The organism is Actinokineospora spheciospongiae, assembly GCF_000564855.1.
GTDB lineage: Bacteria > Actinomycetota > Actinomycetes > Mycobacteriales > Pseudonocardiaceae > Actinokineospora > Actinokineospora spheciospongiae.
On record NZ_AYXG01000043.1, the window covers coordinates 112,991 to 169,195 of the forward strand.

The following is a 56,205-nucleotide window of genomic DNA, read 5'->3' on the forward strand; positions in this document are numbered from 1 at the left end:
AGCTCCACCAGCACCGACGTGGGAGGGCCGAGCGCGGCTCGCACCACAACTGATCAGCGGACGCCGGTTCGCCTTCCTGACCGGAACCGCACTCCAGGACTTACCAGAGGAACAGCAATGGCAAAGCGCAGCAAGGCATACCGTCAGGCGGCGGAGCTGATCGACCGCGAGCGGCTCTACAGCCCGCTCGAGGCGGCCAACCTCGCCAAGGACACCTCCAAGGTGAAGCTGGACGCGACCGTCGAGGTCGCCATCCGGCTCGGCGTGGACCCCCGCAAGGCCGACCAGATGGTCCGCGGCACGGTCAACCTGCCGCACGGCACCGGCAAGACCGCCCGCGTCATCGTCTTCGCCACCGGCGACAAGGCCGCCGAGGCCGAGGCCGCCGGTGCCGACGCCGTGGGCGCCGAGGACCTGATCGAGCGGATTCAGGGCGGCTGGCTCGACTTCGACGCCGCGATCGCCACCCCGGACCAGATGGCCAAGGTCGGCCGGATCGCCCGCATCCTGGGCCCGCGCGGCCTGATGCCGAACCCGAAGACCGGCACCGTCACCCCGGACGTGACCAAGGCCGTCAACGAGATCAAGGGCGGCAAGATCAACTTCCGGGTGGACAAGCAGGCCAACCTGCACCTGGTCATCGGCAAGGTCTCCTTCGACAAGGAGAAGCTGGTCGAGAACTACGCCGCCGCGCTGGACGAGGTCCTGCGGGCCAAGCCGTCGGCCGCGAAGGGCCGCTTCCTGAAGAAGATCACCTTCTCCACCACGATGGGCCCCGGCATCCCGGTCGACCCGTCGCGCACCCGCAACCTGCTGGAGGACGAGGCGGCTGTCTGAGCCTCCCCTCCCGACGAACGAGGGCGGTCCCGCTTCGGCGGGGCCGCCCTCGTCCGTCGTCGGGCCCCGTCTCAGCAGGTCTCGCGCTCGTGCCGGGAGATGGTCCACTGGTCGCCGCGCGAACCCCCGATGACCTTGATCGTGAAGCGGCCGAGGCGGGGACCCGCGCTGACCTCCAGGTCGCAGGAGCTGACCACCACCGTCCCGTCCGGACCCGGGGCGAGGCTGACGCCGGTGGGGAAGTACACCTCGGCGTAGTCGTTCTTGCCGGTCACCTCCGCGTGCAGCCGCCGCACCGCGGTGGCGCAGTCGGGGGCGTTGAAGTGGTTCGCGAACGACCGCTCCACCGCCTCGGTCTCGAACCGGGTGCAGGCGTCGGGGAGGGTCTCCTGGGCGACGTTGTCGTAGAAGGCGCGGATGGCCTCCTTCGGGTCGGTGGCGAACAGGACCGTGCGCTCGGTCTTGAAGCCACCGGTCACCGAGGCCGGGAGGCTCTCGTCCGGGTTGCCGAAGTACTTCTCGTAGGCCCAGTTCGCCGCCAGGACCACCACCAGGAGGAAAGCCAGCCTGCGCAGCCACTTGGACAGCAGCAGCCTCTTCCACACCGGCCTGCCCCGGCGGCGCGGCCTGTCCGGTTCGGGGGCCTCGCCGAACCGCGAGGAGTCCCGGAACTCCTGGAAGCGCTGGAACTCCTGGAACTGCCGCCAGCGCTCGGCTTCCTCCGCGCTCAGGGGCTGGGCGGGCGGGGTCGCGCCCGGCGTCGCCGGGGGCGGCGCCTGCGGGCGCACGGCGGGCGGCCTCGACTCGGGGTCGCCGGGTCCTGACTGCTGGTTGTCGGCCACGTCGACCATTCTGCCGTGACCCGATTTGGAGAGTCGACAGCCGGGCGCGTACTCTTCGGGGAGTTCTACCGAAGACCGCTGGTTTCCCGCGCTGCCCGCCAGGGCCGCGCAGGACGAAGGCCCCGGATGTGGGCGGCCCGCGCAGGGGGAACGAGGAAGACGCAGCGCCCCGCGCGCTGCCACGCCCCGTGCCGCTCCCGCGCCGGGGCGTTCGTGCGTTCCAGGGCCCTCGTGATGCCGGCGCAACCCCATGCACACGAGAGGAGGCGTCCCATGGCGAAGCCTGACAAGGTCAACGCCGTCGCCGAGATCGCGGACAAGTTCCGCACCAGCTCGGCTGCCGTCGTGACCGAGTACAGCGGCCTCACCGTGGCGCAGCTGACCACGCTGCGGCGCGCCCTCGGCTCCGGCTCGTCCTACCGCGTCGCCAAGAACACCCTGGTGAAGCGGGCGGCCGAGGACGCGGGCGTGGAGGGCCTCGAGTCCCTCTTCGTCGGTCCGACCGCCATCGCGTTCGTCACCGGTGAGCCGGTCGACGCGGCCAAGGCCATTCGCGACTTCGCGAAGGACAACAAGGGCCTGGTCGTCAAGGGCGGCTACATGGACGGCCGCGCGCTGTCCGTGGACGAGGTCACCCGGATCGCCGACCTGGACAGCCGCGAGGTCCTCCTCGCCAAGCTGGCCGGTGCGATGAAGGGCAACCTGTCCAAGGCAGCGGGCCTGTTCCAGGCCCCCGCCTCGCAGGTCGCGCGCCTCGCGGCCGCCCTGCAGGAGAAGAAGGCGGCGGGCGAGCCCGCCGCCGAGGCTGCCGAAGCCCCAGCCGAGAGCTGATCACCCACCCGGTAAGTACATCGCGCCCGTTCGACCGGGTGTGTTAGTGAAAGGAACGCCACCATGGCGAAGCTCAGCACCGACGAGCTGCTCGACGTCTTCAAGGAGATGACCCTCCTGGAGCTGTCGTCCTTCGTGAAGCAGTTCGAGGAGACCTTCGAGGTCACCGCCGCCGCCCCCGTCGCCGTGGCCGCCGCCGCGCCGGGTGCCGCCCCGGCCGAGGCCGCCGAGGAGCAGGACGAGTTCGACGTCATCATCGAGGCCGCCGGTGACAAGAAGATCCAGGTCATCAAGGTCGTCCGCGAGGTCGTCTCGGGCCTGGGCCTGAAGGAGGCCAAGGAGCTGGTCGAGGCCGCTCCGAAGGCCCTCCTGGAGAAGGTCAACAAGGAGGCCGCCGAGGCCGCCAAGGAGAAGCTCGAGGCCGCTGGCGCCAAGGTCTCCGTCAAGTAGTCCAGCGCAGCAGCCCGAAGGGCCCGGCACCGTCAGGTGCCGGGCCTTTTTGCGTTCCGGCACAACCTCCGCGAGCGGGACAAGGGCCATCCGAGTACTTTTCCGACTCGGCGGTAACTCCCGCAGTAACCAGGATGGTCCGCCGTCGTTGCATCCACTGACGCGGTTCGGCGGGCGGCCGGGCGGCGGAGCACAGGTTCGGGGAGGTCCGATGAGCGCCGAGGTGGTCATCGAGGGTCTGACGAAGTCCTTCGGCAAGCAGGCCATCTGGCGGGACGTGTCGCTGACGCTGCCCCCCGGTGAGGTGTCGGTGATGCTCGGCCCGTCGGGCACCGGCAAGTCGGTGTTCCTCAAGTCGATGATCGGCCTGCTCAAGCCGGACCGGGGGAGCTGCGTGATCAACGGCGTGGACATCGTCACGTGCAGCGAGGCGAAGCTCTACGAGACGCGCAAGCTCTTCGGCGTCCTGTTCCAGGACGGCGCGCTGTTCGGGTCGATGAACCTCTACGACAACGTCGCCTTCCCGCTGCGCGAGCACACCAAGAAGTCCGAGTCCGAGATCAAGCGGATCGTGCTGGAGAAGCTGGACCTCACCGGTCTGCAGGGCGCGGAGGGCAAGCTCCCCGGGGAGATCTCCGGCGGCATGCGCAAGCGCGCGGGCCTGGCCAGGGCGCTGGTGCTCGACCCCGAGATCATCCTGTGCGACGAGCCGGACTCCGGGCTCGACCCGGTCCGCACCGCCTACCTGAGCCAGCTCCTCATCGACCTCAACGCCCAGATCGACGCGACGATCCTGATCGTCACCCACAACATCAACCTGGCCCGCACGGTGCCGGACAACCTGGGGATGCTCTTCCGCAAGGAACTGGTCATGTTCGGCCCGCGCGAGGTGCTGCTGACCAGCGACGAACCGGTGGTCGAGCAGTTCCTCAACGGCCGCAGGCTCGGGCCGATCGGCATGTCCGAGGAGAAGGACGCCGCGCAGATGGCCCGCGAGCAGGCGCACGTGGAGGCCGGGCACGCCGACGGCACCGCGGGCGAGGACATGCGCGGCGTGGTCCCGCAGCTCGTGCCCACCCCCGGGCTGCCGCCGCGGCAGGGCGAGCGCCGCCGCAAGGACCGGGTCATGAAGATCCTGCACACCCTGCCGCCGGTGGCCCAGCAGGGCATCATCGCCTCGCTGACCGACGACGAGCGGCGCCACTACGGCGTCGGCGGCGCCCGCACCGGTTTCGCCCAGCCGGTCGCGCAGCCGTCGCCGCGGCCGCGGCCCCAGCCGGGTCCGCACGACACCCAGGAGATCGCCCGGGTGCCCGAGCCGGGGTGGCCGGGGGGCGGGCGCCCGTGACCACCGGGGCCGCCCGCGGCGACTTCCCCGGCGCCGGGGCGCTGCGCGAGACGGGCAAGCTGTGCGCGCTGGGCATCGACGTCGTGGTGAACACGTTCCGGCGGCCGTTCCAGGCCCGCGAGTTCATCCAGCAGTGCTGGTTCATCGCCAGCGTCACGATCCTGCCGACCGCGCTGGTCGCCATCCCGTTCGGCGCGATCATCGCGTTGCAGCTCGGCACGCTGATCGTGCAGCTCGGCGCGCAGTCGTTCACCGGCGCGGCGAGCGTGCTGGCGATCATCCAGCAGGCGGCGCCGCTGGTGACCGCGCTGCTGGTGGCGGGCGCGGGCGGGTCGGCGATCTGCGCCGACATCGGCTCGCGCACCATCCGCGAGGAGATCGACGCGATGGAGGTGCTTGGCGTCTCCGCCGTGCAGCGCCTGGTCGTGCCCAGGGTGCTCGCCGCGATGCTGGTGGCCGTCCTGCTCAACGGGCTGGTCAGCGTGGTCGGGGTGATGGGCGGCTACTTCTTCAACGTGGTGCTCCAGGGCGGCACGCCGGGCGCGTACCTGGCCAGCTTCTCCGCCCTGGCCCAGCTCTCGGACCTGTGGATCAGCGAGCTGAAGGCGCTGATCTTCGGGTTCATCGCCGGGGTCGTGGCCGCCCACCGGGGGCTCAACCCCAAGGGCGGCCCGAAGGGGGTGGGTGACGCGGTGAACCAGTCCGTGGTCATCACGTTCCTCCTGCTGTTCTTCGTCAACTTCGTGCTGACGGCGGTGTACCTCCAGGTCGTCCCGGCGAAGGGGAGCTGAGCATGGCTTCGGCAGCCGATTCCGCGAAGCGGATCGCCAAGCGGGGCTACGACCGCCCGATGGGGGTCCTCGACGAGCTGGGCGACCAGCTCTCGTTCTACCTGCGCGCGCTGGCCTGGATACCGCGGGCGCTGCGCCGCTACACCAAGGAGACGATGCGGCTGCTGGCCGAGGTCAGCTTCGGCTCCGGCGCGCTGGCGGTCATCGGCGGCACCGTCGGGGTGATGGTGGGGCTGACCGTGTTCACCGGGGTGGTCGTCGGGTTGCAGGGCTACGCCGCGCTGGACCAGATCGGCACCGCCGCGTTCTCCGGCTTCGCCTCCGCCTACATCAACACCCGGGAGATCGCGCCGCTGGTCGCCGGGCTGGCGCTGTCGGCGACGGTGGGGTCCGGGTTCACCGCGCAGCTCGGCGCGATGCGGATCTCCGAGGAGATCGACGCGTTGGAGGTCATGGCGGTCCCGAGCCTGCCGTTCCTGGTGACCACCCGGATCATCGCCGGGTTCATCGCGGTCATCCCGCTCTACATCATCGGCCTGCTGACGTCGTACCTGGCGTCGAGGTCGATCACCGTCTACTTCTACGGGCAGTCGGCCGGGACCTACGACCACTACTTCAACCTCTTCCTGCCGCCGGAGGACGTGTTCTACTCGTTCGGCAAGGTGTTGATCTTCGCGATCATCATCATCCTGTCGCACTGCTACTACGGCTACAACGCCAGTGGCGGCCCGGCGGGCGTCGGGATCGCCGTGGGGCGGGCGGTGCGGACCACGATCGTCACCGTCGCCATCGTCAACTTCTTCATCGGCTTCGCCATCTGGGGCACCACGACGACGGTGAGGATCGCCGGATGAGTCAGCAGAGCACGAGCCGGGGTGGGTTGGGCAAGCTCATCAAGCGGAGGTTGTCCGGGCTGGCGTTCATCCTGATCGTCGCCGGGCTCGTCGCGCTGAGCATCGCCATGTACAACAAGGCGTTCACCCCGGTCGCCTCGGTCACGCTGACCACCGACAAGGTCGGCAACCAGCTCGCGGTGCACTCCGACGTGAAGGTGCGCGGGCTGGTCGTCGGCGAGGTCCGCGGCATCACCCCGACCCGCGACGGCGCCGAGCTGGACCTGGCGCTGGACCCGGACAAGATCGACGTCATCCCGGCCGACGTCTCCGCCCGGTTCCTGCCCAAGACGCTGTTCGGCGAGCGCTACGTCTCCCTGCAGATCCCCGACGGCGCCTCCGCCGCCCGGCTGCGCGGCGGCGACCGCATCCGGCAGGACACCTCCACCGCGGCCGTCGAACTGGAGCAGGCGTTCGAGAGCCTGCTCCCGGTGTTGCAGGCGGTGCAGCCGCAGAAGCTCTCCAGTACCCTCACCGCCATCTCCACCGCCCTCGCGGGCCGCGGCGACGCCCTCGGGCAGACCCTGTCCGACCTGGGTTCGCTGGTCGGCGAGCTGAACCCGCACCTGCCGCGGCTGCGCGAGGACCTGGTCCAGTTGGCCACCGTCTCCGACACCTACAGCGACGCCGCGCCGGACCTGGTGCAGGCGCTCACCGACCTGACCGTCACCTCGCGGACCGTCGCCGAGCAGCGCGCGAACCTCGACAGCCTGTTCGCCACGACCACCACCGCCGCGCGGGACCTGGAGTCGTTCCTGCGGATCAACCGGGACAACCTGATCCGCCTCGCCGACAGCTCGCGGCCCACCCTGGACGCGCTGGCCCGGTACTCCCCGGAGTACCCGTGCCTGCTGGGGATGATGGCCGACAACGTCGACACGCTGGACAAGGTGTTCGGCAAGGGCACCGACCGGCCCGGCCTGCACGCCACCATCGAGGTCACGGTCAACCGCGGCAAGTACGAGCCCGGCAAGGACACGCCCGCCTACGAAGACGACCGCGGCCCGCGCTGCTACGACTTCACCCAGTTCCCCACGCCGTTCCCGCAGAACCCGCCGGACGGCCAGATCCAGGACGGCACCTCGCCCAAGCCCGTCGCCCGCTCGCAGCAGGACGGGGTCAACCCGCCCGCCAACCTCGGCGGCACCACCCCGCAGTCCGCCCCGGCCGACGGCGACCTCGGCCTGGCGAACTCGCCGGGGGAGGCGGACTTCCTGGCCCAGTTGCTCGCCCCCGACCTGGGGGTGGCGCCCGAACAGGTGCCGAGCTGGAGCGCGCTGCTGCTCGGCCCCGCCTACCGCGGCACGGAGGTGAGCTTCAAGTGAGGGGCCTCGTCGCACCGCTGGTCAAGCTGGCGGTCTTCATGGTCGTCACGGTGGCCGCCACCGGCGTGCTCGCGGTGAGCATCGCCAACATCGACCTGTCCGACACCACCACCTACACCGCCCGCTTCACCGACGCGACGCAACTGCTGCCCGGTGACGACGTCCGGATCTCCGGGGTGCGGGTCGGGCAGGTGGAGGAGGTCGCCATCGCCGACCGCAAGCAGGCGGAGGTCAGGTTCTCGGTGACCGCCGGGCGCAGGCTGCCCGCCTCGGTCACCGCGCAGATCAAGTTCCGCAACCTGGTCGGGCAGCGCTACGTCGCGCTCGGGCAGGGCGCGGGCGGCGACCCGAACGCCGTGCTCGACCCGGACGGGGTGATCCCGCTGGAGCGCACCCGGCCCGCGCTGGACCTGACCCAGTTGTTCAACGGCTTCAAGCCGCTGTTCCAGGCGCTGTCCCCGGACGACGTCAACAAGCTGTCCTACGAGGTCATCCAGGTCCTGCAGGGCGAGGGCGGCACGGTGGAGAACCTGCTGGCGCACACGGCGACGCTGACCACCACCCTCGCCGACAAGGACCGGGTGATCGGCGAGGTGATCACCAACCTGAACGGGGTGCTCGGCGCGATCAACTCCCGCGGCGACCAGCTCGGGCAGCTCGTCGGGCAGGTGCAGCAGTTGGTGAGCGGCCTGGCCGGGGACCGCGAGCCGATAGGCGAGGCCATCGACGCCCTCGGCGGCCTGGCCACGACCACCTCCGGCCTGCTCACCGAGGCCCGCGAACCGCTCAGGCAGGACATCGCCGCGCTGGGCGGGCTGGTGGACAACCTCAACGCCGACGAGTCCACCGTGGAGCGGTTCATCCAGTTCCTGCCGCAGAAGACCGAGACGCTGGCCCGGACGGTCAGCTACGGGTCCTGGCTGAACTTCTTCCTCTGCTCGGCCTCCGGTCAGATCGGTGTCCCCGGCCTGATCACCACGCCCATCGACATCCCGGTGCTGCCCGCGAACCAGCCGAGGTGCACGACGCCATGAGCCCGATGAAGCCCTTCCGCCAGCGCAACCCGATCCCGATCGGCCTGGTCAGCCTGCTGACCATCGGCCTGGTCCTGACCGCGGCCATCTACTCCGACGACCTGCCGGTCATCGGCGGCGGCACCACCTACAGCGCCGAGTTCAGCGAGGCCTCCGGCCTGCAGGCCGACGACGAGGTCCGGGTCGCCGGGATCAAGGTCGGCCAGGTGTCCGACATCGACCTCGACCACGACCGGGTGGTGGTCAGCTTCAAGGTCAAGGACGCCTGGATCGGCGACCGCACCCGCGCCGACATCAGGATCAAGACGCTGCTGGGGCAGAAGTTCCTCTCCCTCGAACCCGACGGCACCGAGGTGCTCGACCCGGGCACCCGCATCCCGCGCGAGCGCACCACCGCCCCGTACGACGTGCTGGAGGCCTTCCGCGGGCTGGCCGAGACCACCAACGAGATCAACACCACCCAGCTCGCGCAGAGCTTCGAGGTCATCACCGAGACCTTCGCCGACACCCCGGACGACGTGAAGGGCGCGCTGACCGGGTTGCAGGCGCTGTCGAAGACGATCTCCTCGCGCGACCGGGAGCTGTCGGTGCTGCTCGGCAACACCCGGCAGTTCAGCCAGACCCTCGCCGACCGCGACGCCCAGGTGGTCAAGCTGATCACCGACGGGAACCTGCTGCTCGACGAGGTCAACGCCCGCAAGAAGGCCATCGACGCGCTGCTCACCGGCACCCAGGCGCTGTCGCGGGAGCTGTCCGGGCTCGTCTCCGACAACCAGGCCCAGCTCGGCCCGGTGCTGACCGGCCTCGACCAGCTCACCGCCATGCTCCAGCGCAACCAGACCTCGCTGGCCGAGGGGATCGAGAAGTTCGCCCCGTTCGCCAGGCAGTTCAACAACGTCCTGGGCAACGGCCGGTGGTTCGACGCCTACCTCTGCGGCCTGCTGCCGCCCTCGCTCGGCCCGATCAACAGCTCCGGCTGCCTGGGGGACCCGAAATGAGCACCTTCTCCAGCAAGTTCGGCCGCGACCTGTCCCGCACCGTCGCCCTCGCCTGCGTGCTCGGCCTCCTCGTCGCGGCGGCGCTGTGGTGGCTGCTGCGGGAGCCGAACGAGAAGCGCTACACCGCCGTGTTCCCCGGCGTCGTCGGCCTCTACGAGGACAACGACGTGCGGGTGCTGGGCGTCAAGGTCGGCACCGTCGACAAGATCACCCCGCGCGGGGACGTGGTCGAGGTCGAGGTGCTGGTGGACCGGACCGTCGACGTGCCCGCCGAGGCGCAGGCGCTCATCGTCGCGCCGTCGCTGGTGTCCGACCGCTACGTCCAGCTCGCCCCCGCCTACACCGCGGGCCCGGTCATGGCGACCGGCGCGGTCATCCCGCGCGAGCGCACCTCCACCCCGCTGGAGGTCGACGACCTCTACGCCAGCCTCACCAGGGTCAGCGAAACCCTCGGCCCGAACGGGGCCAACAAGAACGGCGCGTTGTCGGACCTGCTCACCACCGCCGCGACCAACCTCGGCGGCAACGGGCAGGCCCTCAACGACACGATCAAGCAGCTCGGTCAGCTCTCCAGCACCCTGTCCGGCAACTCCACCGACCTGTTCGCCACCGTGGACAACCTCCAGAAGTTCACCACCGCGCTGGCGGGCAGCGACGAGCAGGTGAACCTGTTCAGCAGGCAGCTCGCCCAGGTCAGCGAGTTCCTGGCGGCCGAGAAGGGCAACCTCGGCGCCTCGGTCGACCAGCTCGGCCGGTCCCTCGGCGTGGTGCAGCAGTTCATCAACGACAACCGCGGCCGCATCCGGTCCAACGTGGACAAGCTGGCCTCGGTGACCCAGGTGCTCACCGACCAGCGGGCCGCGCTGGCCGAAACCCTCGACATCGCCCCGCTGGCGCTGGGCAACGTCTACAACACCTACAACGCCGCGTCCGGCACCCTCGACGCCAGGGCCAACATCAACGAGCTGACCCAGCCGGTGATCGTCACCCTGTGCAAGCTGGTCCGGCAGGGCACCCCCACCGGGCTGCCCACCACGCTGGCCGACGCCTGCGACCAGCTCGCCCCGATCGTGCAGGGCCTGGTGCCGCTGCCCACGCCCGCGCAGATCATCTCCGACCTGCAGAGCGGGCGGCTGCCGTCGCTGCCGCTGCCGCTCGCGGGCCAGGTCTTCGGCACCACGGGAGGCCAGTGATGGGCGCCAGGGCAGTCGCCACCAGGGTGGCCGCCGCGGTGGGCGCGGTCGTGCTCACCGCCTCCGGGTGCGGGTTCACCGGCGTCTACGACCTGCCGCTGCCCGGCGGCGCCGACCTCGGCGACCACCCGTACACGGTGAAGGTCGAGTTCCGCGACGTGCTCGACCTGGTCCCGCAGTCCGCGGTCAAGGTCGACGAGGTCGCCGTCGGCCGGGTCGACTCGGTCGGCTTCGCCGCCGACGGCTGGACCGCCGAGGTGACCCTGCTGGTCCGCGGCGACGTCGACCTGCCCGCCAACGCCTCGGCCAAGCTGCGCCAGTCCAGCCTGCTCGGCGAGAAGTACGTGGAACTGGCCGCGCCCCCCACCGGCACCGCGGCGGAGGGCAGGCTCGCCGACGGGGCGGTCATCCCGGTCGGCCGCACCAACCGCAACACCGAGGTCGAAGAGGTCCTGGGCGCGCTGTCGCTGCTGCTCAACGGCGGCGGCGTCGAGCAACTGCGCGACATCACCCGGGAGCTGAACAAGGCCACCGAGGGCCGCGAGACCGACATCCGCGCGCTGCTGGACAACGTCAACAGCGCGGTCACCACCCTCGACGCGGGCAAGGCCGACATCACCAGGGCCATCGACGGCATCAACCGCCTGGCGATGACCCTCAACGGCCAGCGCGACCGGATCGTCGGCGTGATCGACGGCATCGGCCCCGGCCTGAAGGTCCTCACCGACCAGCGCGAGCAGCTTGTGACCATGCTGCAGAGCCTCGACTCGCTCTCCGGGGTGGCGGTCGACACGGTCAACCGCAGCCAGGCCGACCTGGTCGCCGACCTCAAGGCGCTCACCCCGACGCTGCTCAAGCTGGGCGAGGCGGGCAACGACCTGCCCAAGTCGCTGGAGCTGCTGATCACCTTCCCGTTCACCGACGCGGCGGTCGCGGGCGTCAAGGGCGACTACTTCAACATCTACGCCGACATCGACCTGAACCTGTCGAACGTCCTGGACAACCTCGGCCGGTCCCGGCAGAACCCGCTCGACAGCCTCATCCCCGGCATCGGCGGCACTCCCGCCCCGCCCGCCGGGACCGGCGCCACCCCCGGCACCCCGGCGCCGCCCCTGCTGCCGCTGCCCCCACTGCCCGGCCTCGGCACCCCCACCGCCCCGCCCGCGGCGGGCGCGCCGCCCACCCCCGCGCGGACCGGCCTGCCCGGCCTGCTCGACTCCCTGCTCGGAGGCGGTGCCTGATGCTCACCACGACGGTCCGCAGGCAGCTCATCGCGTTCGCGGTCATCGCGGTCGTGGCGGTGGTCTACGCCCTGTTCCGGTTCACCGACCTCGGCCGCGCCTTCGGCTCCGAGGGCTACCGGGTGCGGATGGAACTGGTCGAGTCCGGCGGCATCTTCACCAACGCCGAGGTCACCTACCGCGGCGTGAACGTGGGCCGGGTGGGGGAGATCCGGCTGACCCCCGGGGGCATGGAGGTCGACCTCGACATCGAGCCGTCCGCCCCGGACATCCCCGCCGACCTCGACGCCCTGGTGGCCAACCGGTCCGCGGTCGGCGAGCAGTTCGTCGACCTGCGCCCGCGCCACGACGGCGGCGAGGTGCTGCGGGAGGGGTCGCTGATCCCCGCCGACCGGACCAAGACCCCGGTCAGCACCGACACCGTCATCCGCGACCTGGACGGCCTGGCGCGCTCGGTCCCCACCGACTCGCTGCGCACCGTCGTCGACGAGCTGGACAAGGCGTTCACCGGCACCGGCCCCGACCTGCAGGTCCTGCTCGACACGGCGAGCGAGTTCACCAGGGCGGCCAAGGAGAACCTGCCGGAGACGATCAAGCTGATCCAGGACGGCAACACCGTCCTGGACACCCAGGCGGCGAACTCCGGCAACATCAAGTCCTTCGCCGCGGACCTGGCCGAGGTGACCGCGCAGCTCAAGGCGTCCGACCCGGCCCTGCGCACGCTGATCGCCAACACCCCGGCCGCCGCCGACTCGGTGGTCAACCTGCTGCGCGAGTCCGGGCAGGGCCTGGGCGTGCTCACCGCGAACCTGCTGACCACCTCGGACATCCTCCGCGCCCGGGTCGACGGGATCGAGCTGGCGCTGGTGGTCTACCCGGTGCTGGCGGTCGGCCCGAAGACGGTCGCCCCCGGCGACGGCACCGCCCACCTGGGCCTGGCGCTCAACCTGTTCGACCCGCCGCCGTGCACCAAGGGCTACGAGGGCACGACCAGGCGCGCGGGCACCGACGCGGCGCCGATCGCGGAGAACACCGCCGCCTACTGCGCCGAACCGCTGGGCAGCCCGATCAACGTGCGCGGCTCGCAGAACGCCCCGTTCGGCGGCAGCCCGACCACGCCGAGCCCGGGGGACATCGCGGCCAACCAGGACCGGTCGCGGGAGCAACTGGCGGCGATGGCGGCGGCGAACCTGCCGGGCACCGTGGGTCAGCCGGGCAGTCCCAGCCCGCCCTCGCTCGCGGGCCTGCTCGGCCTGGGCGGCTGAAGGTTTGCCACCGGGGAGTCAAACGCGGACCTGACCGGCCACCCTCTACCCTGGAGCGCCATGACCAGTAAGGACGAGCGCGACGACCCCGGCGCCGAGATCGCGGACGCGGAGATCGCCGACGGCGACGGCACCCGCGAGGAGCCGCCCGCGCTTTCCCCAGACCTGGTTCCCGAGGACGACGACGACGAGCGGGCCGAGTCCGAGCGAACCGGCGCCACCGCGTCCACGGCGGACGGACCCGCGCGGCGCGGCCCCAACCCGGTCCTGCTCGGCGCGGGCGCGCTGGCCGCCGTCGCGCTGGTCTTCGCGGCCTGGTTCGGCATTTCCTGGGCCCGCGCCGCGGGCGACGAGGACCTGGCGCTCGACCGCACCCGCGACGAGGTGTCCCGGGTCGCCGACGCCGCGGTGGTCACCTTCAACACCCTGGACCACCGCAGGGTCGACGAGGGCCTGGACCGCTGGGAGGCCGCCTCCACCGGCGAGCTGCACGACAACATCCGCAACGGGCGCGCCACGAGCAAGTCCACCATCGAGTCGACCAAGAAGAGCACCACCGCCAAGGTCCTCAAGTCCGCGGTGACCCAGCTCAACGACCGCGACGGCACCGCCCAGGTGATGACCGCGCTGGTCCGGGAGACGATCCCGGAGGGCGGCGAGACCACCACCGACTACCTGCGCCTGCAGAGCACCCTGCTGCGCACCGACACCGGCTGGAAGCTCACCGGGATCGACACGGTGCCGTTCACCCCCGCAAGCTGAGCCGAGAGCCCGTCGAGAGGACCCGCAGTGCCCACGCCTCCGCGCCGCCGCCCGGCGACCCCGCCCGCCCGCCGCCCCAGGGTGGCCGGTCTGCGCAGGCCCGCCACCCCCGCCGACGAGGCCGCCGAGAGCCCGCTGGTCGACCCCGCGGACCTCACGGCGTCGACCCCGGCCGCCGAGACCGGCCCGCACCCCGCCGACCGGGCGACCGACGTCGACGAGGCCGCCGAACCCGCCTCCGCGGTGACCGGCGGCGTGCTCGGTGCCCCGGCCGCCGAGACCCCGGCCGACGACACCACCGAGTCCCGCACCACCGAGTCCCGCACCACCGAGTCCCGCACCACCGAGCCGGGCACCGCCGAGCCGGGCACCACCGCCGGGTCGCGCACGGGCACCGGAGCCGCCGAGGTCGCCACGAGCACCACCGCCGAGCAGGCGGCGAAGACCGCCGCGACCGGGCCGAAGGCGAAGGCCGCCCCGGCGACCGCCGACCGCCCCACGCCCGGCCGCAGGCCCGCGGGCAAGCGCAAGGCCGAGAGTTCCCTGGTGGGCGACCGGCGCGAGGACACCCGCGAGCGGCCCGCCGCCGCGGCCCGCAAGCCGCGCAAGCCGTCCCGGACCACCGCCGCCCGGTCCGGGATGAACGCCGCCATCGTGCTGGCCGTCGTCGCCCTGGTCCTGGCCGGTCTGGCGCTGTGGTTCAAGGGCAAGTCCGACTCGCTGACCGCGGGCGCGGACGCCGACAACAGCGCGGTCACCGACGTGCGGGCCACCGAGGAGCTCAAGAACAAGCTCAAGTCCGCCATCGAGCGCACGCTGTCCTACAACTTCGCCGACCTCGACGCCACCGCCAAGGCCGTCCAGGAGACCCTGACCGACCGCGCGGTCTGCGACTACAACGCCCTCTACGGCAAGATCCGCGAGCTGGCCCCGCAGGAGAAGCTCGTCCTGTCGACCAAGGTGCGCGACATCGGCGTGGTGTCGCTGCGCGGGTCCGAGGCCGAGGCGCTGGTCTTCGTCGATCAGACCACCACCCGCGCCGCCGCCACGGCGGGCGCGGAGGGCCAGACCGTCGCCAGCGGGGCCCAGTTCGCCGTCCGCGCCCGGTCCGAGGGCGATGTCTGGAAGATCACTGCCTTCGACATGCTCAACCAGCCGCTGCCCGGCGGGCAGAGCACGGCCAACTGCTGAGCCGTCCGGGTGCGGTGCGTGTTTCCCCAGGTCACACCGTAATCGGTGAGTGATCGCACACTGCTGCAAAAGTGGTCTGGTTGGCGTGGCACCTTGACTCAGCGACCGCTCGGGGTCAGGCTGTTACCCAGCACGGAACGAGTGGGAGCACCGATTGCACAGCGGGCCTCGACAGTCGCCCATCTAGTGGCTAGACTGCCCCTTTGCGCTGCCCACTTTCCGCACGCCCTTTGCCAAGAGCTAGGATGTTGGGCACCACGGCACCCTTGACAGCCGCGTTGACTGTTGCTAACGCGGCTGCCAACCGCTCATAGTCCTGGAAGGACGCATCTTGGCGATCTCCCGCGCGACCAAGGCCACTGCTGCGACCAACTCCACTGCGTCGAACCCGGGTATTCCGGGCGCCCCTCTTCGGGTCTCCTTCTCGAAGATCCGCGAGCCCCTGGTCACGCCCAACCTGCTGGATCTGCAGATTCAGTCGTTCGAGTGGTTCACCGGCAACGAGGCGTGGTTCCAGCGCCGCGTCGACGCCGGTGAGGAGACCCCCACCGGTGGCCTCGAAGAGGTCCTCAACGAGCTCTCCCCGATCGAGGACTTCTCCGGTTCGATGTCCCTGTCCTTCTCCGACCCGCGCTTCGACGAGGTCAAGGCCTCCGTCGAGGAGTGCAAGGACAAGGACATGACATACGCGGCGCCGCTGTTCGTCACGGCCGAGTTCACCAACAACACCACCGGCGAGATCAAGAGCCAGACGGTGTTCATGGGTGACTTCCCGGTCATGACCGACAAGGGCACCTTCATCATCAACGGCACCGAGCGTGTCGTGGTCTCCCAGCTCGTCCGGTCCCCGGGTGTCTACTTCGACACCAACATCGACAAGACGACCGACAAGGACGTCTTCTCGGTCAAGGTCATCCCCAGCCGCGGCGCGTGGCTGGAGTTCGACGTCGACAAGCGCGACACCGTCGGGGTGCGCATCGACCGCAAGCGCCGCCAGCCGGTCACCGTGCTGCTCAAGGCGCTGGGCTGGTCGACCGAGGCGATCCGCGAGCGTTTCTCCTTCTCCGAGACGCTCATCGCCACCCTCGACAAGGACCACACCGCGGGCACCGACGAGGCCCTGCTCGACATCTACCGCAAGCTGCGCCCCGGCGAGCCGCCGACGAAGGAGTCGGCGCAGACCCTGCTGGAGAACCTGTTCTTCAAGGACAAGCGCTACGACCTGGCCAAGGTCGGCCGGTACAAGGTCAACAAGAAGCTGGGCCTGTCGCTGCCGACGAAGACCGGCGTGCTGACCGAGGACGACATCGTCACCACGATCGAGTACCTGGTCCGCCTGCACGCCGGTGACACCGAGATGACGGTCGGCCAGGGCGAGAACGCGGTCACCATCCCGGTCGAGGTCGACGACATCGACCACTTCGGCAACCGCCGCCTGCGCACCGTCGGCGAGCTGATCCAGAACCAGATCCGGGTCGGCCTCTCCCGCATGGAGCGCGTGGTCCGCGAGCGGATGACCACCCAGGACGTCGAGGCGATCACGCCGCAGACCCTGATCAACATCCGCCCGGTGGTGGCCGCGATCAAGGAGTTCTTCGGCACCTCGCAGCTCTCGCAGTTCATGCAGCAGACCAACCCGGTCGACGGCCTGACCCACAAGCGCCGCCTGTCCGCGCTGGGCCCGGGTGGCCTCTCGCGTGAGCGCGCGGGCATGGAGGTCCGCGACGTCCACCACAGCCACTACGGCCGCATGTGCCCGATCGAGACGCCCGAGGGCCCGAACATCGGCCTGATCGGCTCGCTGTCGTGCTACGCGCGGGTCAACCCGTTCGGCTTCATCGAGACGCCGTACCGCAAGGTCGTCGAGGGCCAGGTCACCGACCAGATCGACTACCTGACCGCGGACGAGGAGGACCGGCACGTCATCGCGCAGGCCAACGCCTCGCTCGACGAGCAGAACCACTTCGCCGAGGACCGCGTCCTGGTCCGCAAGAAGGGCGGCGACGTCGAGTTCATCGAGCCCTTCGACGTCGACTACATGGACGTCTCGCCCCGGCAGATGGTCTCCGTCGCCACGGCGATGATCCCGTTCCTGGAGCACGACGCCGCGAACCGCGCGCTCATGGGCGCCAACATGCAGCGCCAGGCGGTGCCGCTGCTGCGCAGCGAGTCCCCGCTGGTCGGCACCGGCATGGAGCTGCGCGCCGCGGTCGACGGCGGCGACCTGGTCGTCGCCGGGAAGACCGGGGTCATCGAGGAGCTGTCCGCGGACTTCATCACGGTGATGGCCGACGACGGCACCCGCCAGACCTACGGGATGCACAAGTTCCGCCGGTCCAACCAGGGCACCTGCATCAACCAGAAGCCGATCGTCTCCGAGGGCGACCGCGTCGAGGCCGGTCAGGTCATCGCCGACGGCCCGTGCACCGAGAACGGCGAGACGGCGCTGGGCAAGAACCTGCTCGTGGCGATCATGCCGTGGGAGGGCCACAACTACGAGGACGCGATCATCCTGTCGCAGCGCCTCGTGCAGGACGACGTGCTCACCTCGATCCACATCGACGAGCACGAGATCGACGCGCGCGACACCAAGCTCGGCGCCGAGGAGATCACCCGGGACATCCCGAACGTCTCCGAGGAGGTCTTGGCCGACCTCGACGAGCGCGGCATCATCCGCATCGGTGCCGAGGTCGGCGCGGGCGACATCCTGGTCGGCAAGGTCACCCCCAAGGGCGAGACCGAGCTGACCCCGGAGGAGCGGCTGCTCCGCGCGATCTTCGGCGAGAAGGCGCGCGAGGTCCGCGACACCTCGCTCAAGGTCCCGCACGGCGAGACCGGCAAGGTCATCGGCATCCGGGTGTTCTCCCGCGAGGACGAGGACGAGCTGCCCCCCGGCGTCAACGAGCTGGTCCGCGTCTACGTGGCCCAGAAGCGCAAGATCCAGGACGGCGACAAGCTCGCGGGCCGCCACGGCAACAAGGGCGTCATCGGCAAGATCCTCCCCGTCGAGGACATGCCGTTCCTCGCCGACGGCACCCCGGTCGACGTCGTGCTGAACACCCACGGTGTCCCGCGGCGGATGAACATCGGCCAGATCCTGGAGAGCCACCTCGGGTGGATCGCCAAGCAGGGCTGGAAGGTGGAGGGCGACCCCGAGTGGGCGGCCCTGATGCCGGAGGACCTGCGCGACGTCGCCCCGGGCACGAACACCGCCACCCCGGTGTTCGACGGCGTCCGGGAGAACGAGCTGACCGGCCTGCTCGCCTCGACCCGCCCCAACCGCGACGGCGAGCGGATGGTCAAGGAGGACGGCAAGGCGCAGCTCTTCGACGGCCGCAGCGGCGAGCCGTACCCGTACCCGGTCTCGGTCGGCTACATGTACATCCTCAAGCTGCTGCACCTGGTCGACGACAAGATCCACGCCCGCTCGACCGGCCCGTACTCGATGATCACCCAGCAGCCGCTCGGCGGCAAGGCCCAGTTCGGTGGCCAGCGCTTCGGTGAGATGGAGTGCTGGGCGATGCAGGCCTACGGCGCCGCGTACACCCTGCAGGAGCTGCTCACCATCAAGTCCGACGACGTCCTGGGCCGGGTCAAGGTCTACGAGGCGATCGTCAAGGGCGAGAACATCCCCGAGCCGGGCATCCCGGAGTCGTTCAAGGTGCTCCTCAAGGAGCTCCAGTCGCTGTGCCTGAACGTGGAGGTCCTCTCCAGCGACGGTGCCGCGATCGAGATGCGCGACGGGGACGACGAGGACCTGGAGCGCGCCGCCGCGAACCTGGGCATCAACCTCTCGCGCAACGAGTCGCCGTCGGTGGACGACGTCGTCAATTGATCTAGCCGTCACCGCCGGGGAGGGACCGGAAACCCCTCCCCGGCGGGTCAGGCACTGATCCCCCCATTTACGTGCTGTAACCAAGAAGGGGAGAAGAACAGACGTGCTGGACGTCAACTTCTTCGATGAGCTCCGCATTGGCCTCGCCACCGCCGACGACATCCGCCAGTGGTCCTTCGGCGAGGTGAAGAAGCCGGAAACGATCAACTACCGCACGCTCAAGCCGGAGAAGGACGGGCTCTTCTGCGAGAAGATCTTCGGTCCCACCCGGGACTGGGAGTGCTACTGCGGCAAGTACAAGCGCGTGCGCTTCAAGGGCATCATCTGCGAGCGCTGCGGCGTCGAGGTCACCCGCGCCAAGGTGCGCCGCGAGCGGATGGGCCACATCGAGCTGGCCGCGCCGGTCACCCACATCTGGTACTTCAAGGGTGTCCCCAGCCGCCTGGGCTACCTGCTCGACCTCGCGCCGAAGGATCTCGAGAAGATCATCTACTTCGCCGCGTACGTGATCACCACGGTGAACACCGAGCTGCGCCACAACGACCTGCCGACCCTCGACTCCGAGATGGGCGTCGAGCGCAAGCAGGTCGAGAACAAGCGCGACGCCGACATCGAGGCCCGCGCGCAGAAGCTCGAGGCCGACCTGGCCCAGCTCGAGGCCGAGGGCGCCAAGTCCGACGTCCGCCGCAAGGTCAAGGAGGGCGGCGAGCGGGAGATGCGCCAGCTCCGCGACCGCGCCCAGCGCGAGCTGGACCGGCTCGACGAGATCTGGACGACCTTCACCAAGCTCGACATCAAGCAGCTCATCGCCGACGAGATGCTCTACCGCGAGCTGGTCGACCGCTACGGCGACTACTTCACCGGCTCGATGGGCGCCGAGGCCATCCAGACCCTGGCCCGCGACTTCGACGTCGACGCCGAGGCGGTCAACCTCCGCGACACCATCCGCAACGGCAAGGGGCAGAAGAAGCTCCGCGCGCTCAAGCGGCTCAAGGTCGTCGCGGCGTTCCAGGCGACCCGCAACTCGCCGATGGGCATGGTCCTCGACTGCGTCCCGGTCATCCCGCCGGACCTGCGCCCGATGGTGCAGCTCGACGGTGGCCGCTTCGCCACCTCGGACCTCAACGACCTGTACCGCCGGGTCATCAACCGCAACAACCGCCTCAAGCGGCTGATCGACCTCGGCGCGCCCGAGATCATCGTCAACAACGAGAAGCGGATGCTGCAGGAGGCCGTCGACGCGCTGTTCGACAACGGCCGCCGCGGTCGCCCGGTGACCGGGCCGGGCAACCGCCCGCTCAAGTCGCTGTCCGACCTGCTCAAGGGCAAGCAGGGCCGGTTCCGCCAGAACCTGCTCGGCAAGCGCGTCGACTACTCCGGCCGTTCGGTCATCGTGGTCGGCCCGCAGCTCAAGCTGCACCAGTGCGGCCTGCCCAAGGCGATGGCGCTGGAGCTGTTCAAGCCGTTCGTGATGAAGCGGCTGGTCGACCTCAACCACGCGCAGAACATCAAGTCGGCCAAGCGCATGGTCGAGCGCGCCCGCCCGGCCGTGTGGGACGTGCTGGAGGAGGTCATCACCGAGCACCCGGTGATGCTCAACCGCGCGCCCACCCTGCACCGCCTCGGCATCCAGGCGTTCGAGCCGCAGCTCGTCGAGGGCAAGGCCATCCAGCTCCACCCGCTGGTCTGCGAGGCGTTCAACGCGGACTTCGACGGTGACCAGATGGCGGTCCACCTGCCGCTGTCGGCCGAGGCGCAGGCCGAGGCCCGCATCCTGATGCTGTCGTCGAACAACATCCTGTCCCCGGCGTCGGGTCGCCCGCTGGCGATGCCCCGCCTGGACATGGTGACCGGCATCTACCACCTGACCCGCCCCAAGGAGGGTGGCGTCGGCGAGGGCCTGGCGTTCTCGTCCCCGGCCGAGGCCATCATGGCCTTCGACCGCGGCGTGATCGGCCTGCAGTCCGCGGTGAAGATCCGCATCAGCGACCGCAACCCGGGCCCGGGCATGGCGCCCGAGGACTGGGCACCGGGTCAGCCGTGGCTGGCGAGCACCACCCTGGGCCGGGTGCTGTTCAACGAGCTGCTGCCCGCGGACTACCCGTTCATGAACGAGCCGATGCCGAAGAAGCGGCAGGCCGCGATCGTCAACGACCTCGCCGAGCGGTACCCGATGGTCACCGTGGCGCGGACGCTGGACAAGCTCAAGGACGCGGGCTTCTACTGGGCGACCCGCTCGGGTGTCACCATCGCCATCTCGGACGTCATCGTGCCGCCCGCCAAGAAGGGCATCCTCGACGAGTACGAGAAGAAGGCCGACATCGTCGAGAAGCGCTACCAGCGCGGCCAGCTCTCCTCGACCGAGCGGAACAACGAGCTGGTCAAGGTGTGGTCGAACGCGACCGAGGACGTCGCCAAGGCCATGGAGGAGAACTTCCCGGACGACAACCCGATCCCGACGATCGTCAAGTCGGGCGCGGCGGGCAACATGACCCAGATCCGGCAGCTCGCGGGCATGAACGGCCTGGTGACCAACCCGCGCGGTGAGTTCATCCCCCGGCCGATCAAGGCGAACTTCCGCGAGGGCCTGTCCGTGGTCGAGTACTTCATCGCCACGCACGGTGCCCGCAAGGGCCTCGCCGACACCGCGCTGCGCACCGCCGACTCGGGTTACCTGACCCGGCGCCTGGTGGACGTGTCGCAGGACGTCATCGTCCGCGAGGTCGACTGCGGCACCACCCGGGGCATCATCATGCCGCTGGGCGAGGCCGGTGCGGACGGCAAGGTCCTGCGCGACCAGCACGTGGAGACCTCGGTCTACGCGCGCTGCGTGTCCGACGACGTCACCGACGCCGAGGGCAACGTGCTGCTCAACCGCGCCGACGACCTCGGCGACCCGGCGATCGAGAAGCTGATCGGCTCCGGCGTCACCCAGGTCAAGGTGCGCTCGGTGCTGACCTGCGAGGCCGCGGTCGGCGTCTGCGCCACCTGCTACGGCCGCTCGATGGCCACCGGCCAGTTGGTCGACATCGGCGAGGCCGTCGGCATCGTCGCCGCCCAGTCGATCGGTGAGCCCGGCACCCAGTTGACCATGCGCACCTTCCAGCAGGGCGGTGTCGTCAACGACGACATCACCACGGGTCTGCCGCGCGTCCAGGAGCTGTTCGAGGCCCGCGTCCCGAAGGGCAAGGCGCCCATCGCCGACGTCGACGGCCGCGTGCGGATCGAGGACGGCGACCGCTTCTGGAAGATCACCCTCACGCCGGACGACGGCAGCGAGGAGATCATCTTCGAGAAGCTGTCGAAGCGCCAGCGCTTGGCGGCCACCCCGGACGGCCCGCTGTCCGACGGTGACCACGTGAAGGTCGGCCAGCAGCTCCTGGAGGGCACCAGGGACCCGCACGAGGTGCTGCGGGTCATGGGTCCCCGCGAGGCCCAGCTGCACCTGGTGGACGAGGTCCAGAAGGTGTACCGGGCGCAGGGCGTGTCCATCCACGACAAGCACATCGAGGTCATCGTCCGGCAGATGCTGCGCCGGGTCACGATCCTCGACAGCGGTGCCGCGGAGTTCCTGCCGGGCGCGCTCATCGAGCGGGCCCAGTTCGAGTCCGAGAACCGCCGCGTGGTGGCCTCCGGCGGCGAGCCCGCCTCCGGCCGCCCGGTCCTGATGGGCATCACCAAGGCCTCCCTGGCCACCGACTCCTGGCTCTCGGCCGCCTCCTTCCAGGAGACGACCCGCGTGCTGACCGACGCCGCCATCAACGGCCGCTCGGACAAGCTCGTCGGCCTCAAGGAGAACGTGATCATCGGAAAGCTGATCCCGGCCGGTACCGGCATCAACAAGTACCGCAACATCCAGGTCCAGCCCACCGAGGAGGCCCGAGTGGCCGCCTACGCCATCCCCAGCTACGACGACGGGTACTACACCCCCGACGTCTTCGGCACCGGCACCGGCGCGGCTGTCCCGCTCGACGACTACGACTTCGGCCGCGACTACCGCTGACCGAGTAGCAGTTCCCACGGCGAAGGCCCCGGACACCCTCGAGGTGTCCGGGGCCTTCCCTCGTGCCACACCCACCGATCGCCGGACAGGAGCACCAGGAGAATGACCATCCAAGACCAGGCCCAGCAGCTCCTCGGCTTGGCCGAGCAACTGCCCACCGCGCACGTCCAGGGACTGTTGAACGAACTCGTCAACGTCCAGGCCCAGGTCGCGGGCATCCTCGGCGACACCAGCAGCGCGAACAGCATCCAGAACGCCATCTCCCGATCCCAGGGCCTCCTCAACGACGTCGGCTCATCCCTGGAACAGCTCCGCCAGGAGATCCAGAGCGCGGCCCAGCACCACATGCGCGGCTGATCCCCGAGGGTGGTCGCCCGCACGTGCTCGCCCAGCACGTGCCGGTCGCCGCAGGCCCTGTGGCGCGCTGCTGCCCGTGTCCGTACCGATTCGGCCGCGACCACCGCTGACCGAGTGGTGGTCACCGCGGTGAAGGCCCCCGGACACCTCAGGGCGCCCGGGGGCCTTCACCGCGATGAGCGGGCAGCGGCTCAGAACAGAGTTCAGGGCTCGGTCTTCGGCTCGTAGTTGGTGAAAACGAGATCCCAGCTCCCGCGCTTCGCTGACTGGAGGTTGATGTCACGCCGAGTGGCCATCCGCCGCACGTTGAAACCCTTGAAGATGGTCCGGGTCGTGTCTGTGTCGCTATTTGTCAGCATCAGGAAAATTCCACGTCGATCAGCATCCCACATCGCCTCGGCCAAACGCTGGTGGTCAGCTTCGTGAAATTGCCCGGAGGTGTACCTCTTGAAGTCGGAGAACCCGCCTTCCGGGATGTACGGTGGATCGAGGTAAATCCAATCACCAGCCGACGCCTTTTTCAGCGACTCCGCGAAGTCGCCGTGCCGCACCTCAACCCCGTTCAATGCGCGCGACGCGAGGAGGAGCGTGTCCCGATTGTAGTACGGTCGATCATAGTTCCCGTACGGAACGTTGTACTGACCTTTTTTGTTGACTCGCCACAAGCCGCGGAAAGATGTCTTGTTCAGATAGATGACACGCGCGGCGCACTGTATTTCCGAAAGATTTTCGACGTCTTGACGTCGAATTACCTCGAAGTACTCGCGCGTGTTCGGCATGGTGTCGAGCTGGGCCATGACCGCTTCCGGGTCGCGAGCGACAGCGCAAAAGCAGACGACAAGGTCCGGATTGGCGTCGGAAAGCACAGCCTTGGTGGGCTTGCCCTCGAAGAACACGGCGGCGCTGCCCATGAAGGGCTCCCAGTAGCAGCCGTCGTAGGCCGGAGCCGCCTTGATCAACTGGTCTGCGTACCGGCTTTTGCCGCCTGCCCACTTGAGGAACGAGCGACCTTCACCGCGGGTGCTGCTCGTCGTCTGTGGACGTATCGACGCCATGGGCGAGATCCTAACCCATGTCATGTGCGGAGAACGAAACGCGAGCCTGTTCGACGTCGTTGAGATCGCCGATGCGCGGCGTGCGCCCCAGGGCAATTCTTCGATCACTTCGGTTCACCGGGAGGGACCAATTGCGACGATCCGACCACTTTGCATCCCCGTCATGGGACGATCCGTTCTGGCATGTCGTTCGGATCTTGGTGGATGTGTACAAGAGGAAAATCCCTTCAAGGGAAGACATCCTCTCGTCCCGACAAGCCCTGGGTGGGCAGAAATCGCCAGGACTCGACGCCTACATCCGTGGCCGTGAACACCTGGTGGAGCCGCTGGTCGAATACCTCCACCTCCGGGCGGAGTTGGCGAGCGACCTGCTGGCTCGCATGCGCACGGAAGACGAGGCCAAGATGGACCTGAGCAGGCTCTTCGGTGTCGAAGCACTCACCTATGGCACGAAGATGACTGGTCACCACCAGTCGGCCAAAGTGCTCGTCGCCACCGTTGAAGCGATGACGAACCAGGTCTGCGGGCAGTACGGGAGGACGGTGAACGTCAATCCGCAACAGCGCGCCACCGTGATCGCCGATGATCACCTCTGGGTGAGCCCCCGCCGCCTTGACGGAGCATTTCCCGGTCTCGCCAATCCGAAGGCGTTGTGGGAGATCAAGGAGTACTGGGGCAAGACCAGTGGTGGCAGCAAGATGTCCGATGCCATCTACGAGTGTCAACTCGTCGGTATCGAACTGCGGGCGTTCGAGGACAAGTACGGCGTTCACGTCGAGCACCATGTCATCCTTGACGGGCGCGACCAGTGGACGGCGCGTCAGTCGGACCTGCGGCGGGCAGTCGACCTGCTCTACTGCGGACTCATCGACGAGTTGGTCGTCGGCAGGGATGTGCTCACCGACTGGCCGAGGATCATGGAAAGCCTGTGCGCTCAGCATGTCCCGCGCAGTGCGCATCACCCCCACGCCGGACGACGGCAATGAGGAAATCACCTTCGGGAAGCTCGCGTTGCGAGTGCGCCGAGCGACCTGGGTTCGCAGCGCTCAGCCGCGGGTGCCCGCCAGGCCGGTGAGCTGGCTCTGCACCCACAGTTCCTCTTCGATCTCCTGCTCGCTGGAGGAGATCGCCACCGTCAGCAGGGACGCTGCCGTGACCAGGCCGATGATCATGGCCAGGGGAGCGAAGAACGCGTACGAGCCCACCCCGGGCAGGGAGGCGGGGGTGGTCGGGTCCACCTCCACGGACATGGCGGCCATGCCCACGTAGTGCATGCCGCTGACCGCCAGGCCCATCACCAGGGCCGCTCCGGCGGTGGCGGGGACGCCGCGGATGTTGAGCGCCGCCCACAGCGCCGCCGTGGCCGCCGCCACCGCGATCAGCAGCGACAGCGCCACCAGCCAGCCGTTGTAGGTGACCGTTCCGCGCAGGTGCATCGCCGAGATGCCCACGTAGTGCATCGACGCCACGCCGAGGCCGGTGATGGTGCCCGCGCCGACCAGGCGGACGCGGCCGACCTCGCGGTAGCTGACCGCCGCCAGGCCCAGCAGCACGATCCCCGCCGCCACCACCATGCTGACCAGCGTCCGCACCAGGTCGTAGCGGATGTCGGTGCCGTCCACGGCGAAGCCGAGCATCGCCACGAAGTGCATCACCCAGATCCCGGTGCCGCCGATGGACACCGCGCCCAGCACCAGCCAGGAGACCTTCTGCCACCCGCGGTGGTTCCGCGCCCGCTGCATGCTCAGCAGCCCGAGCGAGCAGCCGACCACGGAGAGGACGTAGGCGACGGTGGGTGTGAACGGTCCCGCGGAGAAGTGGTGCACGTGGTCCATGGGCGATCCCCGATAGGCGCGGAGGGATGAATAGCGGGGAGCAGAACACGCTTTAGTGTGTACGTGCCAATAGTTGCTTTGTGACTTGTTTCACATTGAGATCATGGTAGCGGCGAGGCGCTGACCTGCGATGACTTCCGAATGTCCGGGTGTGGTTCATGTGGGCGAAATAAACTCACCGACTGCGCCGGGTGGTGTCGGGGCATTCGGCACACGGCGGTTGTCGGTCCGAAATGTCGAACACCGGCACTGGAAATCCAGGTGGGCCGGACTCCTGTGCCACCGCCTGTTCGGCCCGCTCCGCCATCGCACGGCCACGGCAGGGGTGGCCTCCACCGAGCCCCTATTCGGTCTGTGATTCGTTGACCGCCACTTCACCGCCGCGTCACGCTTCCGGTGTCACTCACCCACCCGGAGGTGCCCCGTGAAGCGACTGGCCAGGCTCCTAGCCGTCGTCCCCCTGATCGCCGCCGCCGTCCTCTCCGTGCTCACCGTCAGCGCCGCCCCGGCCTCGGCGGCGAGTTGCTACGGCTTCGGGCGCTCCCTGTCGCAGGGTGCCTCCGGGGAGGACGTGCGCCAACTGCAGATCCGCGTGTCCGGTTACCCGGGCTACGGCGCGGTGCTGGCCATCGACGGCCAGTTCGGCGCGGGCACCAAGGCCGCGGTGACCCGGTTCCAGCAGGCCTACGGGCTCGGCGCCGACGGCGTCGCGGGTCCGGCGACCTTCGCCAAGCTGTCCTCCCTGGAGGACTCCGACTGCACCCCGGTCAACTTCTCCTACGCCGAGCTGAACCGCTGCAACTCGACCTGGTCCGGCGGGGCGGTCTCGGCCGCGACGGCGAAGGCCAACGCGCTCGTCACGATGTGGAAGCTCCAGGCGATGCGGCACGCCCTGGGGGACCGGCCGATCACCGTCAACGGCGGCTTCCGCAGCTACGCCTGCAACAGCGCCGTCGGGGGAGCGGCGGGCAGCAGGCACCTCTACGGCGACGCGGCGGACCTCGGCGCCGGGGGCATCGGCTTCTGCAAGCTGGCGCAGCAGGCGCGCAACCACGGGTTCAGCGAGATCCTCGGCCCGGGCTACCCCGACCACAACGACCACGCCCACCTGGCGAACCGGTCCGGGCGGCTCTGGTCCGCGCCGAGTTGCGGCATCTGACAACGGTTCCACCACGCGCCCGCGTTCCCTGTGGACGGTCGGGTGCGATCGGGTTCGAACACCTGCTCGACGGGCGCCGCCGGGGACACCCCGGCGGCGCCCTGTGGTGAACGCCACAGGTTTCGCCCCTGTACGGTGCACGCCCCGGGGTTGCCGCGGGGTGTAGTGCACCCCGTTTTGACCCCGCGTCCACGGTCGGGGTATCTTTGCTACTCGTGCCCGACCCATGTCGGGTCGGTCCGTGTGCCTGTGCCGCGCGGTCGGTGATCTGCCGGTGTCAACCACACCGTCGGGGATCGGACTCCTGCCAGTCACGCCGGAGTTCCTCCCGAACCCCGCAGGGATGGTGTGATACCCCGCGGGCGCTTCGGGGCCGGGCGACACGCCCGACCTCGGGGGGCGGGCGGAGCAGCAGGAACCGCAAGTACACAGTGCCTTCGGCGCCCGGCAGGGGTGCCGAGAGTGAACAGAGAAAGCCGGTCTATGCCCACGATCCAGCAGCTGGTCCGCAAGGGCCGCCAGGACAAGGTCGCCAAGCAGAAGACTGCGGCTCTCAAGGGGAGCCCGCAGCGGCGTGGCGTGTGCACCCGCGTGTACACCACCACCCCGAAGAAGCCGAACTCCGCGCTCCGCAAGGTCGCTCGCGTGAAGCTGACCAGCGGCATCGAGGTCACGGCGTACATCCCCGGTGAGGGTCACAACCTGCAGGAGCACTCCATGGTGCTCGTCCGCGGTGGCCGTGTGAAGGACCTCCCGGGCGTGCGCTACAAGATCATCCGGGGTTCGCTGGACACGCAGGGCGTGAAGAACCGCAAGCAGGCGCGCAGCCACTACGGCGCGAAGAAGGAGAAGAGCTGACATGCCCCGCAAGGGACCGGCCCCTAAGCGGCCGCTTATCTCCGACCCGGTGTACGCCTCGCCGCTGGTCACCCAGCTCATCAACAAGGTCCTCAAGGACGGCAAGCGCTCGGTCGCCGAGCGCATCGTCTACGGGGCGATGGAAGGTGCCCGGGAGAAGACCGGCACCGACCCCGTGGTGACGCTCAAGCGCGCGCTGGACAACGTGAAGCCCACCATCGAGGTGAAGTCCCGCCGCGTCGGTGGCGCCACCTACCAGGTGCCGATCGAGGTCAAGCCGGGTCGCTCGACCACCCTCGCGCTGCGCTGGCTGGTGTCCTTCTCCCAGGCCCGCCGCGAGAAGACCATGATCGAGCGCCTGCAGAACGAACTGCTCGACGCCTCGAACGGCCTTGGCGCCAGCGTCAAGCGCCGCGAGGACACGCACAAGATGGCCGAGTCCAACAAGGCCTTCGCCCACTACCGCTGGTGAGAACCGGCCTCGGCCACCCGGTCGGGGCCCCAGCGGCGCCGTAGCTCTGCATCAAGGACAGGGGAACACACCCGTGGCACTCGACGTGCTGACCGACCTGGCCAAGGTCCGCAACATCGGGATCATGGCCCACATCGACGCGGGCAAGACCACGACGACCGAGCGAATCCTCTTCTACACGGGGATCAGCTACAAGATCGGCGAGGTGCACGACGGCGCCGCGGTCATGGACTGGATGGAGCAGGAGCAGGAGCGGGGCATCACGATCACCTCGGCTGCCACCACCTGCTTCTGGAAGAACCACCAGATCAACATCATCGACACCCCCGGGCACGTCGACTTCACCGTCGAGGTGGAGCGCTCGCTGCGCGTGCTGGACGGCGCCGTCGCGGTCTTCGACGGCAAGGAGGGTGTCGAGCCCCAGTCCGAGCAGGTCTGGCGCCAGGCCACCAAGTACGACGTCCCGCGCATCTGCTTCGTCAACAAGATGGACAAGCTGGGCGCGGACTTCTACTTCACCGTGCGCACCATCTCCGAGCGCCTCGGTGCCAAGCCGCTGCCGATCCAGCTCCCGATCGGCTCCGAGAGCGACTTCATCGGCGTCGTCGACCTGGTCGAGATGCGCGCGCTCACCTGGCGCGGCGAGGTCCAGAAGGGCGAGGACTACGCCGTCGAGGAGATCCCCGCGGACCTGGCCGACAAGGCCGCCGAGTACCGCGAGGCGCTCATCGAGGCCGTGGCCGAGACCGACGACGCGCTGATGGAGAAGTACCTCGGTGGCGAGGAACTGACCGTCGAGGAGATCAAGACCGGTATCCGCGCGATCGTCACCGGTCGGCTCGCCTACCCGGTGCTGTGCGGCTCGGCGTTCAAGAACAAGGGCGTGCAGCCCATGCTCGACGCCGTGATCGACTACCTGCCCGCGCCGCTGGACGTCCCGCCGGTCGAGGGCACGCTGCTCGACGGCGAGACCAAGGCGACCCGCGCGCCGAACACCGAGGAGCCGTTCTCGGCCCTGGCGTTCAAGATCGCCGTGCACCCGTTCTTCGGCAAGCTGACCTACGTCCGGGTGTACTCGGGCAAGCTCGCCTCCGGTTCGCAGGTCATCAACTCGACCAAGGACCGCAAGGAGCGCATCGGGAAGCTCTTCCAGATGCACGCCAACAAGGAGAACCCGGTCGACACCGCCAGCGCCGGTCACATCTACGCCGTGATCGGGCTGAAGGACACCACGACCGGCGACACCCTGTGCGACCCGGCGAACCCGATCGTGCTCGAGTCGATGACCTTCCCGGACCCCGTGATCCAGGTGGCCATCGAGCCGAAGACGAAGGCGGACCAGGAGAAGCTGGGCACCGCGATCCAGAAGCTGGCCGAGGAGGACCCCACCTTCAAGGTCAACCTGGACCAGGAGACCGGCCAGACGATCATCGCGGGCATGGGCGAGCTGCACCTCGACATCCTCGTCGACCGCATGCGGCGCGAGTTCAAGGTCGAGGCCAACATCGGCAAGCCGCAGGTGGCCTACCGCGAGACCATCCGCAAGACGGTCGAGAAGCTGGACTACACCCACAAGAAGCAGACCGGTGGGTCGGGCCAGTTCGCGAAGGTCGTCATCAAGCTGGAGCCGCTGGCCACCACGGACGGCGCGCTCTACGAGTTCGACAACAAGGTCACCGGTGGCCGCGTGCCCAGGGAGTACATCCCCTCGGTCGACGCCGGTGCGCAGGACGCCATGCAGTACGGCGTGCTGGCGGGCTACCCGCTGGTGGGCCTGAAGCTGACCCTGCTCGACGGTGCGTACCACGAGGTCGACTCGTCCGAGATGGCGTTCAAGGTCGCGGGTTCCATGGCGATGAAGGAAGCCGCCCGCAAGGCGGGTCCGGTCATCCTGGAGCCCCTGATGGCCGTCGAGGTCACCACGCCCGAGGACTACATGGGCGAGGTCATCGGCGACCTCAACTCCCGCCGCGGCCAGATCCAGGCCATGGAGGAGCGCAGCGGTGCCCGGATCGTGAAGGCCCTGGTCCCGCTGTCGGAGATGTTCGGGTACGTGGGCGACCTGCGGTCGAAGACCCAGGGCCGCGCCAACTACTCGATGGTCTTCGACTCCTACGCCGAGGTCCCGGCCAGCGTGGCGCGGGAGATCATCGCCAAGGCCACCGGCGAGTGAGCGTGCGCTCACTCCCCCGAGTTTGCGGGGTTGCTCCCCGGAGCACCGCACTTTAGTGCGGTACTCCGGGGGGTTCCCCCTGGTCCGCACAGACCCTAATGAGCCGCTTCCGAGGCCGGCCGGATAACGTCCGTCCCCGCAGCGGAAGAAAGCAAATCCAGTCCAGGAGGACAGTCCAGTGGCGAAGGCCAAGTTCGAGCGGACCAAGCCGCACGTCAACATCGGCACCATTGGTCACATCGACCATGGCAAGACCACGCTGACCGCGGCCATCTCGAAGGTCCTGCACGACAAGTACCCCGACCTGAACCCCTTCACGCCGTTCGACGAGATCGACAAGGCGCCGGAGGAGAAGCAGCGCGGTATCACCATCTCGATCGCGCACATCGAGTACCAGACCGAGAACCGCCACTACGCGCACGTCGACTGCCCCGGGCACGCCGACTACGTGAAGAACATGATCACCGGTGCGGCCCAGATGGACGGCGCCATCCTGGTCGTGGCGGCCACCGACGGCCCGATGCCGCAGACCCGCGAGCACGTGCTGCTGGCCCGCCAGGTCGGCGTCCCCTACATCGTGGTGGCCCTGAACAAGGCCGACATGGTGGACGACGAGGAGATCCTGGAGCTCGTCGAGCTCGAGGTGCGCGAGCTGCTGTCCGCGCAGGACTTCCCCGGCGACGACCTCCCGGTCGTGCGCGTCTCGGCGCTCAAGGCCCTCGAGGGCGACGCCGAGTGGGGCGCCCGCCTCATCGAGCTGATGGACGCGGTGGACGAGAACATCCCGCAGCCGGAGCGCGAGACGGACAAGCCGTTCCTCATGCCGGTCGAGGACGTCTTCACCATCACCGGTCGCGGCACCGTGGCCACCGGCCGCATCGAGCGCGGCATCGTCAACGTCAACGAGGAAGTCGAGATCGTCGGCATCCGCGAGAAGGCGCAGAAGACCACCGTCACCGGTGTCGAGATGTTCCGCAAGCTGCTCGACCAGGGCCAGGCGGGCGACAACGTCGGCCTCCTGCTCCGCGGCATCAAGCGCGAGGACATCGAGCGCGGCCAGGTCATCGTGAAGCCGGGCACCACCACCCCGCACACCGAGTTCGAGGCCCAGGTCGTCATCCTGAGCAAGGACGAGGGCGGTCGGCACACCCCGTTCTTCAACAACTACCGTCCGCAGTTCTACTTCCGGACGACCGACGTGACCGGCGTGGTGACCCTCCCCGAGGGCACCGAGATGGTCATGCCGGGTGACTCCACCAGCATGTCGGTGAACCTCATCCAGCCCATCGCGATGGACGAGGGTCTCCGCTTCGCCATCCGCGAGGGTGGCCGCACCGTCGGTGCGGGCCGGGTCACCAAGATCAACAAGTAGTGCCCCCCGGGGGGTCGGAGGCGACTCCGACCCCCCGGTTTTGTTTGCCGCGCCGCGGTGTGGCATCCTTGATGGGTTGCTCGTTGCGGGGGCGGCCGGGTCGTACCACCGGCCGCCCCGCGCGAGAAGTCGGAATCCTGGTCCCCAAGCACAGGGTTCCGCCGATAGACACGATGCACGGTTAGCCCGAGGAAGCGAAGTTCGTCCAAGGGACCGGTGTGCGGATCGGGCGCGACACGCCCGACCTCGTGGACCGGGAGCCGGTGGGTCCACACACTATGAACAGGGAAGCGGCGCGGCACCGGTCCTCCACGGACCGCCGGGATCGCAACGAGAAGAGGAACGGCAAGCCACCATGGCGGGACAGAAGATCCGCATTCGGCTCAAGGCCTACGACCACGAGGCGATCGACGCGTCCGCGCGCAAGATCGTGGAGACGGTGACGCGCACCGGCGCCCGGGTCGTGGGGCCAGTGCCGCTGCCCACTGAGAAGAACGTGTACTGCGTCATCCGCTCGCCGCACAAGTACAAGGACTCGCGCGAGCACTTCGAGATGCGGACGCACAAGCGTCTGATCGACATCCTCGACCCGACGCCGAAGACGGTCGACGCGCTGATGCGCATCGACCTCCCGGCCAGCGTCGACGTCAACATCCAGTAAGCGCGCGGCGGAGAGTAAAGAGCCATGTCTGACAGGCAGATGAAGGGAATCCTGGGCACCAAGCTCGGGATGACCCAGGTCTTCGACGAGAACAACCGGATCGTCCCGGTGACCGTCGTCAAGGCGGGTCCCAACGTGGTCACCCAGGTTCGCAGCCAGGAGTCCGACGGTTACGTCGCGGTCCAGCTCGCCTTCGGTGCCATCGACCCGCGCAAGGTCAACAAGCCGGAGTCCGGCCACTTCGCCAAGGCGGGCGTGACCCCGCGCCGCGTCCTCGCGGAGCTGCGCACCAGCGACGCGGGCGGCTACGAGGTCGGCCAGGAGATCACCGCCGAGGTGTTCGAGGCCGGTCAGGTCATCGACGCCACCGGCACCACCAAGGGCAAGGGCACCGCCGGTGTCATGAAGCGCCACGGCTTCAAGGGCCTCAGCGCTTCGCACGGCACCCAGCGCAAGCACCGCTCGCCGGGTTCCATCGGCGGCTGCGCCACCCCCGGCCGGGTCTTCAAGGGCCTGCGCATGGCCGGTCGCATGGGCCACGTGAAGGTGACCACGCAGAACCTCAAGGTCCACCGGGTCGACGCCGAGTCCGGCCTGATCCTGCTCAAGGGCGCCGTTCCCGGCCCCAAGGGCGGCCTGGTGTTCCTCCGCACGGCCGCGAAGGGCGGTGCCTGATGACCAGCGTTGACATCAAGACCCCCGCGGGCACGACCGACGGCACGGCCGAGCTGCCCGACGAGATCTTCGACGTGCAGGCCAACGTGCCGCTGATGCACCAGGTCGTCGTCGCGCAGATGGCCGCCGCCCGGCAGGGCACGCACTCCACCAAGACCAGGGGCGAGGTGTCCGGCGGTGGTCGCAAGCCCTACCGCCAGAAGGGCACCGGCCGCGCCCGGCAGGGCTCGACCCGCGCGCCGCAGTTCGTCGGCGGTGGCGTCGTGCACGGTCCCCAGCCGCGCGACTACGTGCAGCGGACCCCCAAGAAGATGAAGGCCGCCGCGCTGCGCGGTGCGCTCTCGGACCGGGCCCGCGCGGGCCAGGTGCACGTCGTGTCCGGCCTGGTCGAGGGGGACACCCCGTCGACCAAGACCGCGCGCACGCTGCTGGCCTCGGTGTCCGACGCCAAGCGCCTGCTCGTCGTGCTCACCCGCTCCGAGGACGTCGCCTGGGTGTCGGTGCGCAACCTGCCCAACGTGCACGTGATCGCGCCGGACCAGTTGAACACCTACGACGTCCTCGTCAACGACGACGTCGTGTTCACCAAGGCCGCGCTCGACGCCTTCCTCACCCGCCCCAGCCAGGGCGGCGCCAGGGCGAAGGCCACGTCGGCCGAGGCCGAGCAGTCCGAGGAGGACAAGTGATCCCCGACCACCGAGACATCCTTCTCGCGCCGGTGATCTCCGAGAAGTCCTACGGGCTGCTCGAGGAGAACAAGTACACCTTCCTGGTGTCCCCGGACGCCAACAAGACCCAGATCAAGATCGCGGTCGAGAAGGTGTTCGGCGTCAAGGTGGTGAGCGTGAACACGCTCAACCGCAACGGCAAGCGCAAGCGCACCCGCACCGGGTACGGCAAGCGCAAGGACACCAAGCGAGCGATCGTGACGCTGTCCGCCGAGAGCAAGCCGATCGAGATCTTCGGCGGCCCGGCCGCGTAAGGGACTGAGAACACATGGGAATCCGCAAGTACAAGCCGACGACCCCGGGTCGTCGCGGCTCCAGTGTCTCGGACTTCGCCGAGATCACGCGGTCGACGCCGGAGAAGTCGCTGATCCGCCCCCTGCACGGCACGGGCGGTCGCAACGCGCACGGCAGGATCACCACCCGGCACAAGGGTGGCGGCCACAAGCGCGCGTACCGACTGATCGACTTCCGGCGCAACGACAAGGACGGCGTGCCCGCCAAGGTCGCGCACATCGAGTACGACCCGAACCGCACGGCGCGCATCGCGCTCCTGCACTACGCGGACGGCGAGAAGCGCTACATCATCGCGCCGAACAAGCTCAAGCAGGGCGACCCGATCGAGAACGGCCCCCGCGCCGACATCAAGCCGGGCAACAACCTGCCGATGCGCAACATCCCCGTCGGTACCGTGATCCACGCGATCGAACTCCGCCCCGGTGGCGGCGCGAAGATCGCCCGGTCCGCCGGTGCCAGCGTGCAGCTCGTGGCCAAGGACGGCCCGTACGCGCAGCTCCGCATGCCGTCCGGTGAGATCCGCAACGTCGACGTGCGCTGCCGCGCCACCGTCGGCGAGGTGGGCAACGCCGAGCACGCCAACATCAACTGGGGCAAGGCCGGGCGCATGCGCTGGAAGGGCAAGCGCCCGACCGTCCGCGGTGTCGCGATGAACCCGGTCGACCACCCGCACGGTGGTGGTGAGGGCAAGACCTCCGGTGGTCGCCACCCGGTGAACCCGGCAGGCAAGCCCGAGGGCCGCACCCGTCGCCGCAAGCCCAGCGACAAGCTGATCGTCCGCCGCCGGCGTACCGGCAAGAAGCGCTGAGCAGGGAGGTAGAAGCAATGCCACGCAGCCTGAAGAAGGGCCCGTTCGTGGACGACCACCTGCTCAAGAAGGTGGACGCTCTCAACGAGTCGGGCAAGAAGACCGTCATCAAGACCTGGTCCCGCCGGTCCACGATCATCCCGGACATGCTGGGTCACACCATCGCGGTGCACGACGGCCGCAAGCACGTCCCGGTGTTCGTCTCCGAGGCCATGGTGGGTCACAAGCTGGGCGAGTTCGCCCCGACCCGCACGTTCAAGGGCCACATCAAGGACGACCGCAAGGCCCGCCGCCGCTAGTCGGCACGAACTCACAGAGCAGAGAAAGAGCTAAGGGGAAGCAGCGATGAACGCCCGCAACGCAGCTACGGCGCAGGAGGAATACCCCAGCGCCGTCGCTCGGGCTCGCTACGTCCGCGACACTCCGATGAAGGTGCGTCGCGTCGTTGAGCTCATCAGGGGTCGTAGCGCCAGCGAGGCCCTGGCAGTGCTCCGGTTCGCGCCGTTTGCGGCAAGTGAGCCGGTCGCGAAGGTGCTCGCCAGTGCCATTGCCAACGCAGAGAACAACCTCAGCCTCGACCCGGACACCCTCTGGATCAAGACGGTGTTCGTCGACGAGGGCCCGACGCTGAAGCGTTTCCGGCCGCGTGCGCAGGGTCGCGCGTACCGCATCCGCAAGCGCACGAGCCACATCACGGTCGAGGTCGAGTCCCGGCCGAAGCCTGCGGCCAAGGCCGCGAAGAAGGGTGGTGCCCGCTAATGGGGCAGAAGATCAACCCACACGGCTTCCGGCTCGGGATCACCACCGACTGGCGGTCCCGCTGGTACGCCGACAAGCAGTACGCCGAGTACGTGGCGGAGGACGTCAAGATCCGCCGCCTGCTGTCCAAGGGCATGGAGCGCGCCGGTATCTCCCGCGTGGAGATCGAGCGCACCCGTGACCGCGTGCGGGTGGACATCCACACCGCCCGCCCGGGCATCGTCATCGGCCGCCGCGGCGCCGAGGCCGACCGCATCCGCGGTGAGCTGGAGAAGCTCACCAAGAAGCAGGTGCAGCTCAACATCCTCGAGGTCAAGAACCCCGAGTCCGACGCCCAGCTGGTCGCCCAGGTGACCGCCGAGCAGCTGTCCAACCGCGTGTCCTTCCGGCGCGCGATGCGCAAGGCCATCCAGTCGGCCATGCGCTCGCCGCAGGTCAAGGGCATCCGGGTGCAGTGCGGTGGCCGCCTCGGCGGTGCCGAGATGTCGCGCTCGGAGCACTACCGCGAGGGTCGCGTCCCGCTGCACACGCTGCGCGCGGACATCGACTACGGCTTCTTCGAGGCCCGCACCACCTTCGGCCGCATCGGCGTGAAGGTGTGGATCTACAAGGGCGAGGTCGTCGGCGGTCGCCGCGAGGCCGACAACAACCCCCGCTCGGCCGCGCCGGACAACCGCCGCGAGCCGCGCCGCGAGCGCCCGAACCGCGCTCGCCGCTCCGGTGCCTCGGGCACCACCGCCACCAGCACCGAGGCGGGCCGCGCGGCCGCCGAGGCGCAGACGAAGGTCGACGCCCCCGCGGCGGAGACCGCTTCCAACGGGGAGGGCTGACCAGTGCTCATCCCGCGCAGGGTCAAGCACCGCAAGCAGCACCACCCCAAGCGGTCGGGTGCTGCCAAGGGCGGCACGAAGGTCACCTTCGGCGAGTTCGGCATCCAGGCGCTCGAGCCCGCCTACGTGACGAACCGCCAGATCGAGTCCGCTCGTATCGCCATCAACCGGCACATCCGCCGTGGCGGCAAGGTCTGGATCAACATCTTCCCGGACCGCCCGCTCACCAAGAAGCCCGCCGAGACCCGCATGGGTTCCGGAAAGGGTTCGCCGGAGTACTGGGTGGCGAACGTCAAGCCGGGTCGCGTCGTCTTCGAGATGAGCTTTCCGAACGAGCAGATCGCGCGCGAGGCACTCCGCAGGGCGATCCACAAGCTCCCGATGAAGTGCCGCATCGTCACGCGTGAGGGTGGTGACTTCTGATGGCAGCGGGTACCACCGCGGCGGACATGCGCGAGCTTTCCGATGAGGAGCTCGTGGCGCGTCTGCGAGAGGCGAAGGAAGAGCTGTTCAACCTTCGGTTCCAGATGGCGACCGGTCAGCTCGACAACAACCGCAGGTTGCGCACCGTCAAGCACGACATCGCCCGCATCTACACCGTCATGCGCGAGCGCGAGCTCGGGCTGTCGGTGTCCCCCGATGAGGCGTCGAGTGAGGCATCCGCATGAGCGAGAACACTGAATCCGTCGAGGTCCGCAACAACCGCAAGGTCCGCGAGGGCCTGGTCGTGTCGGACAAGATGGACAAGACCGTCGTCGTGGCCCTGGAAGACCGCAAGAAGCACCCGCGGTACGCCAAGGTCCTGCGCTTCACCACCAAGGTGAAGGCGCACGACGAGGAGAACACGGCGGGCGTGGGCGACCGCGTCCTGCTGATGGAGACCCGGCCGCTGTCGGCCACCAAGCGCTGGCGCCTGGTCGAGGTCCTCGAGAAGGCCAAGTAAGTTTCCGTTTTCTGCTAGGCCGAGCCTGTCAGGTCGGAAATCTGGCAGGCCACGAATGGTCAGGAGTAAGTAGTGATCCAGCAGGAGTCGCGGCTTCGGGTCGCCGACAACACCGGTGCGAAGGAAATCCTTTGCATCCGTGTTCTCGGCGGCTCCGGTCGCCGCTACGCCGGCATCGGCGACATCATCGTCGCCACCGTCAAGGACGCGATCCCCGGCGCCGGTGTGAAGAAGGGTGACGTCGTCAAGGCCGTCATCGTCCGCACCGTCAAGGAGCGCCGCCGTCCCGACGGTTCCTACATCCGGTTCGACGAGAACGCCGCCGTCCTCATCAAGAACGAGGGCGAGCCGCGGGGCACGCGCATCTTCGGCCCGGTGGGCCGCGAGCTGCGCGACAAGAAGTTCATGAAGATCATCTCGCTGGCGCCGGAGGTGCTCTGACATGGCGAAGCCCAAGCTCAAGGTCAAGAAGGGCGACACGGTCGTCGTCATCGCGGGCAAGGACAAGGGCGCGCGGGGCAAGGTCATCCAGGCCTACCCCGACACCAACAAGGTCCTCGTCGAGGGTGTCAACCGGATCAAGAAGCACACGCGGGTCTCGCAGACCCAGCGCGGCGCGCAGTCCGGCGGCATCGTGACCCAGGAGGCCCCGATCCACATCAGCAACGTGATGCTGGTCAACGACGGCAAGGCCGTCCGGGTCGGCTACAAGTTCGACGACGAGGGCAACAAGGTCCGGATCGCCCGCGGCACCAACGGCAATGGGAAGGAGATCTGATCATGTCCACCACTGAGAAGATCATCCCCCGGTTGAAGACCCGGTACCGCGAGGAGATCACGGTCGCCCTGCGGGACGAGTACGCGTACTCGAACCCCATGCAGATCCCCGGCGTCGTGAAGGTCGTCGTCAACATGGGCGTCGGCGACGCCGCCCGTGAGGGCAAGCTGATCGAGGGTGCGGTCCGCGACCTCGCCACGATCACCGGCCAGAAGCCCGAGGTCCGCAAGGCCCGCAAGTCCATCGCGCAGTTCAAGCTGCGCGAGGGCATGCCGATCGGCGCTCGGGTCACCCTGCGCGGCGACCGCATGTGGGAGTTCCTCGACCGCCTGCTCACCATCGCGCTGCCCCGGATTCGCGACTTCCGCGGTCTGTCCCCGAAGCAGTTCGACGGCAACGGCAACTACACCTTCGGTCTCAACGAGCAGTCCATGTTCCACGAGATCGACCCCGATGCCATCGACCGCCCCCGCGGCATGGACATCACCATCGTGACCACCGCGACCAACGACGCGGAGGGCCGGGCGCTGCTCAAGCACCTGGGCTTCCCGTTCAAGGAGAACTGAGCAGTGGTTGCCGCTGTGGATCGAAACAGGGAGAACTGAGATGGCGAAGAAGGCTCTGGTCGCCAAGGCCGCTCGCAAGCCGAAGTTCGCGGTGCGCGCGTACACCCGCTGCAACCGCTGCGGCCGTCCGCACTCGGTGTTCCGCAAGTTCGGCCTGTGCCGGATCTGCCTGCGCCAGATGGCGCACCGGGGCGAACTGCCCGGCGTCAGCAAGTCCAGCTGGTAGGGAACCCGGGCCCCTCGCGGGCCCGGGCTCCTCGCCCGCTCTACCCCCAGTTCGCCGCAGGCCCGCGAGGGAACCACGGCGAGAAAGGTTGACAGGTCACCCATGACGATGACCGACCCGATCGCAGACTTCCTGACCCGTCTGCGCAATGCGAATTCGGCGTACCACGACGAGGTCGTGCTGCCGCACTCGAAGCTCAAGGCGCACATCTCCGAGATCCTCAAGCGCGAGGGCTACATCGCGGGCTTCCGCGACGAGGACGGCGAGAAGGGCAAAAACCTCGTCGTCACCCTCAAGTACGGCCCGAACCGCGAGCGCAGCATCGCCGGTCTGCGCCGGGTGTCGAAGCCCGGTCTGCGGGTGTACGCGAAGTCGACCAACCTGCCGAAGGTCCTCGGCGGCCTGGGCGTGGCGATCATTTCCACGTCCGGTGGCCTGCTGACCGACCGGCAAGCGGGCAAGCAGGGCGTGGGCGGCGAAGTCCTCGCGTACGTCTGGTAAGGGAGGGGTAGCAGCATGTCTCGCATCGGTAGGCTTCCGATCCCCGTCCCGACCGGGGTCGACATCACCATCGACGGGCAGCAGCTCAGCGCCAAGGGGCCCAAGGGCACCCTCACGCTGACGGTGTCCGAGCCGATCGTCGTCGAGCGCGCCGAGGACGGCACGCTCGAGGTCAAGCGGCCCAACGACGAGCGCCAGAACCGTGCCCTGCACGGCCTGACCCGCTCGCTCGTCAACAACGTCGTCGTCGGCGTGACCGCGGGTTTCGAGAAGAAGCTCGAGATCCACGGCGTCGGTTACCGCGTTCTGGCCAAGGGTTCGGACCTCGAGTTCGCCCTGGGCTTCAGCCACCCGGTCAAGGTCGTCGCCCCCGAGGGCATCACCTTCGCTGTCGAGAGCCCGACGAAGTTCTCCGTCTCGGGCATCGACAAGCAGCAGGTCGGCGAGGTCGCGGCCAACATCCGCAAGCTCCGCAAGCCCGACCCGTACAAGGGCAAGGGTGTGCGGTACGCGGGCGAGAAGATCCGCCGCAAGGTCGGAAAGACGGGTAAGTGATCATGAGCGAAGCGACTGTCACCAAGCGCAAGCCGGTGGGCAAGGACATCTCCACCTCCCGGCGCATCGCCAAGACCCGCAGGCACTTCCGGCTCCGCAAGAAGATCAGCGGCACCTCGGAGCGCCCCCGCCTGGTCGTGAACCGGTCCTCGCGGCACATCACCGCGCAGATCGTCGACGACCTGGCCGGGCACACCCTCGCGTCCGCGTCCTCCCTGGAGGCCGACGTGCGCGCGGTGGACGGCGACAAGAAGGCCCGCGCGGCCAAGGTCGGCGAGCTGCTCGCCGCCCGGGCGAAGGACGCGGGCATCGCCAAGGTCGTCTTCGACCGCGGCGGCAACAAGTACACCGGCCGGATCGCGTCGCTGGCCACCTCGGCCCGCGAAGCGGGGCTGGAGTTCTGATGACGTACAGCAACGATGGAAGGAACGCCTGATGCCGGGACGTACACGGCAGTTCGGCGGGCAGGGCGGCCCGGGCGGCGGTCAGCAGGGCGGCGGCAACGAGCGCGGCGAGCGCCGTGGCGGTCGCGACCGGCGTGACGGCGGTCGCGGCCAGGCCCAGGAGAAGACCCCGCACCTCGAGCGCGTCGTCGCGATCAACCGCGTCGCGAAGGTCGTCAAGGGCGGTCGGCGCTTCAGCTTCACCGCGCTGGTCGTCGTCGGCGACGGCGACGGCATGGTCGGCGTCGGCTACGGCAAGGCCAAGGAGGTGCCCGCCGCGATCGCGAAGGGCGTCGAGGAAGCCAAGAAGAGCTTCTTCCGCGTCCCGCGCATCGGCGGCACCATCCCGCACCCCATCCAGGGTGAGAAGGCCGCGGGCGTCGTGCTGCTCCGCCCGGCGTCCGCCGGTACCGGTGTGATCGCCGGTGGCCCGGTCCGCGCGGTGCTGGAGTGCGCGGGCATCCAGGACGTGCTGTCCAAGTCGCTCGGCTCGGACAACGCGATCAACATCGTGCACGCCACCATGGCGGCCCTGCGCGGCTTGCAGCGGCCGGAAGAGGTCGCGGCCCGCCGCGGCCTGCCGCTGGAGGACGTGGCACCCGCGGGCATGCTCCGCGCCCGCGCGGCCGCCGCTGCCGGAACGGGGGCCTGACCATGGCGCAGCTCAAGGTCACCCAGGTCAAGAGCAGCATCGGCACCAAGCGCAACCACCGCGAGTCCCTCCGCACCCTCGGCCTGCGCAAGATCCGGCAGAGCACCGTGCGCGAGGACTCCCCCGAGGTGCGCGGCCTGATCCACACCGTCCGCCACCTCGTGACCGTCGAGGAGGTCTGACATGGCCATCAAGATCCACCACCTGCGTCCGGCCCCGGGTGCCAAGTCCGACAAGATCCGCGTCGGTCGTGGTGAGGGCTCCAAGGGCAAGACGGCCGGTCGAGGCACCAAGGGCACCAAGGCGCGCAAGAACGTCCCCGCGCGCTTCGAGGGTGGCCAGATGCCGATCCAGATGCGGCTGCCGAAGCTCAAGGGCTTCAAGAACCGCTTCCGGGTCGAGTACCAGGTCGTGAACGTCGGCGACATCGCCGTGGCGTTCCCCGACGGCGGCACGGTCGGCATCGCCGACCTCGTCGCCAAGGGCCTGGTCCGCAAGGGCTCGCTGGTCAAGGTCCTCGGCAACGGCGACCTGAACGGCGTGAAGCTGGACATCACCGCCGACAAGTTCTCCGGCTCCGCGTCGGAGAAGCTGTCCGCGGCCGGTGGCACCGCCACCACCGTCTGACCCAGGCGCACGAGAAGGGCCGGAACCCCCACGGGGTTCCGGCCCTTCTCGCTTGTGCACAGGGCCTCGCGCGGGTCCCCCAGCCCACTGCCCGGGCCCGGTGGGGGAGTGGGGCGTCCCCGATCGACATCCGGCGGGGCGATGGCCGGTTGAGCGCGGGTGCGCAATTCCTCCCCCAATCGGCGCGCGGTGTCATCGCGTCCCGCGCAAGGCGGGGGCACCACCGACGAACGGCGTCAGCCCATCGGAGCAACCGCCGCCGATCCGCTGTTCACCAGTAGTGATCGTCGCTTTCAGTGCACCCCGGGGGGTGCTCCACCTACTCGCCGTGCTGTTAGAGTCGGGAGCACGCTGCGGGAGCCCTGTCCCCCGGAGCGTTCCCGTCCTGCCACCAAGCGGTCGTTCGGGAACATCGTGTACGTGCCGGCTGACCAGCCGGCTCCAGCCGTTCACCGGCACCGAGCTGCCGGTGACGCCGAGGAGGTTCTTGCGGTGCTCAGCGCCTTCCGCTCGGCTCTCGCGACGCCGGACCTGCGCCGCAAGATCCTGTTCACCCTCATGATCATCGCGATCTACCGGGTGGGCGCGACGATCCCGTCGCCCGGTGTGTCCTACCCGAACGTCAAGCGGTGCCTGGAGAACGTCGACGACCAGGGCGTCGTGCAGCTTCTGAACCTGTTCAGCGGCGGCGCGCTGCTCCAGCTCTCCGTTTTCGCGCTGGGCATCATGCCCTACATCACCGCGAGCATCATCATCCAGCTCCTCACCGTGGTCATCCCGCGGTTCGAGCAGTTGAAGAAGGAAGGCCAGTCCGGCCAGGGCAAGCTGACCCAGTTCACCCGGTACCTGACGATCGCCCTGGCGATCCTGCAGGCCACCGGCATCGTGGCGATGGCCGACCGCGGGCAGCTCTTCGGCAACTGCCAGGACCCGATCATCCCGAACAGCAACATCTTCACGCTGATCGTCATCGTGGTCACGATGACCGCGGGCACCGCGATCATCATGTGGTTCGGCGAGCTGATCACCGAGCGCGGCATCGGCAACGGCATGTCCCTGCTGATGTTCATCAACATCGCGGCCCGCATCCCGGCCGAGGGTGCCGCCATCCTGGACAAGGGCGGCGTGACCTTCGCCGTCGTCTGCGTGTTCGCGCTGCTGATCATCGCCAGCGTGGTGTTCGTCGAGCAGGGCCAGCGCCGCATCCCGGTGCAGTACGCCAAGCGCATGATCGGCCGCCGGATGTACGGCGGGACCTCGACCTACCTGCCGCTCAAGGTGAACCAGGCGGGCGTCATCCCGGTCATCTTCGCCTCGTCGCTGCTGTACCTGCCGGACCTGATCTCGCGCCTGGTCGGCGCGGACGGCGCGGGCTGGCAGAACTTCATCGCGAACTACATCGTGAAGCAGGACAGCTGGGTGCACATCAGCGTGTACTTCCTGCTGATCATCTTCTTCACGTACTTCTACATCACCATCACGTTCAACGTGAACGAGCGCGCCGACGAGATGAAGAAGTTCGGCGGCTTCATCCCCGGCATCCGCCCCGGGCGCCCCACCTCGGAGTACCTGCAGTTCGTCCTGAGCCGGATCACCCTGCCCGGTTCGCTCTACCTCGGCATCATCGCGGTGCTGCCGAACTTCTTCCTCGAAGTGACCGACAGCGGGCAGAACCAGAACTTCCCGTTCGGCGGCACGGCGGTGCTCATCATGGTCGGCGTCGGCCTGGACACCGTGAAGCAGATCGAGAGCCAGCTCATGCAGCGTAACTACGAAGGGTTCCTCAAGTGACTCGTGTTGTGCTCGTCGGTCCGCCCGGTGCGGGCAAGGGAACCCAGGCAACTGCGCTCAGCCGCCGGCTCGGCGTACCGCACATCTCCACGGGTGACCTGTTCCGAGCGCACATCGCGAACGGCACCGAGCTGGGCCTGCGGGTCAAGGCGATCATCGACAGCGGCGGCCTGGTCCCCGACGAGATCACCAACGAGATGGTCCGCGTCCGGCTCGCCGACGAGGACACCCGGGCGGGCTTCCTGCTCGACGGCTTCCCGCGCAACACCGGCCAGGCCGACTTCCTGCGCGACGCCCTCGGCGGGGTCGACCTGGACGCCGTGGTCGAGTTCAAGATCGACGAGGACGTCGTGGTCGGGCGGCTGCTCGGCCGCGGCCGGGTCGACGACAGCGAGGACGTGATCCGCCACCGGCTGGACGTCTACCGCAAGGAGACCGCCCCGCTGCTGGAGTACTACGCCGACAAGCTGATCACGCTGGACGCGGTCGGCGAGGTCGACGAGATCACCGGTCGGGTCCTGTCGGCCCTGCGCGACCGGGGATGAGCGGTGGTTTCAGCGCCTTCCGGATGGCGCTCGCGACCTGGAAGGCCCGGATGATCGAGATCAAGTCGCCCGCCGAGCTGCAGGCCATGCGCGCGGCCGGGCTGGTGGTGGCCAGGGCGCTCGCCGAGGTCACCGCCGCGGCCAAGCCCGGGGTGAGCACCGCCGAGCTGGACGAGATCGCCGAGCAGACCATCCGCGACGCGGGCGCCGTGCCGTCCTTCAAGGGCTACCACGGCTTCCCGGCGAGCATCTGCGCCTCGGTCAACGAGCAGATCGTGCACGGCATCCCGGCGGGGTCGCAGGTGCTGGCCGAGGGCGACCTGCTCTCGGTCGACTGCGGGGCGATCCTCGACGACTGGCACGGCGACTCCGCGGTGACCCTGGCCATCGGCGGGGTCTCCGCGGCGGACGAGGACCTGTCGACGGCCACCCGGCTGTCCATGGAGGCGGGCATCAAGGCCGCCGTCGCGGGTGCCCGGCTCTCGGACATCTCGCACGCGGTGGAGACCGCCACCCTGGCGGCCGGGCGCGCGCACGGCCGCGAGTACGGCATCGTCCGCGAGTACGGCGGCCACGGCATCGGCAGCTCGATGCACATGGACCCGTTCCTGCCGAACTACGGCAAGCCCGGCCGCGGCCCCAAGCTGCGCGTCGGCATGGCGATCGCCATCGAGCCCATGCTCACCCTGGGCAGCGAGGAGACGGTGGAGCTGGAGGACGGCTGGACGGTCGTCACCGCCGACGCCAGCCGCGCCGCGCACTGGGAGCACACGGTCGCCATCACCGAGGACGGCCCGTGGGTCCTCACCGCGCCCGAGGGCGTCTGACCAGCGGTTCTTCCGCCGCACTCGACTCGATCGAGTGAATTTCACACCGGTTCTTGACGGATCGGCAACCCGGATTTCGTGCCCGTCGGCACTGTGCGTACACTTGACCGGTGGCGCTCAGCGCCGAATCCGTCGTGCGCGTCGCCCGGTGCAGTTCCTGCTGCCGTGCCGCGCGCCCGCCGGGGAGCAGGACCAGCACGACAAGCACCAGCCACCCAACAGCGAACCAACGTCACGAAACGCGGAGGACATGGGCAAGAAGGACGGGGCCATCGAGGTCGAAGGCCGCGTGGTCGAGCCACTCCCCAACGCGATGTTCCGCGTCGAGTTGGAGAACGGCCACAAGGTCCTGGCACACATCAGCGGCAAGATGCGGCAGCACTACATCCGCATCCTGCCGGAGGACCGGGTAGTCGTGGAGCTCTCGCCCTACGACCTGTCCCGCGGCCGCATCGTCTACCGCTACAAGTGACGAGCCTCCCGGTCCCCCCGGACCGGGCAGCCACGGCCGAAGCAGGAGAACAGCAGACGTGAAGGTCAACCCGAGCGTCAAGAAGATCTGCGACAAGTGCAAGGTGATCCGCCGTCACGGCCGGGTCATGGTGATCTGCGAGAACCTGCGCCACAAGCAGCGCCAGGGCTGATCACCGCCGAGCGCCCGGTCGCAGACCAGACGCACAGCTAGCGCAACGAAGAAGGCCTCCCCCAACCTGTCGGGTCACACGGACCCGGAGCACGCCCGGACCCCAGGCCGGGTCCCGGACCTTGAGTCGGTCCGGGGTGGTGGGGGAGCAAACCCGGGGAAGACACAGAGGAGACAACGCCGAGATGGCACGACTCGCCGGCGTCGACCTCCCCCGCGAAAAGCGGATGGAGATCGCGCTGACCTACATTTTCGGGATCGGCCGCACCCGCTCCAAGGAGCTGCTGGCCGCCACGAACATCGACCCCGACCTGCGGGCCAAGGACCTCTCCGACGAGGACCTGATCAAGCTCCGCGAGTACATGGACCAGAACTTCAAGGTCGAGGGTGACCTGCGCCGCGAGGTCCAGGCCGACATCCGCCGGAAGATCGAGATCGGCTGCTACGAGGGCCTGCGGTGGCGCCGCGGTCTGCCGGTGCGCGGACAGCGCACCAAGACCAACGCCCGCACCCGCAAGGGCCCCAAGAAGACGGTCGCCGGCAAGAAGAAGGCCGGCAAGAAGTGAGCAAGAGCTGCGAGTCCGTGTCGCACGTCGTGCCGCAGCGCCGACGTCGCAACAGGTCATTCATGGCCTACACCGTCGCGCCCAGGTGTGCCCGCCCGGCCGCCCTGCGCGACCTGTACAAGGACGCCGGATCAATCATCCGGGACGCCGCTCCTGAGATCACCACCTCGCGGTCCGAGTAGGAGATACCCGAAGACATGCCCCCCAAGTCGCGTACCGGCGCCGGAGCCAAGAAGGTCCGGCGCAAGGAAAAGAAGAACGTCGCCCACGGGCACGCTCACATCAAGAGCACGTTCAACAACACCATCGTGTCCATCACGGACCCGACCGGTGCCGTGATCGCGTGGGCCTCCTCCGGCCACGTCGGTTTCAAGGGCTCGCGCAAGTCCACGCCGTTCGCGGCGCAGATGGCCGCCGAGAGCGCCGCCCGCAAGGCCGCCGAGCACGGCATGAAGAAGGTCGACGTGTTCGTGAAGGGCCCCGGCTCCGGCCGGGAGACCGCGATCCGCTCGCTGCAGGCGGCGGGCCTCGAGGTCGGCACCATCCAGGACGTGACCCCGCAGCCCCACAACGGCTGCCGCCCGCCCAAGCGGCGCCGGGTCTGAGGAACGGGGAGGAGTAACAAGAAATGGCACGCTACACCGGGCCCGCGACGCGCATCTCGCGTCGCCTCAAGGTCGACCTCGTCGGTGGGGACCAGGCGTTCGAGCGCCGCCCCTACCCCCCGGGCCAGCACGGCCGCGGGCGGATCAAGGAGAGCGAGTACCTGCTTCAGCTCCAGGAGAAGCAGAAGGCGCGCTACACCTACGGCGTCCTCGAGAAGCAGTTCCGCAAGTACTACGTGGAGGCCGTGCGCCGCCAGGGCAAGACCGGTGAGGTCCTGCTCCAGCTGCTCGAGTCGCGCCTGGACAACGTCGTGTACCGCGCGGGTCTCGCGCGCACCCGGCGCCAGGCCCGCCAGTTGGTCAGCCACGGGCACTTCATCGTGAACGGCCGCAAGGTCAACATCCCGTCGTTCCAGGTGAGCAAGTTCGACATCATCGATGTCAAGCCCAAGTCGCTCTCGACGCTGCCGTTCGTGGCCGCCAAGGAGTCCTTCGGCGACCGCCCGATCCCGGGCTGGCTGCAGGTCGTGCAGTCCAACCTGCGGATTCTGGTGCACCAGCTGCCCGAGCGCGCGCAGATCGACGTGCCCGTGCAGGAACAGCTGATCGTCGAGCTCTACTCGAAGTGATCGCGCGGGGGCGGTGGCGCAGGAGCCGCCGCCCCGCTCGCGCGCACACCCCCTCCAGACGGGGAGCGCGCGCGGGCATCCCAATCAGTCCGGGCGTCAAATAGCGGGCGCCCACAGGGAAGGAAGAACCCAGAGTGCTCATCTCACAGCGTCCCACCCTGGCCGAGGAGCCGGTCGTCGAGACCCGCTCCCGCTTCGTCATCGAGCCGCTCGAGCCCGGCTTCGGCTACACGCTCGGCAACTCGCTGCGCCGCACGCTGCTCTCGTCGATCCCGGGTGCCTCGGTCACGAGCATCCGCATCGACGGCGTGCTGCACGAGTTCACCACCGTCCCCGGGGTGAAGGAGGACGTCACCGACGTCATCCTGAACCTCAAGGAGCTGGTGGTCTCCTCCGAGGAGGACGAGCCGGTGACGATGTACCTGCGCAAGCAGGGCCCCGGCGAGGTCACCGCGGGCGACATCGTGCCGCCCGCGGGCGTCACGGTGCACAACCCCGACCTGCACATCGCCACCCTGAACGGCAAGGGCAAGCTGGAGATCGAGCTCGTGGTCGAGCGCGGTCGCGGCTACGTCCCGGCGGTCCAGAACAAGCAGGCGGGCGCGGAGATCGGCCGGATTCCGGTCGACTCCATCTACTCGCCCGTGCTCAAGGTGACGTACAAGGTCGAGGCCACCCGCGTCGAGCAGCGCACCGACTTCGACAAGCTCATCCTCGACGTCGAGACCAAGCCGTCGATCACCCCGCGCGACGCGGTCGCGTCCGCGGGCAAGACGCTGGTCGAGCTGTTCGGGCTCGCCCGCGAGCTGAACGTGGACGCCGAGGGCATCGAGATCGGCCCCTCGCCGCAGGAGGCGGACACCATCGCCGCCTACGCGATGCCGATCGAGGACCTCGACCTCACCGTCCGCTCCTACAACTGCCTCAAGCGCGAGGGCATCCACACCGTGGGTGAACTCGTGTCGCGCAGCGAGGCGGACCTGCTGGACATCCGCAACTTCGGTGCCAAGTCCATCGACGAGGTCAAGATGAAGCTCGTCGGTCTGGGCCTGGCCCTCAAGGACAGCCCGCCCGGGTTCGACCCGACGGCCGCTGCGGCGGACTACGCGACCGACGGCTGGTCGGACACCGCGGACACCGGCACCGACGACGGCCAGGACTACGCAGAGACCGAGCAGCTCTGAGTCGTCCGCGAGGACGCCTGAGCAGCGGATTTCCACAAGGAGCAAGCAATGCCCACCCCCACGAAGGGCGCCCGTCTCGGCGGGGGCCCCGCGCACGAGCGGCTGCTGCTGGCCAACCTGGCCACCGCGCTGTTCCAGCACGGCCGGATCACCACGACCGAGGCGAAGGCCAAGCGCCTGCGCCCCTACGCCGAGCGCCTGATCACCAAGGCCAAGGTCGGCGACCTGCACAACCGCCGCGAGATCATGAAGGTGATCCGCGACAAGGACGTCGTGCAGCGCCTCTGCGTCGAGATCGGCCCGTTCTTCAGCGACCGCTCCGGCGGTTACACCCGGATCACCAAGACGATGCCGCGCAAGGGCGACAACGCCCCCATGGCGGTCATCGAACTGATCCAGGAGAAGACGGTCACCGCCGAGGCCGAGGCCGCGCGCAAGACCAGGTTCGCCAAGGACGAGCCGAAGGCGGACGCCCCGGTCGAGGACGCCAAGGTCGACGAGACCGACGCGGCCACCACCGAGGCCCCCGCTGAGGACACCGCGGTCGACCAAGACGCCGAGGCGCCCGAGTCGGCCACCAAGGACGCCGCCGAGGAGCCCGCCGAGGGCGCCAAGGACAAGTCCTGACCTCGCAGCACACCACGGACGAGCCCGCCACCCCCACCGGGGGCGGCGGGCTCGTCCGCGTTCGACGGGTGCGCCTGGACATCGCCTACGACGGCACCGACTTCTCCGGCTGGGCCCGCCAACCCGCCCGCCGCACGGTGTGCGGGGTCCTGGAGGACACGCTGTCGCTGGTGCTGCGCCTCGACGTCCGGCTGACGGTCGCGGGCCGCACCGACGCGGGCGTGCACGCCACCGGGCAGGTCGCCCACGTCGACCTGCCCGCCGACGTCGACCTGGGCGTCCTGGTGCCCCGCCTGGCCCGCGCGCTGCCCGCGGACGTCCGCGTCGGCGCCGCCACCCCCGTCCCACCGGAGTTCGACGCCCGCTTCACCGCGCTGCGCCGCCACTACGCCTACCGCGTGTGCGACCACCAGGCGAGCGCGGACCCGCTGCGCCGCAACCACGTCGTCACCTGGCCCCGCCCGCTGGACCTCGGCGCGCTCAACGCCGCGTCGGCGCTGCTGCTGGGCGAGCACGACTTCGTGGCCTTCTGCAAGCGCCGCGAGGGCGCCACCACCATCCGCGAACTCCAGCGCCTGGACTGGTCCCGCGCGGCCGACGGCACCCTGGAGGCCAGGGTGTCCGCCGACGCCTTCTGCCACTCCATGGTCCGCAGCCTGGTCGGCGCGCTGCTGGCGGTCGGCGAGGGCCGCAAGCCCCCGGGCTGGCCCGCCGGGATGCTGACCGCCACCGAGCGCCCCAGCGCCATCACCGTCGCCCCGGCGCACGGTCTGGCCCTGGTCGGCGTGGACTACCCGGCCGACGCCGAACTGGCGGCCCGCGCCGAGCTCACCCGCCGGGTCCGCACCCTCTGAGCCCCACGGCAGGCACCGCGGACGAACGGCCCGGACTCGGGGGAGTCCGGGCCGTTCACCGTGGTCCAGCCGATCAGGCTGCCGATCGCAGCGCTCAGAGGTCGAGCGTCCAGGTGTTCAGCTTGCCGGTGTCACCCGCGTACACGTCGGCGACCCGGAGCTTCCAGACGCCGTTGGCGGGCTCGGACGACAGGTTCGCCGTGTAGGTCGCGACGACGTTGTCCGCTCCGTCCGAGCTGTTGGAGCTCTTCAGCAGGTAGGTGGAGTTGTCCGGCGCGACGAGGGTGATGGTGAGGTCACCGCGGTAGGTGTGGGTGATGTTCACCGCCACCGTCGAGGCCGAACCCGCGTTGCCGGAGCAGCCGGAGACGGTGATGCTGCTGTTGATCGTGCTGAGGTCCGGGATGTTGGTCGCGGTGCCGTTGGTGACCGCGGCGCAGCCCGGTCCGGGCGGGGTGGTGCCGCCGGTGCCGGTGTACTGGAGCAGGTTCGGCGAGCCGGTGCCCGGGTTGGTGATCTTGTTCGGGGTGGCCGCCGAGATCAGCGCCGAGGCGACCTGCGCCGGGGTGGCGGTCGGGTTGGCGGCCAGGTACAGCGCCGCGCCGCCCGCGATGTGCGGGGAGGCCATCGAGGTGCCGCTGATGGTGTTGGTGGCGGAGGTGCCGCCGATCCACGCCGAGGTGATGCCCACGCCGGGCGCGAAGATGTCGGTGCAGGTGCCGAAGTTGGAGAAGCTCGCCCTGGCGTCGTTGCGGTCCGAGGCGTTCACCGAGATCGCCGTGGGCACGCGGGCGGGGGAGTAGCCGCACGCGTTGGCGTTGGAGTTGCCCGACGCGACGGCGTAGGTGACACCGGAGGCGATCGAGGCGGCCACCGCGTTGTCCAGGGTGGTCGACGCGCCGCCGCCCAGGCTCATGTTGGCCACGGCGGGCTTCACCGCGTTCGCGGTCACCCAGTCGACGCCCGCGATGACACCCGCGGTGGTGCCGGAGCCGTTGCAGTCGAGCACCCGCACGCCGATCAGCTTGACGCCCTTGGCCACGCCGTACGCCGAGCCGCCGACGGTGCCGGACACGTGCGTGCCGTGGCCCTGGCAGTCGGTGGCGTCGTTGTCGTTGTCCACCTTGTCGGTGCCGCTGACCGCGCGACCGCCGAAGTCGCTGTGCGGGAAGTTGATGCCGGTGTCGATGATGTAGGCGTTCACGTTCGACGCGGTGGTCGCGTACGAGTAGACGCTGTTGAGCGGCAGGTCCCGCTGGTCGATGCGGTCCAGGCCCCAGGACGGCGGGTTGGTCTGGTCGACCGACATCCGCACGACCTGGTCGGCCTCGACGTAGGCCACCGACGGGTCGGCGGCGAGCTTCCTGGCCTGGGCCTCGGACATCTTCGCGGAGAACCCGTTGACCGAGGAGAAGCGGTGGCCGACCTGGCCGCCGTAGGCGGCGGCGAGGCCGTCGGTGCTCGCCGCGGCCGACAGGCCGTTCTTGAGCACGACGATGTAGCTGCCGGGGACGACGTCGGCCCGGTCCGCGCCCAGGATCGTGCCCTGGGCGGCGGAGGCGGGCGCGGCCAGCGACACGCTCGCCGCGAGGGTCGCGGCGGCGGCCAGGCCCAACCCGGCGAAGCGCTGTAAGGCAGTGCGAGACAAACGCATGTGCATGGCTCCTTCAAGCAGGGGGCACGCGGCGGCGGAGGCCCTCACAACCGGGCCGCGTGCTGGAGAGATGCTGGTGAACGTTTGTTCGCGCGAACTGAGCACAACAGTGGCGAACGCGCATTTCCGGCGCAAGGCGCGTCGGGGATTTCCCCACGCCACTTATGAACAGTTGGCCGCCGCCGGCAACGGAATGCGCCTTTCGGTCGATCCAGTGCCCGACACCCGCTCCCAACGGACGAACCCCCCACCGACGGAAGGCGGTGGGGGGTTCGTGGAACCGGTTGCGACCTGCTCAGTCGCCGCGCCGGACCGGGCCCAGGATCTGCTGCTCCTTCTGCGTGGTGACCAGCCGCAGCGGCTTCCACAGGTTGCGGCCCAGGGCCACCACCTGGTCGTCGGCCAGCGAGGTGAGCTGCTGCACCATCGGCGGCGGCAGCCGCCAGATCCGCGCCGCCAACTGCGCCTGCCCGACCGGCAGCCGCTGCAGCAGCACCAGGTCGGCCGCGTTCGCCGTCGCCCCCGCCTGCGGGTGCATGTAGGGCAGCACGTACACCGTGGTCTGCCACGGGGTGCGCGGCGGGAACAGCTCCTGCGGGGTCGGGCCGCCGTCGTGCACCACCATCAGCGGGCCGTCCTCGGACGGCCGGGGCAGTTCCACCGGGCTCAGCCGCCGGATCTGCACCAGCGGCGCGAGCCGCCCGTCGGGGCCCTCGCCCGCCGCCTTCTGCAACATCTGCCAGGCCGCGGGCCGACCGGTGGCGACCACCACCCAGGCGCCGACGGCCATCGCCCGCAGCGCCACCTGCCGGGCCAGGTACAGCCCGCCGACCAGCACGATCCTGGTCGGCGCGGGCCGCAGCGCGGAGATCGTCAGCGGTTCGCCCTGCAAGCCCGAGCCGAGCACCATGCCGCCGCGGTCACCGGAGGGGCTCACCGCGTCCAGCATGTCCGGCGACACCAGGAACTCCGGGGCGATGCTCGCCCCGCCGCCCTGGGTGTCCAGCAGCCTGCTCGACCCGCTCATGCCCGGCCTCCCAGCGGAAGTGTCGCCGCCAGCCCGGCCACCTGCAGGCCGCGCAGCGGGGTCAGGGTGATGCCGAGCCGGTCGGAGATCGCGGTCAGCCGCTCGTCGGCCAGGCTCAGCTCGTCGGGGTTGCGGGCGCTGACCCGCACCAGCCCGCGCAGGCCGACCTGGTCGTCGTCGGTGCCGGGGGAGATCGACATCGCCACTGTCGCCGACAGCGCGCGCACCCCGGTCAGCGCGTTCAGGCTGGTCGCCATCTTGCCCTGCGGCCAGCCGGTGATCGCGTAGCTGGCGTGCCCGATGCCCGCCGCGGTGACCCCGGTCCAGCGCTCGCGCAGCCCCACCCGGTCGGTCGACCCGGCGACCCCGGTCAGCTCGGCGGAGGAGATCCCGGCGCGCAGCAGCTCGTCGGGGTCCAGCGGCCGGGTCGGCACGCCGCGCGACTCCAGCGCGTTGCGCACCCGGGACAGGGCGCCGATCAGCGCCCGGTGCGCGCCGACGACACCGCCGCCGCGCTCGCGCACCGCCGCCGGGCAGCGCCGCGGGTCCAGCCGGACCGCCACCCAGGTGGTGCGCCGGGCGGCCGCGGGCAGCGGGCCCAGCACCTCCAGGTAGGACGCCAGGGCGGGGGAGTTCGGCGGCAGCGCCACGCTGCCGGGGTAGCAGTGCCAGATCACCTGGATCGCGTCGAGCACCACCCCGCGGTCCTCCAGGCACGGCGCCAGCGCGCCCAGCGGCAGGCTCGGCGTGGAGCCGACCGCGCTCACCAGCGCGGGCGCCGGGTCGACCAGCAGCACCGCGGTCCAGGTGCCCTCGTGCCAGGCCAGGCCCAGCGGCCTGCGCTCGTGGTCGGCGCCGTGCGCCACCACCAGGTCCGGCACGGCCAGCCGCAGCAGCGCCACCCGCGCGTCGTCCGGGCCGGTGACCGCGGTCGCCTCCTCGGCGGCGGCGAGCTGCTCCTCCATGGTCACCGGGTCGACGGGCTTGGTGGTGCGCGAGTGCGACCGGAAGGTGTAGCGGGTGGTGAGCCCGATCCACTGGGTGAACCAGCGGCCGCGCCAGCGCAGGAACGCCACCACCAGCGCCACCGCGGCGATGCCGATGGCGACGTAGACCATGGTGAGGTCGATCGCGAGCAGGACCAGCCCGATGGCCGCGCCGACCTCGAGGACGACCAGGTTCGACACCGGCAGCGAGCCCAGGCTGGCGCCCTTGGTGCGCCTGCGGGCCGCCACCCTGGCGCGCGGCTGCTCCGGTTCGGCGGGCTGACCGGGCGGGCGCGCGGGCCCACCGGGGCCACCGGGGCCGCTCGGCCCACCGGGTCCGCCCGGGCCACCCGGCCCACCGGGTCCGCCCGGACCACCCGGGCCACCGGGACCGCCGGGACCACCCGGGCCACCGGGTCCTCCGGGGCCGCCCGGTCTGCCGGGGCCACCGCCCGGACCCCCGGGGCCGCCGGGGCGCGGCGGCTGTCCAGGCGGTGGCGTCCTGCCCTGTCGTGGCGGAGTGGTCACGGACATCCGATCGGTCTCTTCCCCTCATCGGTGCTGCTCGGCGCCTGCGCGGTCCCGGGTTTTCCACAGGATGGCGCAAGACCCGCGTACGGCCGGAGCCGTACGGCTATCCTGCGGAACGGTACCGCGACGGGGAGAGCAGCAGGCCGAGAATGCCATCAACACCAACGACGAAGTCTCAGGTCCAGGCGTACCGCTTCGTGCTGCGCCGGATGCAGTCGGCACTCGTGCGCAAGGACGCGGTCATGCTGCACGACCCGATGCGCACGCACTCGCGGGCCACCATCGTCGGGGTCTGCATCGCGGCCATCATCTGCGTCGGCTTCCTCGTCGTCGGCCTGCTCAACCCGACCGGCAAGGCACCGGAGAACACCGGGATCATCATCGGCAAGCCCTCCGGCGCGGTCTACGTGAAGTGGAAGGACCCGCTCAAGGGCGACGTCCTGATCCCCACGTTCAACCTGGCCTCGGCCCGGCTGCTGATGCTCGCTCGCAGCTCCTCCGGCCAGAACCAGGCCCCGGCGAGCAACACCGACGCGGGCGGCGGCGGTCAGGTCGTGCAGCCCGAGGTCGTCCCGGACGACAAGCTGATCGGCCTCCCGCGCGAGCGCCTCACCGGCATCCAGGACGGCCCGCAGTTCCTCCCCGGCTCCGCGGCCGAGCGGATCAGCGCCAACTGGGCGGTCTGCGACGCCTACCAGAACGACCCCTCGCTCAACCGGGTGGCGAACGAGAACAAGATCGAGACCAGCGTCATCGGCGGCGTGCCCGACCTCGGCCCCGAGCTGGCCGAGACGGAGTCGCTGCTGGTCCGCGACCGGGCGGGCAAGACCTACCTGGTCTACCGCAAGCCCGCGACGGCGAACGTCCCCAACGCCGACACGGTGCGCGCCGAGGTCGACACGACCAGCCGCAGCATCAAGGACGTGCTCAGCCTGGAGACCAGGAACAAGGGCACCGAGCGCAACATCACCGACGGCCTGCTCAACGCCATCCCCCCGGTCGCGCCGCTGACCGCGCCCACCATCCCCGGCGTGGGCGGTCGCACCGCCGACGACCTGGTGGTGGGCGCGGTCCTGGAGGTCGAGCGCGCCGGGCGCGTCCTGGAGTACTACGTGGTCCTGCGGGACGGCGTCCAGCAGATCAAGCGGTCCACCGCCGACCTGATCCGCTTCACCACCACCGCGGGCGGCGCCGACATCAAGCAGATCAGCCCGGCCGAACTGCCCGCCAAGAGCCCCAACGGCGTGATCGACGACTCGTCGTTCCCGGCGCAGGTGCCCGAGGTGCTCGACCCGATCAACTCCCCGGTCGCCTGCCTGGGCTGGGGCCTGGTCGGCGAGGGCCAGGACGCCGACCAGCAGACCAAGGTGCACGTCGGCAAGCGCTTGCCGATCGACCGGTTCAACGCCGACGGCGAGCCCGCCACCATCCCGATCACCAGCCCGGGCAGCGCGCAGATCCGCATCGACTCGTTCTACATGCCGCCGGGCAAGGCGGCCGTGGTGCGCGGGGCGACGAACCGGATGAACTTCCAGACCGGCCCGATCTACCTGATCTCCGACCGCGGCGT

General features: G+C 69.5%; 63 protein-coding genes (1 of these 63 running past the window's edge). 57 read left to right on the plus strand and 6 right to left on the minus strand.

Annotated elements, in window-relative coordinates; genetic code table 11:
- The first annotated feature begins 117 nt into the window (after positions 1–117).
- Positions 118–837, plus strand: coding sequence for a 50S ribosomal protein L1 (rplA, locus tag UO65_RS05865; protein WP_035279477.1), 720 nt, complete (start codon positions 118–120; stop codon positions 835–837).
- A gap of 71 nt (positions 838–908) precedes the next feature.
- Here rplA and UO65_RS05870 read toward each other — a convergent pair whose 3' ends face one another.
- Positions 909–1,679: a hypothetical protein gene (locus UO65_RS05870; RefSeq protein WP_152551993.1), complete on the minus strand. Its 771-nt coding sequence runs from the start codon at positions 1,677–1,679 to the stop codon at positions 909–911.
- Positions 1,680–1,952: 273 nt separating this feature from the next.
- Between UO65_RS05870 and rplJ the strand changes: the two genes are divergently transcribed.
- From rplJ to UO65_RS05950, 16 genes are all read left to right on the plus strand, one after another.
- Positions 1,953–2,510, plus strand: a complete 558-nt coding sequence (gene rplJ, locus UO65_RS05875; RefSeq protein ID WP_035279479.1) for a 50S ribosomal protein L10 — start codon at positions 1,953–1,955, stop codon at positions 2,508–2,510.
- 63 nt (positions 2,511–2,573) lie between these two features.
- Positions 2,574–2,960 (plus strand): 50S ribosomal protein L7/L12, encoded by a 387-nt coding sequence (gene rplL, locus UO65_RS05880; protein WP_035279481.1) that lies wholly within the window; start codon positions 2,574–2,576, stop codon positions 2,958–2,960.
- A 211-nt stretch (positions 2,961–3,171) separates the two neighbouring features.
- On the plus strand, positions 3,172–4,308 hold the full coding sequence (locus tag UO65_RS05885) for an ABC transporter ATP-binding protein (RefSeq protein ID WP_052020782.1): 1,137 nt from the start codon (positions 3,172–3,174) through the stop codon (positions 4,306–4,308).
- Positions 4,305–5,099, plus strand: a complete 795-nt coding sequence (locus UO65_RS05890) for an MlaE family ABC transporter permease (protein WP_035279634.1) — start codon at positions 4,305–4,307, stop codon at positions 5,097–5,099. Before UO65_RS05885 ends, UO65_RS05890 begins: the two co-directional genes overlap by 4 nt.
- A 2-nt stretch (positions 5,100–5,101) precedes the next feature.
- On the plus strand, positions 5,102–5,953 hold the full coding sequence (locus UO65_RS05895; protein ID WP_035279483.1) for an MlaE family ABC transporter permease: 852 nt from the start codon (positions 5,102–5,104) through the stop codon (positions 5,951–5,953).
- Positions 5,950–7,317 (plus strand): MCE family protein, encoded by a 1,368-nt coding sequence (locus UO65_RS05900; RefSeq protein ID WP_052020783.1) that lies wholly within the window; start codon positions 5,950–5,952, stop codon positions 7,315–7,317. The genes UO65_RS05895 and UO65_RS05900 overlap by 4 nt, the downstream gene beginning before the upstream one ends.
- Complete coding sequence (locus tag UO65_RS05905; protein WP_035279486.1) at positions 7,314–8,351, plus strand: MCE family protein; 1,038 nt, start codon at positions 7,314–7,316, stop codon at positions 8,349–8,351. The genes UO65_RS05900 and UO65_RS05905 overlap by 4 nt, the downstream gene beginning before the upstream one ends.
- Before the next feature lie 5 nt (positions 8,352–8,356).
- Entirely contained in the window at positions 8,357–9,349 is a 993-nt protein-coding gene (locus tag UO65_RS05910) for an MCE family protein (RefSeq protein ID WP_035279489.1), read from the plus strand.
- Positions 9,346–10,542: an MCE family protein gene (locus UO65_RS05915; RefSeq protein ID WP_035279492.1), complete on the plus strand. Its 1,197-nt coding sequence runs from the start codon at positions 9,346–9,348 to the stop codon at positions 10,540–10,542. Before UO65_RS05910 ends, UO65_RS05915 begins: the two co-directional genes overlap by 4 nt.
- Positions 10,542–11,783 (plus strand): MCE family protein, encoded by a 1,242-nt coding sequence (locus UO65_RS05920; protein WP_052020784.1) that lies wholly within the window; start codon positions 10,542–10,544, stop codon positions 11,781–11,783. Before UO65_RS05915 ends, UO65_RS05920 begins: the two co-directional genes overlap by 1 nt.
- Positions 11,783–13,048 carry an MCE family protein gene (locus UO65_RS05925; RefSeq protein WP_035279495.1) on the plus strand — a complete coding sequence of 422 codons (1,266 nt, stop codon included), beginning with the start codon at positions 11,783–11,785 and terminating at the stop codon, positions 13,046–13,048. The genes UO65_RS05920 and UO65_RS05925 overlap by 1 nt, the downstream gene beginning before the upstream one ends.
- Positions 13,049–13,108: 60 nt before the next feature.
- A complete protein-coding gene (locus UO65_RS05930) occupies positions 13,109–13,810 on the plus strand; it encodes a hypothetical protein (protein WP_084175344.1) in 702 nt (233 codons plus the stop codon).
- Between the two features lie 27 nt (positions 13,811–13,837).
- Positions 13,838–15,001 (plus strand): hypothetical protein, encoded by a 1,164-nt coding sequence (locus UO65_RS05935; protein ID WP_152551994.1) that lies wholly within the window; start codon positions 13,838–13,840, stop codon positions 14,999–15,001.
- A gap of 331 nt (positions 15,002–15,332) precedes the next feature.
- Positions 15,333–18,836 (plus strand): DNA-directed RNA polymerase subunit beta, encoded by a 3,504-nt coding sequence (rpoB, locus tag UO65_RS05940; protein ID WP_035279498.1) that lies wholly within the window; start codon positions 15,333–15,335, stop codon positions 18,834–18,836.
- A 103-nt stretch (positions 18,837–18,939) separates the two neighbouring features.
- The gene (locus tag UO65_RS05945) at positions 18,940–22,839 is read left to right on the plus strand and encodes a DNA-directed RNA polymerase subunit beta' (protein ID WP_035279501.1); all 3,900 of its coding nucleotides are present in this window, start codon (positions 18,940–18,942) and stop codon (positions 22,837–22,839) included.
- 102 nt (positions 22,840–22,941) lie between these two features.
- On the plus strand, positions 22,942–23,196 hold the full coding sequence (locus UO65_RS05950; protein ID WP_035279504.1) for a hypothetical protein: 255 nt from the start codon (positions 22,942–22,944) through the stop codon (positions 23,194–23,196).
- Positions 23,197–23,399: 203 nt separating this feature from the next.
- Here the strand turns inward: UO65_RS05950 and UO65_RS05955 are convergent, their stop codons facing one another.
- Positions 23,400–24,251, minus strand: coding sequence for a DNA adenine methylase (locus UO65_RS05955; protein ID WP_052020785.1), 852 nt, complete (start codon positions 24,249–24,251; stop codon positions 23,400–23,402).
- A 200-nt stretch (positions 24,252–24,451) separates the two neighbouring features.
- On the opposite strand from UO65_RS05955, the gene UO65_RS33065 reads away from it, so the two are divergent.
- Positions 24,452–25,237 carry a DUF7687 domain-containing protein gene (locus tag UO65_RS33065; protein WP_152551995.1) on the plus strand — a complete coding sequence of 262 codons (786 nt, stop codon included), beginning with the start codon at positions 24,452–24,454 and terminating at the stop codon, positions 25,235–25,237.
- 60 nt (positions 25,238–25,297) lie between these two features.
- Here UO65_RS33065 and UO65_RS05965 read toward each other — a convergent pair whose 3' ends face one another.
- Positions 25,298–26,086 (minus strand): MHYT domain-containing protein, encoded by a 789-nt coding sequence (locus UO65_RS05965; protein WP_035279507.1) that lies wholly within the window; start codon positions 26,084–26,086, stop codon positions 25,298–25,300.
- A gap of 424 nt (positions 26,087–26,510) precedes the next feature.
- On the opposite strand from UO65_RS05965, the gene UO65_RS05970 reads away from it, so the two are divergent.
- The 38 genes from UO65_RS05970 (at position 26,511) to truA (ending at position 50,437) form a co-directional block, all read left to right on the plus strand.
- Positions 26,511–27,245, plus strand: a complete 735-nt coding sequence (locus tag UO65_RS05970) for a D-Ala-D-Ala carboxypeptidase family metallohydrolase (RefSeq protein ID WP_035279510.1) — start codon at positions 26,511–26,513, stop codon at positions 27,243–27,245.
- Positions 27,246–27,728: 483 nt separating this feature from the next.
- Entirely contained in the window at positions 27,729–28,103 is a 375-nt protein-coding gene (rpsL, locus tag UO65_RS05975) for a 30S ribosomal protein S12 (protein ID WP_018682837.1), read from the plus strand.
- 1 nt (position 28,104) lies between these two features.
- Positions 28,105–28,575, plus strand: a complete 471-nt coding sequence (gene rpsG / locus UO65_RS05980) for a 30S ribosomal protein S7 (RefSeq protein ID WP_035279513.1) — start codon at positions 28,105–28,107, stop codon at positions 28,573–28,575.
- A 73-nt stretch (positions 28,576–28,648) separates the two neighbouring features.
- Positions 28,649–30,748: an elongation factor G gene (fusA, locus tag UO65_RS05985; RefSeq protein ID WP_035279515.1), complete on the plus strand. Its 2,100-nt coding sequence runs from the start codon at positions 28,649–28,651 to the stop codon at positions 30,746–30,748.
- A 178-nt stretch (positions 30,749–30,926) separates the two neighbouring features.
- Positions 30,927–32,120, plus strand: coding sequence for an elongation factor Tu (gene tuf, locus UO65_RS05990; protein WP_035279517.1), 1,194 nt, complete (start codon positions 30,927–30,929; stop codon positions 32,118–32,120).
- Between the two features lie 355 nt (positions 32,121–32,475).
- Positions 32,476–32,781: a 30S ribosomal protein S10 gene (gene rpsJ, locus UO65_RS05995; protein ID WP_003938093.1), complete on the plus strand. Its 306-nt coding sequence runs from the start codon at positions 32,476–32,478 to the stop codon at positions 32,779–32,781.
- A gap of 24 nt (positions 32,782–32,805) precedes the next feature.
- Positions 32,806–33,456, plus strand: a complete 651-nt coding sequence (gene rplC, locus UO65_RS06000; protein WP_035279518.1) for a 50S ribosomal protein L3 — start codon at positions 32,806–32,808, stop codon at positions 33,454–33,456.
- Positions 33,456–34,142 (plus strand): 50S ribosomal protein L4, encoded by a 687-nt coding sequence (rplD, locus tag UO65_RS06005; RefSeq protein ID WP_035279519.1) that lies wholly within the window; start codon positions 33,456–33,458, stop codon positions 34,140–34,142. The genes rplC and rplD overlap by 1 nt, the downstream gene beginning before the upstream one ends.
- Positions 34,139–34,438 carry a 50S ribosomal protein L23 gene (gene rplW / locus UO65_RS06010; RefSeq protein WP_035279520.1) on the plus strand — a complete coding sequence of 100 codons (300 nt, stop codon included), beginning with the start codon at positions 34,139–34,141 and terminating at the stop codon, positions 34,436–34,438. The genes rplD and rplW overlap by 4 nt, the downstream gene beginning before the upstream one ends.
- Before the next feature lie 14 nt (positions 34,439–34,452).
- Complete coding sequence (gene rplB / locus UO65_RS06015; RefSeq protein ID WP_035279522.1) at positions 34,453–35,286, plus strand: 50S ribosomal protein L2; 834 nt, start codon at positions 34,453–34,455, stop codon at positions 35,284–35,286.
- Positions 35,287–35,303: 17 nt separating this feature from the next.
- Positions 35,304–35,585 carry a 30S ribosomal protein S19 gene (gene rpsS / locus UO65_RS06020; RefSeq protein WP_018682829.1) on the plus strand — a complete coding sequence of 94 codons (282 nt, stop codon included), beginning with the start codon at positions 35,304–35,306 and terminating at the stop codon, positions 35,583–35,585.
- Between the two features lie 46 nt (positions 35,586–35,631).
- Complete coding sequence (rplV, locus tag UO65_RS06025) at positions 35,632–36,045, plus strand: 50S ribosomal protein L22 (protein WP_035279524.1); 414 nt, start codon at positions 35,632–35,634, stop codon at positions 36,043–36,045.
- Positions 36,045–36,875 carry a 30S ribosomal protein S3 gene (rpsC, locus tag UO65_RS06030; protein ID WP_035279527.1) on the plus strand — a complete coding sequence of 277 codons (831 nt, stop codon included), beginning with the start codon at positions 36,045–36,047 and terminating at the stop codon, positions 36,873–36,875. The genes rplV and rpsC overlap by 1 nt, the downstream gene beginning before the upstream one ends.
- Before the next feature lie 3 nt (positions 36,876–36,878).
- Positions 36,879–37,298: a 50S ribosomal protein L16 gene (gene rplP / locus UO65_RS06035; RefSeq protein WP_035279531.1), complete on the plus strand. Its 420-nt coding sequence runs from the start codon at positions 36,879–36,881 to the stop codon at positions 37,296–37,298.
- Entirely contained in the window at positions 37,298–37,543 is a 246-nt protein-coding gene (gene rpmC / locus UO65_RS06040; RefSeq protein WP_035279534.1) for a 50S ribosomal protein L29, read from the plus strand. Before rplP ends, rpmC begins: the two co-directional genes overlap by 1 nt.
- A complete protein-coding gene (rpsQ, locus tag UO65_RS06045) occupies positions 37,540–37,818 on the plus strand; it encodes a 30S ribosomal protein S17 (protein WP_035279536.1) in 279 nt (92 codons plus the stop codon). The genes rpmC and rpsQ overlap by 4 nt, the downstream gene beginning before the upstream one ends.
- Positions 37,819–37,890: 72 nt before the next feature.
- On the plus strand, positions 37,891–38,259 hold the full coding sequence (gene rplN / locus UO65_RS06050; protein ID WP_018682823.1) for a 50S ribosomal protein L14: 369 nt from the start codon (positions 37,891–37,893) through the stop codon (positions 38,257–38,259).
- 1 nt (position 38,260) lies between these two features.
- A complete protein-coding gene (gene rplX, locus UO65_RS06055; protein ID WP_035279539.1) occupies positions 38,261–38,596 on the plus strand; it encodes a 50S ribosomal protein L24 in 336 nt (111 codons plus the stop codon).
- 2 nt (positions 38,597–38,598) lie between these two features.
- On the plus strand, positions 38,599–39,162 hold the full coding sequence (rplE, locus tag UO65_RS06060) for a 50S ribosomal protein L5 (RefSeq protein WP_035279541.1): 564 nt from the start codon (positions 38,599–38,601) through the stop codon (positions 39,160–39,162).
- Between the two features lie 40 nt (positions 39,163–39,202).
- Complete coding sequence (locus UO65_RS06065; RefSeq protein ID WP_035279543.1) at positions 39,203–39,388, plus strand: type Z 30S ribosomal protein S14; 186 nt, start codon at positions 39,203–39,205, stop codon at positions 39,386–39,388.
- Between the two features lie 102 nt (positions 39,389–39,490).
- Positions 39,491–39,889 (plus strand): 30S ribosomal protein S8, encoded by a 399-nt coding sequence (rpsH, locus tag UO65_RS06070; protein ID WP_035279544.1) that lies wholly within the window; start codon positions 39,491–39,493, stop codon positions 39,887–39,889.
- Between the two features lie 15 nt (positions 39,890–39,904).
- Positions 39,905–40,444 (plus strand): 50S ribosomal protein L6, encoded by a 540-nt coding sequence (rplF, locus tag UO65_RS06075; RefSeq protein WP_035279546.1) that lies wholly within the window; start codon positions 39,905–39,907, stop codon positions 40,442–40,444.
- A gap of 2 nt (positions 40,445–40,446) precedes the next feature.
- Complete coding sequence (gene rplR, locus UO65_RS06080; protein ID WP_035279547.1) at positions 40,447–40,848, plus strand: 50S ribosomal protein L18; 402 nt, start codon at positions 40,447–40,449, stop codon at positions 40,846–40,848.
- Between the two features lie 31 nt (positions 40,849–40,879).
- A complete protein-coding gene (rpsE, locus tag UO65_RS06085) occupies positions 40,880–41,539 on the plus strand; it encodes a 30S ribosomal protein S5 (protein WP_035279549.1) in 660 nt (219 codons plus the stop codon).
- Positions 41,540–41,541: 2 nt separating this feature from the next.
- Positions 41,542–41,721, plus strand: coding sequence for a 50S ribosomal protein L30 (gene rpmD, locus UO65_RS06090; RefSeq protein ID WP_035279552.1), 180 nt, complete (start codon positions 41,542–41,544; stop codon positions 41,719–41,721).
- Position 41,722: 1 nt separating this feature from the next.
- The gene (gene rplO, locus UO65_RS06095) at positions 41,723–42,166 is read left to right on the plus strand and encodes a 50S ribosomal protein L15 (protein WP_035279555.1); all 444 of its coding nucleotides are present in this window, start codon (positions 41,723–41,725) and stop codon (positions 42,164–42,166) included.
- Between the two features lie 492 nt (positions 42,167–42,658).
- Entirely contained in the window at positions 42,659–43,957 is a 1,299-nt protein-coding gene (gene secY / locus UO65_RS06100) for a preprotein translocase subunit SecY (protein ID WP_035279557.1), read from the plus strand.
- Positions 43,954–44,502 carry an adenylate kinase gene (locus UO65_RS06105; protein ID WP_035279559.1) on the plus strand — a complete coding sequence of 183 codons (549 nt, stop codon included), beginning with the start codon at positions 43,954–43,956 and terminating at the stop codon, positions 44,500–44,502. The genes secY and UO65_RS06105 overlap by 4 nt, the downstream gene beginning before the upstream one ends.
- 50 nt (positions 44,503–44,552) lie before the next feature.
- The gene (map, locus tag UO65_RS06110; protein WP_035279643.1) at positions 44,553–45,329 is read left to right on the plus strand and encodes a type I methionyl aminopeptidase; all 777 of its coding nucleotides are present in this window, start codon (positions 44,553–44,555) and stop codon (positions 45,327–45,329) included.
- Positions 45,330–45,579: 250 nt separating this feature from the next.
- On the plus strand, positions 45,580–45,801 hold the full coding sequence (gene infA / locus UO65_RS06115; protein WP_005166804.1) for a translation initiation factor IF-1: 222 nt from the start codon (positions 45,580–45,582) through the stop codon (positions 45,799–45,801).
- A 58-nt stretch (positions 45,802–45,859) separates the two neighbouring features.
- The gene (gene rpmJ, locus UO65_RS06120) at positions 45,860–45,973 is read left to right on the plus strand and encodes a 50S ribosomal protein L36 (RefSeq protein ID WP_018682809.1); all 114 of its coding nucleotides are present in this window, start codon (positions 45,860–45,862) and stop codon (positions 45,971–45,973) included.
- A 184-nt stretch (positions 45,974–46,157) separates the two neighbouring features.
- Positions 46,158–46,538 (plus strand): 30S ribosomal protein S13, encoded by a 381-nt coding sequence (gene rpsM / locus UO65_RS06125; RefSeq protein ID WP_035279562.1) that lies wholly within the window; start codon positions 46,158–46,160, stop codon positions 46,536–46,538.
- The gene (locus tag UO65_RS35595; protein WP_110079469.1) at positions 46,535–46,720 is read left to right on the plus strand and encodes a hypothetical protein; all 186 of its coding nucleotides are present in this window, start codon (positions 46,535–46,537) and stop codon (positions 46,718–46,720) included. Before rpsM ends, UO65_RS35595 begins: the two co-directional genes overlap by 4 nt.
- Positions 46,721–46,735: 15 nt before the next feature.
- Positions 46,736–47,143 carry a 30S ribosomal protein S11 gene (gene rpsK, locus UO65_RS06130; protein WP_035279563.1) on the plus strand — a complete coding sequence of 136 codons (408 nt, stop codon included), beginning with the start codon at positions 46,736–46,738 and terminating at the stop codon, positions 47,141–47,143.
- 23 nt (positions 47,144–47,166) lie between these two features.
- Positions 47,167–47,772, plus strand: a complete 606-nt coding sequence (rpsD, locus tag UO65_RS06135; RefSeq protein ID WP_035279565.1) for a 30S ribosomal protein S4 — start codon at positions 47,167–47,169, stop codon at positions 47,770–47,772.
- A 134-nt stretch (positions 47,773–47,906) separates the two neighbouring features.
- Positions 47,907–48,956, plus strand: coding sequence for a DNA-directed RNA polymerase subunit alpha (locus UO65_RS06140; protein WP_035279566.1), 1,050 nt, complete (start codon positions 47,907–47,909; stop codon positions 48,954–48,956).
- Between the two features lie 48 nt (positions 48,957–49,004).
- Entirely contained in the window at positions 49,005–49,583 is a 579-nt protein-coding gene (gene rplQ, locus UO65_RS06145) for a 50S ribosomal protein L17 (protein ID WP_035279567.1), read from the plus strand.
- Positions 49,584–49,651: 68 nt separating this feature from the next.
- Complete coding sequence (truA, locus tag UO65_RS06150; RefSeq protein ID WP_200873318.1) at positions 49,652–50,437, plus strand: tRNA pseudouridine(38-40) synthase TruA; 786 nt, start codon at positions 49,652–49,654, stop codon at positions 50,435–50,437.
- A gap of 94 nt (positions 50,438–50,531) precedes the next feature.
- On the opposite strand, the gene UO65_RS06155 is transcribed toward truA, so the two are convergent.
- The 3 genes from UO65_RS06155 to eccE all read right to left on the minus strand — a co-directional run bounded on the left by UO65_RS06155 (position 50,532) and on the right by eccE (position 54,305).
- Complete coding sequence (locus UO65_RS06155; RefSeq protein WP_035279645.1) at positions 50,532–52,091, minus strand: S8 family peptidase; 1,560 nt, start codon at positions 52,089–52,091, stop codon at positions 50,532–50,534.
- Between the two features lie 295 nt (positions 52,092–52,386).
- Complete coding sequence (locus tag UO65_RS06160; protein ID WP_052020787.1) at positions 52,387–53,118, minus strand: hypothetical protein; 732 nt, start codon at positions 53,116–53,118, stop codon at positions 52,387–52,389.
- Positions 53,115–54,305, minus strand: coding sequence for a type VII secretion protein EccE (gene eccE / locus UO65_RS06165; RefSeq protein ID WP_035279649.1), 1,191 nt, complete (start codon positions 54,303–54,305; stop codon positions 53,115–53,117). The genes UO65_RS06160 and eccE overlap by 4 nt, the downstream gene beginning before the upstream one ends.
- Before the next feature lie 479 nt (positions 54,306–54,784).
- On the opposite strand from eccE, the gene eccB reads away from it, so the two are divergent.
- Positions 54,785–56,205, plus strand: the 5' portion of a protein-coding gene (eccB, locus tag UO65_RS06170; protein ID WP_052020788.1) for a type VII secretion protein EccB. It continues 199 nt past the right edge of the window; 1,421 of the gene's 1,620 nt are visible here — the first part of the coding sequence; the start codon lies at positions 54,785–54,787; its stop codon lies beyond the right edge, outside the window.

Coding starts and splice junctions, on each gene's coding strand:
- UO65_RS05920 (WP_052020784.1), top strand. CDS start 10,542: ATGGGCGCCAGGGCAGTCGCCACCAGGGTGGCCGCCGCGGTGGGCGCG.
- rpsM (WP_035279562.1), top strand. CDS start 46,158: ATGGCACGACTCGCCGGCGTCGACCTCCCCCGCGAAAAGCGGATGGAG.
- UO65_RS06065 (WP_035279543.1), top strand. CDS start 39,203: ATGGCGAAGAAGGCTCTGGTCGCCAAGGCCGCTCGCAAGCCGAAGTTC.
- rplL (WP_035279481.1), top strand. CDS start 2,574: ATGGCGAAGCTCAGCACCGACGAGCTGCTCGACGTCTTCAAGGAGATG.
- UO65_RS05950 (WP_035279504.1), top strand. CDS start 22,942: ATGACCATCCAAGACCAGGCCCAGCAGCTCCTCGGCTTGGCCGAGCAA.
- rpsE (WP_035279549.1), top strand. CDS start 40,880: ATGCCGGGACGTACACGGCAGTTCGGCGGGCAGGGCGGCCCGGGCGGC.
- UO65_RS05885 (WP_052020782.1), top strand. CDS start 3,172: ATGAGCGCCGAGGTGGTCATCGAGGGTCTGACGAAGTCCTTCGGCAAG.
- rplO (WP_035279555.1), top strand. CDS start 41,723: ATGGCCATCAAGATCCACCACCTGCGTCCGGCCCCGGGTGCCAAGTCC.
- rplA (WP_035279477.1), top strand. CDS start 118: ATGGCAAAGCGCAGCAAGGCATACCGTCAGGCGGCGGAGCTGATCGAC.
- UO65_RS05900 (WP_052020783.1), top strand. CDS start 5,950: ATGAGTCAGCAGAGCACGAGCCGGGGTGGGTTGGGCAAGCTCATCAAG.
- UO65_RS05915 (WP_035279492.1), top strand. CDS start 9,346: ATGAGCACCTTCTCCAGCAAGTTCGGCCGCGACCTGTCCCGCACCGTC.
- infA (WP_005166804.1), top strand. CDS start 45,580: ATGGGCAAGAAGGACGGGGCCATCGAGGTCGAAGGCCGCGTGGTCGAG.
- UO65_RS05925 (WP_035279495.1), top strand. CDS start 11,783: ATGCTCACCACGACGGTCCGCAGGCAGCTCATCGCGTTCGCGGTCATC.
- rplQ (WP_035279567.1), top strand. CDS start 49,005: ATGCCCACCCCCACGAAGGGCGCCCGTCTCGGCGGGGGCCCCGCGCAC.
- rplD (WP_035279519.1), top strand. CDS start 33,456: ATGACCAGCGTTGACATCAAGACCCCCGCGGGCACGACCGACGGCACG.
- rplR (WP_035279547.1), top strand. CDS start 40,447: ATGAGCGAAGCGACTGTCACCAAGCGCAAGCCGGTGGGCAAGGACATC.
- map (WP_035279643.1), top strand. CDS start 44,553: ATGATCGAGATCAAGTCGCCCGCCGAGCTGCAGGCCATGCGCGCGGCC.
- UO65_RS05965 (WP_035279507.1), bottom strand. CDS start 26,086: ATGGACCACGTGCACCACTTCTCCGCGGGACCGTTCACACCCACCGTC.
- UO65_RS05895 (WP_035279483.1), top strand. CDS start 5,102: ATGGCTTCGGCAGCCGATTCCGCGAAGCGGATCGCCAAGCGGGGCTAC.
- rpsJ (WP_003938093.1), top strand. CDS start 32,476: ATGGCGGGACAGAAGATCCGCATTCGGCTCAAGGCCTACGACCACGAG.
- UO65_RS05955 (WP_052020785.1), bottom strand. CDS start 24,251: ATGGCGTCGATACGTCCACAGACGACGAGCAGCACCCGCGGTGAAGGT.
- UO65_RS06155 (WP_035279645.1), bottom strand. CDS start 52,091: ATGCGTTTGTCTCGCACTGCCTTACAGCGCTTCGCCGGGTTGGGCCTG.
- rplJ (WP_035279479.1), top strand. CDS start 1,953: ATGGCGAAGCCTGACAAGGTCAACGCCGTCGCCGAGATCGCGGACAAG.
- rpsK (WP_035279563.1), top strand. CDS start 46,736: ATGCCCCCCAAGTCGCGTACCGGCGCCGGAGCCAAGAAGGTCCGGCGC.
- UO65_RS05910 (WP_035279489.1), top strand. CDS start 8,357: ATGAAGCCCTTCCGCCAGCGCAACCCGATCCCGATCGGCCTGGTCAGC.
- rpsC (WP_035279527.1), top strand. CDS start 36,045: ATGGGGCAGAAGATCAACCCACACGGCTTCCGGCTCGGGATCACCACC.
- rplF (WP_035279546.1), top strand. CDS start 39,905: ATGTCTCGCATCGGTAGGCTTCCGATCCCCGTCCCGACCGGGGTCGAC.
- rpsQ (WP_035279536.1), top strand. CDS start 37,540: ATGAGCGAGAACACTGAATCCGTCGAGGTCCGCAACAACCGCAAGGTC.
- rpsD (WP_035279565.1), top strand. CDS start 47,167: ATGGCACGCTACACCGGGCCCGCGACGCGCATCTCGCGTCGCCTCAAG.
- rpsH (WP_035279544.1), top strand. CDS start 39,491: ATGACGATGACCGACCCGATCGCAGACTTCCTGACCCGTCTGCGCAAT.
- rplB (WP_035279522.1), top strand. CDS start 34,453: ATGGGAATCCGCAAGTACAAGCCGACGACCCCGGGTCGTCGCGGCTCC.
- rpmD (WP_035279552.1), top strand. CDS start 41,542: ATGGCGCAGCTCAAGGTCACCCAGGTCAAGAGCAGCATCGGCACCAAG.
- rpsS (WP_018682829.1), top strand. CDS start 35,304: ATGCCACGCAGCCTGAAGAAGGGCCCGTTCGTGGACGACCACCTGCTC.
- UO65_RS06160 (WP_052020787.1), bottom strand. CDS start 53,118: ATGAGCGGGTCGAGCAGGCTGCTGGACACCCAGGGCGGCGGGGCGAGC.
- rplC (WP_035279518.1), top strand. CDS start 32,806: ATGTCTGACAGGCAGATGAAGGGAATCCTGGGCACCAAGCTCGGGATG.
- rplX (WP_035279539.1), top strand. CDS start 38,261: ATGGCGAAGCCCAAGCTCAAGGTCAAGAAGGGCGACACGGTCGTCGTC.
- rplE (WP_035279541.1), top strand. CDS start 38,599: ATGTCCACCACTGAGAAGATCATCCCCCGGTTGAAGACCCGGTACCGC.
- rpsL (WP_018682837.1), top strand. CDS start 27,729: ATGCCCACGATCCAGCAGCTGGTCCGCAAGGGCCGCCAGGACAAGGTC.
- UO65_RS05930 (WP_084175344.1), top strand. CDS start 13,109: ATGACCAGTAAGGACGAGCGCGACGACCCCGGCGCCGAGATCGCGGAC.
- rplV (WP_035279524.1), top strand. CDS start 35,632: ATGAACGCCCGCAACGCAGCTACGGCGCAGGAGGAATACCCCAGCGCC.
- rpmC (WP_035279534.1), top strand. CDS start 37,298: ATGGCAGCGGGTACCACCGCGGCGGACATGCGCGAGCTTTCCGATGAG.
- rpsG (WP_035279513.1), top strand. CDS start 28,105: ATGCCCCGCAAGGGACCGGCCCCTAAGCGGCCGCTTATCTCCGACCCG.